The 57,671-nt window shown below is 71.5% G+C and carries 46 protein-coding genes and 2 pseudogenes; 17 read left to right on the top strand and 31 right to left on the bottom strand.

Features of this window, described 5'->3' with window-relative positions; all coding sequences use genetic code 11:
- The first annotated feature begins 36 nt into the window (after nt 1–36).
- The gene (locus ACWGIF_RS05910; protein ID WP_453491587.1) at nt 37–483 is read left to right on the top strand and encodes an Lrp/AsnC family transcriptional regulator; all 447 of its coding nucleotides are present in this window, start codon (nt 37–39) and stop codon (nt 481–483) included.
- Nucleotides 484–657: 174 nt separating this feature from the next.
- On the opposite strand, the gene ACWGIF_RS05905 is transcribed toward ACWGIF_RS05910, so the two are convergent.
- The 4 genes from ACWGIF_RS05905 to ACWGIF_RS05890 all read right to left on the bottom strand — a co-directional run bounded on the left by ACWGIF_RS05905 (nt 658) and on the right by ACWGIF_RS05890 (nt 6,412).
- On the bottom strand, nt 658–3,669 hold the full coding sequence (locus ACWGIF_RS05905) for an AAA family ATPase (protein ID WP_453491584.1): 3,012 nt from the start codon (nt 3,667–3,669) through the stop codon (nt 658–660).
- Complete coding sequence (locus ACWGIF_RS05900; protein WP_453491581.1) at nt 3,666–4,835, bottom strand: exonuclease SbcCD subunit D; 1,170 nt, start codon at nt 4,833–4,835, stop codon at nt 3,666–3,668. Before ACWGIF_RS05900 ends, ACWGIF_RS05905 begins: the two co-directional genes overlap by 4 nt.
- A 22-nt stretch (nt 4,836–4,857) precedes the next feature.
- On the bottom strand, nt 4,858–5,181 hold the full coding sequence (locus ACWGIF_RS05895; RefSeq protein WP_453491579.1) for a tyrosine-type recombinase/integrase: 324 nt from the start codon (nt 5,179–5,181) through the stop codon (nt 4,858–4,860).
- 322 nt (nt 5,182–5,503) lie between these two features.
- A complete protein-coding gene (locus ACWGIF_RS05890; protein WP_453491576.1) occupies nt 5,504–6,412 on the bottom strand; it encodes a hypothetical protein in 909 nt (302 codons plus the stop codon).
- 148 nt (nt 6,413–6,560) lie between these two features.
- On the opposite strand from ACWGIF_RS05890, the gene ACWGIF_RS05885 reads away from it, so the two are divergent.
- Nucleotides 6,561–6,719, top strand: coding sequence for a hypothetical protein (locus ACWGIF_RS05885; RefSeq protein WP_453491573.1), 159 nt, complete (start codon nt 6,561–6,563; stop codon nt 6,717–6,719).
- Nucleotides 6,720–6,888: 169 nt separating this feature from the next.
- Here ACWGIF_RS05885 and ACWGIF_RS05880 read toward each other — a convergent pair whose 3' ends face one another.
- From ACWGIF_RS05880 to ACWGIF_RS05830, 11 genes and pseudogenes are all read right to left on the bottom strand, one after another.
- Nucleotides 6,889–7,719 (bottom strand): SDR family oxidoreductase, encoded by an 831-nt coding sequence (locus ACWGIF_RS05880; RefSeq protein WP_453491570.1) that lies wholly within the window; start codon nt 7,717–7,719, stop codon nt 6,889–6,891.
- Complete coding sequence (locus tag ACWGIF_RS05875; RefSeq protein WP_453491567.1) at nt 7,716–8,435, bottom strand: thioesterase II family protein; 720 nt, start codon at nt 8,433–8,435, stop codon at nt 7,716–7,718. The genes ACWGIF_RS05880 and ACWGIF_RS05875 overlap by 4 nt, the downstream gene beginning before the upstream one ends.
- A 41-nt stretch (nt 8,436–8,476) precedes the next feature.
- Complete coding sequence (locus ACWGIF_RS05870) at nt 8,477–9,607, bottom strand: cytochrome P450 (protein ID WP_453491564.1); 1,131 nt, start codon at nt 9,605–9,607, stop codon at nt 8,477–8,479.
- Nucleotides 9,597–10,919, bottom strand: a complete 1,323-nt coding sequence (locus ACWGIF_RS05865; RefSeq protein ID WP_453491561.1) for an MFS transporter — start codon at nt 10,917–10,919, stop codon at nt 9,597–9,599. The genes ACWGIF_RS05870 and ACWGIF_RS05865 overlap by 11 nt, the downstream gene beginning before the upstream one ends.
- A gap of 18 nt (nt 10,920–10,937) precedes the next feature.
- Nucleotides 10,938–11,996, bottom strand: a complete 1,059-nt coding sequence (locus ACWGIF_RS05860) for an amino acid--tRNA ligase-related protein (RefSeq protein WP_453491558.1) — start codon at nt 11,994–11,996, stop codon at nt 10,938–10,940.
- 3 nt (nt 11,997–11,999) lie between these two features.
- Nucleotides 12,000–13,400 carry an FAD-binding oxidoreductase gene (locus ACWGIF_RS05855; RefSeq protein ID WP_453491555.1) on the bottom strand — a complete coding sequence of 467 codons (1,401 nt, stop codon included), beginning with the start codon at nt 13,398–13,400 and terminating at the stop codon, nt 12,000–12,002.
- Between the two features lie 5 nt (nt 13,401–13,405).
- Nucleotides 13,406–20,914: pseudogene (locus tag ACWGIF_RS05850) on the bottom strand (amino acid adenylation domain-containing protein); the annotation flags it as partial.
- A 209-nt stretch (nt 20,915–21,123) separates the two neighbouring features.
- The gene (locus ACWGIF_RS05845) at nt 21,124–22,386 is read right to left on the bottom strand and encodes a condensation domain-containing protein (RefSeq protein ID WP_453491553.1); all 1,263 of its coding nucleotides are present in this window, start codon (nt 22,384–22,386) and stop codon (nt 21,124–21,126) included.
- 1 nt (nt 22,387) lies between these two features.
- Entirely contained in the window at nt 22,388–25,027 is a 2,640-nt protein-coding gene (locus ACWGIF_RS05840) for an amino acid adenylation domain-containing protein (protein ID WP_453491550.1), read from the bottom strand.
- Between the two features lies 1 nt (nt 25,028).
- Entirely contained in the window at nt 25,029–26,042 is a 1,014-nt protein-coding gene (locus ACWGIF_RS05835) for a class I SAM-dependent methyltransferase (RefSeq protein WP_453491547.1), read from the bottom strand.
- A 72-nt stretch (nt 26,043–26,114) separates the two neighbouring features.
- On the bottom strand, nt 26,115–26,324 hold the full coding sequence (locus tag ACWGIF_RS05830) for an MbtH family protein (protein ID WP_453491544.1): 210 nt from the start codon (nt 26,322–26,324) through the stop codon (nt 26,115–26,117).
- 589 nt (nt 26,325–26,913) lie between these two features.
- On the opposite strand from ACWGIF_RS05830, the gene ACWGIF_RS05825 reads away from it, so the two are divergent.
- From ACWGIF_RS05825 to ACWGIF_RS05815, 3 genes are read left to right on the top strand one after another with little or no spacing between them, the layout of a single operon-like run.
- Complete coding sequence (locus ACWGIF_RS05825; RefSeq protein ID WP_453491542.1) at nt 26,914–29,679, top strand: non-ribosomal peptide synthetase; 2,766 nt, start codon at nt 26,914–26,916, stop codon at nt 29,677–29,679.
- Nucleotides 29,676–30,686, top strand: coding sequence for an aspartyl/asparaginyl beta-hydroxylase domain-containing protein (locus tag ACWGIF_RS05820; protein WP_453491539.1), 1,011 nt, complete (start codon nt 29,676–29,678; stop codon nt 30,684–30,686). The genes ACWGIF_RS05825 and ACWGIF_RS05820 overlap by 4 nt, the downstream gene beginning before the upstream one ends.
- Before the next feature lie 42 nt (nt 30,687–30,728).
- Nucleotides 30,729–32,072, top strand: coding sequence for an ATP-grasp domain-containing protein (locus tag ACWGIF_RS05815; RefSeq protein ID WP_453491536.1), 1,344 nt, complete (start codon nt 30,729–30,731; stop codon nt 32,070–32,072).
- A 295-nt stretch (nt 32,073–32,367) separates the two neighbouring features.
- On the opposite strand, the gene ACWGIF_RS05810 is transcribed toward ACWGIF_RS05815, so the two are convergent.
- Nucleotides 32,368–32,994: a YigZ family protein gene (locus ACWGIF_RS05810; RefSeq protein WP_453491533.1), complete on the bottom strand. Its 627-nt coding sequence runs from the start codon at nt 32,992–32,994 to the stop codon at nt 32,368–32,370.
- Nucleotides 32,995–33,103: 109 nt separating this feature from the next.
- On the opposite strand from ACWGIF_RS05810, the gene ACWGIF_RS05805 reads away from it, so the two are divergent.
- The gene (locus tag ACWGIF_RS05805) at nt 33,104–33,508 is read left to right on the top strand and encodes a CoA-binding protein (protein ID WP_453491530.1); all 405 of its coding nucleotides are present in this window, start codon (nt 33,104–33,106) and stop codon (nt 33,506–33,508) included.
- Between the two features lie 70 nt (nt 33,509–33,578).
- Here ACWGIF_RS05805 and ACWGIF_RS05800 read toward each other — a convergent pair.
- Nucleotides 33,579–34,145 (bottom strand): annotated as a pseudogene (locus ACWGIF_RS05800) (helix-turn-helix domain-containing protein); the annotation flags it as partial.
- Nucleotides 34,146–34,252: 107 nt separating this feature from the next.
- On the opposite strand from ACWGIF_RS05800, the gene ACWGIF_RS05795 reads away from it, so the two are divergent.
- Complete coding sequence (locus ACWGIF_RS05795) at nt 34,253–35,119, top strand: EamA family transporter (RefSeq protein ID WP_453491527.1); 867 nt, start codon at nt 34,253–34,255, stop codon at nt 35,117–35,119.
- Nucleotides 35,120–35,125: 6 nt separating this feature from the next.
- On the opposite strand, the gene ACWGIF_RS05790 is transcribed toward ACWGIF_RS05795, so the two are convergent.
- Nucleotides 35,126–36,052: a DapH/DapD/GlmU-related protein gene (locus tag ACWGIF_RS05790; RefSeq protein ID WP_453491524.1), complete on the bottom strand. Its 927-nt coding sequence runs from the start codon at nt 36,050–36,052 to the stop codon at nt 35,126–35,128.
- Between the two features lie 197 nt (nt 36,053–36,249).
- Here ACWGIF_RS05790 and ACWGIF_RS05785 point away from each other — a divergent pair, with 197 nt between their 5' ends.
- Complete coding sequence (locus ACWGIF_RS05785) at nt 36,250–36,795, top strand: gamma carbonic anhydrase family protein (protein ID WP_453491521.1); 546 nt, start codon at nt 36,250–36,252, stop codon at nt 36,793–36,795.
- A gap of 160 nt (nt 36,796–36,955) precedes the next feature.
- Here the strand turns inward: ACWGIF_RS05785 and ACWGIF_RS05780 are convergent, their stop codons facing one another.
- From ACWGIF_RS05780 to ACWGIF_RS05760, 5 genes are all read right to left on the bottom strand, one after another.
- Nucleotides 36,956–37,621 (bottom strand): ankyrin repeat domain-containing protein, encoded by a 666-nt coding sequence (locus ACWGIF_RS05780; protein ID WP_453491518.1) that lies wholly within the window; start codon nt 37,619–37,621, stop codon nt 36,956–36,958.
- Nucleotides 37,622–37,638: 17 nt separating this feature from the next.
- Nucleotides 37,639–38,316: a DedA family protein gene (locus ACWGIF_RS05775; protein ID WP_453491767.1), complete on the bottom strand. Its 678-nt coding sequence runs from the start codon at nt 38,314–38,316 to the stop codon at nt 37,639–37,641.
- Between the two features lie 58 nt (nt 38,317–38,374).
- Nucleotides 38,375–40,900 carry a beta-glucosidase gene (locus tag ACWGIF_RS05770; RefSeq protein WP_453491516.1) on the bottom strand — a complete coding sequence of 842 codons (2,526 nt, stop codon included), beginning with the start codon at nt 40,898–40,900 and terminating at the stop codon, nt 38,375–38,377.
- 117 nt (nt 40,901–41,017) lie between these two features.
- The gene (locus tag ACWGIF_RS05765) at nt 41,018–41,218 is read right to left on the bottom strand and encodes a type II toxin-antitoxin system VapB family antitoxin (RefSeq protein WP_453491764.1); all 201 of its coding nucleotides are present in this window, start codon (nt 41,216–41,218) and stop codon (nt 41,018–41,020) included.
- 65 nt (nt 41,219–41,283) lie between these two features.
- Nucleotides 41,284–41,742 carry a DUF4442 domain-containing protein gene (locus tag ACWGIF_RS05760; protein WP_453491513.1) on the bottom strand — a complete coding sequence of 153 codons (459 nt, stop codon included), beginning with the start codon at nt 41,740–41,742 and terminating at the stop codon, nt 41,284–41,286.
- A 96-nt stretch (nt 41,743–41,838) separates the two neighbouring features.
- Between ACWGIF_RS05760 and ACWGIF_RS05755 the strand changes: the two genes are divergently transcribed.
- Nucleotides 41,839–42,879, top strand: a complete 1,041-nt coding sequence (locus ACWGIF_RS05755) for a hypothetical protein (protein WP_453491510.1) — start codon at nt 41,839–41,841, stop codon at nt 42,877–42,879.
- 69 nt (nt 42,880–42,948) lie between these two features.
- Nucleotides 42,949–44,307, top strand: a complete 1,359-nt coding sequence (locus ACWGIF_RS05750; RefSeq protein WP_453491507.1) for an MFS transporter — start codon at nt 42,949–42,951, stop codon at nt 44,305–44,307.
- Nucleotides 44,308–44,383: 76 nt separating this feature from the next.
- Here the strand turns inward: ACWGIF_RS05750 and ACWGIF_RS05745 are convergent, their stop codons facing one another.
- The 5 genes from ACWGIF_RS05745 to ACWGIF_RS05725 form a co-directional block, all read right to left on the bottom strand.
- Nucleotides 44,384–45,175 carry a spermidine synthase gene (locus ACWGIF_RS05745; RefSeq protein ID WP_453491761.1) on the bottom strand — a complete coding sequence of 264 codons (792 nt, stop codon included), beginning with the start codon at nt 45,173–45,175 and terminating at the stop codon, nt 44,384–44,386.
- Between the two features lie 77 nt (nt 45,176–45,252).
- Nucleotides 45,253–46,152 (bottom strand): patatin-like phospholipase family protein, encoded by a 900-nt coding sequence (locus ACWGIF_RS05740; protein ID WP_453491504.1) that lies wholly within the window; start codon nt 46,150–46,152, stop codon nt 45,253–45,255.
- 86 nt (nt 46,153–46,238) lie between these two features.
- Nucleotides 46,239–47,420 (bottom strand): elongation factor Tu, encoded by a 1,182-nt coding sequence (gene tuf / locus ACWGIF_RS05735; RefSeq protein WP_453491501.1) that lies wholly within the window; start codon nt 47,418–47,420, stop codon nt 46,239–46,241.
- 304 nt (nt 47,421–47,724) lie between these two features.
- A complete protein-coding gene (locus tag ACWGIF_RS05730; RefSeq protein WP_453491498.1) occupies nt 47,725–48,840 on the bottom strand; it encodes an endonuclease/exonuclease/phosphatase family protein in 1,116 nt (371 codons plus the stop codon).
- Between the two features lie 199 nt (nt 48,841–49,039).
- The gene (locus ACWGIF_RS05725) at nt 49,040–49,777 is read right to left on the bottom strand and encodes a DNA alkylation repair protein (RefSeq protein WP_453491495.1); all 738 of its coding nucleotides are present in this window, start codon (nt 49,775–49,777) and stop codon (nt 49,040–49,042) included.
- Nucleotides 49,778–49,826: 49 nt separating this feature from the next.
- Here ACWGIF_RS05725 and ACWGIF_RS05720 point away from each other — a divergent pair, with 49 nt between their 5' ends.
- From ACWGIF_RS05720 to lnt, 5 genes are all read left to right on the top strand, one after another.
- Nucleotides 49,827–50,555, top strand: a complete 729-nt coding sequence (locus tag ACWGIF_RS05720) for a TVP38/TMEM64 family protein (RefSeq protein WP_453491493.1) — start codon at nt 49,827–49,829, stop codon at nt 50,553–50,555.
- Between the two features lie 48 nt (nt 50,556–50,603).
- The gene (locus ACWGIF_RS05715; RefSeq protein ID WP_453491490.1) at nt 50,604–51,482 is read left to right on the top strand and encodes an undecaprenyl-diphosphate phosphatase; all 879 of its coding nucleotides are present in this window, start codon (nt 50,604–50,606) and stop codon (nt 51,480–51,482) included.
- Between the two features lie 123 nt (nt 51,483–51,605).
- Entirely contained in the window at nt 51,606–51,782 is a 177-nt protein-coding gene (locus ACWGIF_RS05710; protein WP_453491487.1) for a hypothetical protein, read from the top strand.
- Nucleotides 51,783–51,851: 69 nt separating this feature from the next.
- Nucleotides 51,852–52,319: a nuclear transport factor 2 family protein gene (locus ACWGIF_RS05705; protein ID WP_453491485.1), complete on the top strand. Its 468-nt coding sequence runs from the start codon at nt 51,852–51,854 to the stop codon at nt 52,317–52,319.
- A gap of 226 nt (nt 52,320–52,545) precedes the next feature.
- Nucleotides 52,546–54,111: an apolipoprotein N-acyltransferase gene (gene lnt / locus ACWGIF_RS05700; protein ID WP_453491482.1), complete on the top strand. Its 1,566-nt coding sequence runs from the start codon at nt 52,546–52,548 to the stop codon at nt 54,109–54,111.
- Here the strand turns inward: lnt and ACWGIF_RS05695 are convergent.
- On the bottom strand, nt 54,056–54,961 hold the full coding sequence (locus ACWGIF_RS05695; RefSeq protein WP_453491758.1) for a Gfo/Idh/MocA family protein: 906 nt from the start codon (nt 54,959–54,961) through the stop codon (nt 54,056–54,058). The two genes, lnt and ACWGIF_RS05695, sit on opposite strands and share 56 nt — an antisense overlap.
- Before the next feature lie 82 nt (nt 54,962–55,043).
- Between ACWGIF_RS05695 and ACWGIF_RS05690 the strand changes: the two genes are divergently transcribed.
- Both ACWGIF_RS05690 and ACWGIF_RS05685 read left to right on the top strand, forming a co-directional pair.
- The gene (locus ACWGIF_RS05690; protein ID WP_453491479.1) at nt 55,044–55,568 is read left to right on the top strand and encodes a DinB family protein; all 525 of its coding nucleotides are present in this window, start codon (nt 55,044–55,046) and stop codon (nt 55,566–55,568) included.
- Between the two features lie 81 nt (nt 55,569–55,649).
- Nucleotides 55,650–56,192, top strand: coding sequence for a hypothetical protein (locus ACWGIF_RS05685; protein ID WP_453491476.1), 543 nt, complete (start codon nt 55,650–55,652; stop codon nt 56,190–56,192).
- 47 nt (nt 56,193–56,239) lie between these two features.
- On the opposite strand, the gene ACWGIF_RS05680 is transcribed toward ACWGIF_RS05685, so the two are convergent.
- The gene (locus tag ACWGIF_RS05680; protein ID WP_453491755.1) at nt 56,240–56,806 is read right to left on the bottom strand and encodes a hypothetical protein; all 567 of its coding nucleotides are present in this window, start codon (nt 56,804–56,806) and stop codon (nt 56,240–56,242) included.
- A gap of 95 nt (nt 56,807–56,901) precedes the next feature.
- Nucleotides 56,902–57,570 (bottom strand): uracil-DNA glycosylase, encoded by a 669-nt coding sequence (locus ACWGIF_RS05675; RefSeq protein ID WP_453491752.1) that lies wholly within the window; start codon nt 57,568–57,570, stop codon nt 56,902–56,904.
- Between the last annotated feature and the right edge of the window lie 101 nt (nt 57,571–57,671).

Genomic DNA, 57,671 nt, shown 5'->3' with positions numbered 1-57,671 from the left:
TGTTCGGCCGGGGATTTCCCTGCTAGATGTGGATACATGACCGACTATTCTCCCGACGCTACCGACTGGCGGATCCTTGAAGTCCTCCAGCGGGACGGGCGCGCCAGCTTCACCGAGCTCGCCCGCTCCGTGTCCATGTCCGCGAGCGCCGTCACCGAGCGGGTCCGCCGGCTGGAGGAGGTCGGCATCATCACCGGCTACACGGCGGTGGTGGACCCGGAGAAACTCGGCAAGTCGATCCTCGCGCTGGTGCGGCTGCGCTATCCGCACGGCAACTACAAGCCGTTCCACGATTTCCTGGACACCGCCACCGAGATTCTCGAGGCCCATCACGTCACCGGCGACGACTGTTTCGTGCTCAAGGTGGCGGCCCGCTCGATGGCGCACCTGGAGGAGGTCACGGGCCGGATCGCAGGCCTCGGCCCGGTGACGACGAGCATCGTCTACTCGTCCCCACTGCCCCCCAGGCCGCTCAGCCCCTGAGCTCAACCGGCGCGGGTCGACGTCGGGGCCCAGCCCTTGAGCGTCACCCCTGAGCCGGCCCTGGCGCGCACCCCTGAGCCGGCCCGTGGGCGTCAGCCCTTGAGCCTCACCCCGTGCACGTCAGCCCCTGCACGTCAGCCCCTGCGCTTCAGCCCTTCACGGTCGCCCTGGACCTCAGTCGGTGCGCGCGGCCGTCCGGTGGCGCACCACGGAGCCGCCCCGCTGTTTGACGATCTCCAGTTGGGCCTGGACCCGGGTCCGCAGGTCGGCGACGTGGCTGACGATGCCGACGCTGCGGTCCCGCTCGCGCAGCGAGTCCAGGACGTCGAGCACCTCGTCCAGCGCCTGGTCGTCGAGGCTGCCGAAGCCCTCGTCGATGAAGAGGCTGTCCAGGCGCATGCCGCCCGCCTCGTCGGTGACCACGTCGGCGAGGCCCAGGGCGAGGGCGAGCGAGGCGAAGAAGGTCTCGCCTCCCGACAGGGTGGCGGTGTCGCGCTCGCTCCCGGTCCAGGCGTCGACCACATGCAGTCCGAGCCCGGAGCGCCCGCGTCCGCCCGCGCGCGCATCGGAGTGGACCAAGGTGTAGCGGCCGCCCGACATGCGCAGCAGCCGTACCGTCGCGGCGGCGGCCACCTGTTCGAGGCGGGCGGCCAGGACGTAGGCCTCCAGGCGCATCTTGCGCTCGTTGTCGGCCGAGGTGCCCGCGGTGAGTCCCGCAAGCCGGGCGACCCGGTCGTAGTCCTCCCGCAGCGGGCCGAGCGCGCGCAGTTCCTGCTCCGCCTGCCGGGAGAGCCGGTCCAGCTCCGCGCAGCGCACCCGGGCCGCGTCGGCCGCCGACCCCGCCGTACGAAGCTTCGCCGCGGCGCAGGCCGCGTACGCCTCGGCCGCATCCGGTGCGGCCGGGGGCAGGGCTGCCGCTTCGGCGGTGCCGGTTTCGCGGCGGCGGTCCGCCAGCAGGGTCTCCTCCGTCTGCCAGGCGTCCAACCGGTGTTGGAGGGCGGTGCGTTCGTACTCGGGGAGCACCGCGTCGGCGGCGGCCTCGATGGTGTCGAAGCCGGCTTTGAAGGCGGCGTCGGCGAGCTGGTCGTCGGCCTCCTTCAGCCGGGCGGCGGTGTTCTCGGCCCGGCGCAGGCAGACGGCGGCGGCCGCGACCATCCGGACCCGGTCCTCCAGGGTCCGGGCGCGGGCCGCGACGGTGGGCGCGCCGTCCCGCACCAGGGCGAGCTCGGCCTCCAGCGCGGCCTGTTCCCGGTCCAGGGCCTCGCGGCGGGAGGCGCGCGCGGCGGCGCGGGTCTCGGCTCCCTGCCGGTCGGCGCTGCGCGCGGCGTGCTCGCGCTCGGCCCGGGCGAGTTGCTCCCGGGCGGCGTGCAGTCCGGCGGCCGCGGCGTGGGCGGCGGCGTGCCGGGCACTCAGGTCCGAGGTCAGGGCGAGGAGTTCGCCGGTGGTGGCGTCCCCGGCGGCCGCCGCGGCCTCGGCGCGGGCCTCCCGGGCGGCGGCGAGCCGGCGCTCGACCGCGGCCCTGGCCCGCTCCGCCTGTTCGAAGAGGGCGTGGGCGGCGTCCTCGGCCGCGCGGTCCACGTGGCCGGGGGCCGGGCGGGCCGGATCCGGGTGCTGCGCGGACCCGCACACGGTGCAGGCCTCCCCCGCCACCAGTGCCTCGGCGAGCTCGGCGGCGATGCCGCGCAGCCGGGCCTCCTTGAGCTCCAGCCAGCGCTCCCGGGCGGCCGTCGACTCCTCGCGCAGGGTGAGCAGTTCGGCTGCGGCACGCTCCGCCTCGGCGGCGAGTTCGTCCCGCCGGCGGGCGGCCTTCAGGTGCATCCGGGCGGGTTCCAGCCGGCCCGCGAGCTGCTCGGCCAGGGTCGCGGCCTGCTGGGCGGCGTCCACGCGGTCCTGCAGTGCGGTCCGGGTGGCCTCCCACCGTTCCAGCCACTCGGCGGACTCCTGGTGCTGCTCCTCGGCGGCCCGGGACTCCCTTTCCAGGTCGGCCCGTTCTCGGCCGATCTCGGCGCTGCGCTGCTCGGCCCGGTGGGCGGCGCCCAGCGCGCCAAGGTCCTCGCGCAGCCGCTGCTCGACGGCGGCCAGCTGTTCCGCGCCCGCGTCCTGGAGCGGGGGCGGCAGTTCCGCCCGTGCGGCCGTCTCGGCGTGCGCGGCGGCGAGGTGCGCGGCGGAGGCCGCTCCGCGCAGTTCCAGGGCGGGGGCCACCAGGGCGCCCCGCCGGGCCCGGTCCAGCAGGCCGCGTACCCGCTCGCGCTCGGGCTCCGCCTCGGCGTGCAGGGCGGCCCGGCGAGTGGTCTCCGCGTGCCGGCGCTGCAGCCGGTCCAGCTCCCGCGCGTCCTCGGCGGCCCGGCGGGCGGCGGCGTGTCGGCTCTCGACGGCGGCCAGCGCGTACTCGGCGACGTCCAGCCGCTCACGGGCCGAGCACCGGGCCACGGCCGCCCAGGCCCGGACGGCCTCGGCGAGCCCGGGGTCTCCGGGCTGGTGCGGGGGCAGCGGCCAGGACCGCAGGTCCGCGCTGTCACCGGCGGCCTGGGCGAGCCGCTGCGCGGTGTGGAGCACCTTCTCGTCGCCGGCCCGGACCCTGGCCTCGGCGGCCCGGCGGCGTTCTCCGAGCAGGGCCTCGACGGCGGCGAAGCGGCGGGTGTCGAAGAGCCGGCCGAGCAGTCGGCCGCGGGCGGCCTCGTCGGCCCGCAGGAATTTCGCGAATTCCCCTTGCGGCAGGAGCACGACCTGGCAGAACTGCTCGCGGCTCATGCCGAGCAGCTGCTCGATCTCCTCACCGATCTCCTGGTGGGAGCGGCTGAGCGCCCCCCAGCCCTCGCCGGTGTGCTCGCGCAGCCGGCTCTGCGCCTTGTCCTTGGTCGTCCCGGTACCGCGCTTCTTCGGGCGTTCCTGTTCGGGGCGCCGCGTGATCTCCAGGCGGCGGCCGCCGGCGGTGAGTTCGAGGGTGACCTCGGTCGGGGTGCCGGTGGAGGCGTGGTCGCTGCGCAGGCTGGTGCCGGGGGCCTGGCGGGGGCCGGGGACGGACCCGTAGAGGGCGTAGCAGACGGCGTCGAGTACGGAGGTCTTCCCCGCGCCGGTGGGGCCGTGCAGCAGGAAGATCCCGGCGCCGGACAGCGCGTCGAAGTCGATCTCCTGGGGCTCGGCGAACGGCCCGAAGGCGGTGACCTTGAGCCGGTGCAGCCTCATCGATGGGTCTCCTGACGGCTGTCGTCGGCCCGTACGTCGTCGAAGGCGCCCTGGAGCACAGCCCGTTCGGCCTCGTCCGCCTGGCCGCCGCCGCGCACGTGGGCGACGAAGTCCTCGGCGATCTGCTGGTCGCTGCGGCCTCGCAGGCGCTGGGCGTAGGAGGCGCCCGCCTCCTCCTCGCGGCCCTCCGGATCGAACGCGAGGCTGAGGGTGTGCGGGAAGCGGGCGGCGAGCCGGGCCATGGGGTCGTCGGGGCGGACAGGGTCGGTGAGGGTGGCCTCCACCCAGGCGTCCTGGTGCATGGCGTACGCCGGATCGGCCAGCAGCTCGTCGAGGCGTCCGCGCAGCCGCGCGAGGGCCCTGGGCACAGGAGTGTCGATCCGTTCGGCGCCGGCGATCTCCCCCTCCGCCCCCAGCTCGATCAGCCACATGGTCTTGCGGTGGTCGACCTCGGAGAAGGAGTAGGCGAGCGGGGAACCGGAGTAGCGAACCCGCTCGTTGATGGTCTGGCAGCCGTGGAGGTGGCCGAGCGCGGCGTAGTCCACCCCGTCGAAGACGGAGGCGGGCACGGCCTCGACCCCGCCGACGGTGATGTCGCGCTCGCTGTCGCTGGCCTGCCCGCCGGTGACGAAGGCGTGCGCCAGGACGATGGAGCGGGTGCCGGGCGCGCGGGCGGCCAGGTCAGCCCGGATCCGGTCCATGGCCGCACCGAGGACCGCCTCGTGGCTGACCTTCTCCGTGCGGAACTCGTCCTTGACCAGGGCCGGTTCCAGGTACGGCAGCCCGTAGAGAGCAACCTCGCCGTGTGCGTCGGCCAGCACGACAGGGTCGGCGCAGCCGGCCGGGTCGGTCCGCAGGTGGATCCCGGCCCGGTCGATCAGCCCGGCGCCGACTCCGAGCCGGCGCGCGGAATCGTGGTTGCCGGAGATCATGACGGTGGGCACGCCGAGATCGGCGAGCCGGTGCAGGGCCCTGTCGTACAGGTCGACGGCGGGCAGCGGGGGCACGGCCCGGTCGTAGATGTCACCCGCCACCAGGACGGCGTCGACCTCGCGCTCGCGGACGGTCTCGACGAGGTGGTCGACGAAGGCGGCCTGGGCGCCGAGCAGGTTCACGCGGTGGAAGGCGCGACCGAGGTGCCAGTCGGAGGTGTGCAGAATTCTCAAGATATTGCTCCGACCTGCACTTTTACCGCTCCTCTACCTCCGAACCCAGCACGGAACCAGCACGGGCGCCGCGGTCGGCACCCACCACGCTAGCGCCGGCCAGGACCTGATCCATCACGGACCTCAGTCTGCCACCGGCGTCCGGAGTCAGGTGACCATAGCTGTCAGCGGTGATCTGGATCGTGGCGTGACCCGACCATCGGGAAACCTCCAGCAGCGAAACACCGCCGGCGATGGCGCTGCCGGCAAAAAGGTGGCGCAGTGCGTGAGCCGGGCAGGATTCATCGCCGAAGCCTGTCTTCTTGACCACCTTCCGGAAGTCGATCCGGTGGTTCGAATCCAGCACATCACCACCGTGATGAGCGTGCATGAGACAGCCGTCACGACCGAGTCCGTGCTCATCTCCCATGCCGCCTCACAGCACCCAAGACAGAGGGAGCCACAGGCACGTCACGCCACTCGCCTTTTTCACAAGCCTTCAGCGGCGAAAGCTCGGCCTTGTATACATATATCGCAGTCCCGAAAGGGGATAAGGCGCCCGGCTTCCTCCGCCTTGATTCCCCAGATTCGATATTTGTTCTTCACTGTCACCTGGATCACTTTGAGCCATCCGGCAACCTCTGCAGGCGTGAGGAGTGTGTCGCCCCCTTGGGCAGCCCACTGGGCAATCAGAAAGGGAGCCGACCGACGCGGGCCTTGGCAGCCACTTCCGATGTGACGCCCAGCACCCCTGCGAGGGTGCCCGTGTACGCGTGCACCTGCTCCCGGGCTTGCGCCTCCATCCCCTCGGGGGCCGCGAAGAACCCGGGGGTCGTGCCCTCGGGCTGTTTCTGCGCCCGGACCGTCTCGTACCGCGCCCAGTTGATCCTGTGGACCGTTCGCGCTTCCAGAAGTTCTTCTTCCCGGACCTGCTCGGCACGGAGCCGGGCGGTGAGCTGCTGAGCGGCCACCATCATCACGATCGAGTCGGTCACCGTCAGCGGCATGTCCGGACGGCCGATGCCTCGCTCCAGCAAGGGCACGCCGGCGGTCGGCCACGGCGAGCACACGGCGGTAAGCGCAGCGTGCAGCCTCTCCCAGTCGGGCTTGCGGGTCTTCTCGCCCTCCTCGACCAACAGTCGGGCGGTGCGGCGCTGGTGGTACGTGGCAGACGGATGGGCGAACTGCGCAACGATCCGACGGGCGTTGTCTTGCCGACGGGCCCTGTTCGTCCTGCCGGTGGTCTGCGCGTACGTGCGCAAAGCCCTGCGCGCCTGTGATGCCGGCACGACGGTGTCGTTGGTCAGCCACACGAACAACACCACCGGGATCATGGTGTGGTGAGGGACCCGCTTGAGCGGAGACCTCTTTCGGGCGTCGAGCAGTTCCGAGAACAGGCGGCGCTGGACGGCGGAGAACAGGCTGCTGTCTCTGCCGTGCCGGGTGGACTTCTGAAACTCCGGGGCGGCCAGGAGCCCGACCTCCACCCAGTCCGTGATCATCCGCGCAGAGGCCTGCTCGACTCCGAGGGCTTCCGCGTCGCGCACAAGATCTTCAGCCGTGCCCGGTTCCCACACGCTGACCTGGGTTTCTTCCACGCTGTGGAAGTTACACCGAGATCGGGCTGCTTTCCGAGGCCCTCTAATTCCTCCCCCGGCAGGGTGATCCACGTGATATCGGAAGCCCTTCGCGCAGCGGTCCAGACCGACCTGACGAGCCGCGAGGGCACGTACGTTGGAGGAATCCGTGAGCCGTCGTAAGCAGCATCAATCACGCCCCCGCCCGATCCGCCGCAGTCGACGAACCGGGTCCCCCAGCATGTTCGACAGGGTGCTCGGCGCGTTCGCGACCGGCCTCGTGGCGGTGCTCGTCAAGGAAGTCGCGAACCTTCTTCACCGCAGCTGAGCCGAACTCCCCGGGCCGGCATCCGCCCTCGGCACCGATCTCATCGCAGATCCTGGGAGGGCCGGCCCGCTGGCACCCCGTTCAGGATGGAGACAGGGAACACGGAGAGGGTGCGCTCGCCCGGCTCCTTTCAGAAGAGGCCTGGAAGGAGCCCGGCTCCGCCGTCGGCTCAGTACGCCGTGAAGCCCCCGTCGACCGCCACCACGCTGCCCGTAACTTGGCGGGACTCGTCGGAGGCCAGCCAGAGAGCCGCTGCGGCCACGTCCTCAGGTTCCATCAGGGCGTTCATCGGCTGAGCCCCGACGAAGATCTCCTCGTGCTCGGCGACCGGCACGTGCAGGGAGCGTGCGATCTCCGCCAGCATCCGGCCCTCGACCTGCGTGTCGTCTCGTACCGAGCCGGGGCAGAGGGCATTGACTCGGACCTTGTGGGGGGCGTAGTCGAGCGCCACTGCCTTGGTCAGGCCCACCAGGCCGTGCTTAGCCGCCACGTATCCGGCGAAATGGCGGTAGCCCACCAGTCCCGCCGTCGACGCGATGTTGATGATGCTGCCGGCCTTGCGGTCGACCATGTGGCCACCAACGGCGTGGATCAGCCGCCAAGCGCCGGTGAGGTCCACGTCGAGCATCAACTGCCATTCCTGCTCGGTGATTTCATGGGCAGCCTTGCCGGACGGCGCAGCGATGCCGGCGTTGTTCACGAGGACGTCCAGGCTTCCGAACCTGTGCATCGCCCTTTCCACCGCGCCGTCGACCTCGGCCATGTGCCGCACGTCGGCCTCGGTCACCAGCACCGCCACTCCGAGCTCGCGGCAGAGGTGTGCGGTGTGCTCCAGTTGACTGGCAGACCCGAGCGGGTAAGGGACACCGGGCAGGTCACGGGCCACGTCGAGCAGTACGAGGTCCGCACCTTCACGGGCGAAGGACCGGGCCGTGGCCCGGCCGAGCCCGCGGGCGGCTCCCGTGATCAAGGCGGTCTTGCCGTAGAGCCGACCGGTCATCGCACCGTCACCGAACTGTGCCCCACCGCATCGGCGACGACCTGGAGCACCTGTTCGGCAGCGGCGGTGAGGTACATATGGCCGCCGGCCAGCTCCACCTGGCTGAAGCCTGCGCTGGTCGCCTCTGCCCACTGGGCGCACTCGGCCCCGTCGACCAGCTCGTCCTCGGTGCCGCGCAGCGCCGTGATCGGTGCGCTCAGGGGCGCCTCGTAGGAGGGGCGGTAGTTCTCGTGCATTTCGACGTCGGCGCGCAGTAGTGGGATCAGCAGTTCCAGCATCTCCGGATCCTGCATGGCGAGGTGTTCATAGTTGGCGAATCCCCTTACCCGGGTGAGGAATTCCTCGTCCGTCAGGCCTGTGGCGCGCTTGGCCCGGGGCTTCCACGGTCCTGCCGAGCCGCTGACGAAGAGATGTTCGACGGGCAGGCCGCCGCGGTCACTTATCCGATGGGCCAACTCGTACGCGAGTACTGCGCCCATGCTGTGTCCGAAAACCGCGATCCGTTCCCCGTCGTCCAGCTGCGGCTCAAGCCAGTGCCACGCTTCGTCCATGGCCGCCGCGGCGTCGGTGTGCGTGGGGTCGAGAAAGCGCTCCTCACGGCCGGGCAGCTGCACGGCGACGATCCGCAGGCCGTCAGCGGCCAGGGGCTGCCACTTCCTGAAGAAGGTAGCGCCTGCCCCGGCAAAGGGCAGACAGATCAGTGCGGTCGGTTGCATGGGGTTACCTCTTCGCGTCGTTCAATGGGGAGAGCGCGTGGTCAGGGCTGTTGTTCGCCCATGTCGAGAATCAAGTGGTCGAAGCCGCGGAAGGTGCGGTTCTTGCGCCAGCTGACCTCCTTGACCGAGGCGGTGGGGAAGCGCCGGGCGAACTGGGTGAGCAGGTCGGCAACGGTGGCCCGGGCCAGCGGGGCGCCGACGCAGTAATGCATGCCGAAGCCGAAGGCGACATGGTCGAACCGGTCTGCGGCCGAGTGCTGCGACGGGGCCTTCGGCAGCTGAGGCTCATCGAAGAGGTCCCGACCGGTGAGCGAGATCAGTACGAGGTCGCCTTGGGGGATGGTCTGGCCGCCGAGCTCTGTGTCTTCGGAAGCCAGGCGGGCGACATGCCCGAGCGGCGCGTACGTCTCCAGCGCCTGCTCGACCACCGCCCTCGCCTCATCACCGGTCTGCGATGCGGCGATCTCGGCGGTCAGGCCGTTGCCGAGCATGTGCCAGAGGGCGAAGCCGATCAGCCCCACCGTGGTTTCCAGACCGCCGAACATCACCATCGAGGAGGTGGCCAGCCGGTCCCACTCGCCGCCGCTTGCCAGGCTCCAGATGCTTTCCCCGTCCTCGTCCGGGGCGCTCTTGATGTAGTCGCCCATCTCCCTGAGCGCCGCCTGGGCATTGACCGCGCAGTCACGCCGGTAGGAGGTGCCGAGGAAGTCCGTGAGGTCTTTGGCCCAGCGGTGCAGCGTCAGGTGGTCGCCGCCCGGCAGACCGAGCAGCAGAGCGATGGTCCGGGCGGAGATCGTGTCGGCCAGGTGGGGGACGACGTCGAACTCGTCGGCGTTGGCGAAGGCGTCCAGCTCCTCCGCGACGATGACCTCGATGGTCTCTTCCAGCCGGCGTATCCGGCGGGGGGAGAACATCGGCTGGATGGCCCGGCGCGCGGTGGTGTGATCGTTGCCGTCGAGGAGTACGAACCACCGCCGCATCGTCTCAATGAGGTGGGAGCACTCCTCGTGCATGTCCGCCGGCAGGTAACTGAGGTTGGCCGCCTCCAGGGTCTCGGAGGAGAGCCGTGGGTCCTGCAGGGCCAACTGCGTGGCTTCTCGGCCCCACACCACCCAGCAGCCGAGGTCCTCGTAGTAGCGGACCCGAGCATCGGAGATCTCGTCAGCCGTCACGTTCTGTCCTTGTCTCAGTGGTCAACAATGCCGTCCGTGGCGTGTCGGCGGGATCGTCCGGATCGCGGCCGGCCGGGAGGTCGCGCCGGCCCCGCATGGGTCCGGCGGCGAGGATCAGCCAGCAGGGGGCGAGCAGCCCCGCCATGATCCACATGGCGGCGCGGGGGCTCAGAGCGTCGGCGAGGAAGCCGCCGAGCAGAGAACCGACCGGAATCGTGCTGTGGTTGAGGACCATGGTGGTCGCCACCACACGGCCGAGGAGCCGGGGCGGGCAGTACGTCTGCCGGAAGCTGCCGAGGATGACGTTGCACGAGACGATCCCGACGCCGACCACGAAGGCTCCGGCTGCGAAGAAGAAGAGGCCCGCTCCCTTGGAGGCCAGCGGCATCAACAGCGCCCACGGGCCGGTGAGCAGTTGCAATATCAGCATTCCGCGGGCGGTGCCGAACCGCCGTCCCACCGACTCGGCGAGCATTGCGCCAAGTACCCCGCCGAGGCTGCCCCCGGTCAGCACCAGGCCGACGGTCCCGGAGGTGGCCCCGACGGTGCGGATCAGGAAGACGACCTGGACCGCCTGGTACCCCATCAGGGCCAGGTTGACGACCGCCCCGTAGATCACGATCGGACGCAGGTAGCGGTCCTGGAGCACAAAACGCAGCCCCTCGCCCACCTGGGTACGCAAGCTCTCTCCACCGCCGTCACGCACCGGCGGGGCCTCCTTCGCCCGGATCGAGGTGAGACATACCGTCGAGACCAGGAAGGTGAGCGCGTCGACGAGCAGCCCGGCGACCGCGCCGAAGGCGTGTGTGACCAGACCCGCGACTCCGGGGCCGGCCACGTTGGCCCCCGCCTCGCTCGCCTGGAGTTTGGAGTTGCCCTCCAGCAAGTCCTTCTCGGCCAGGACCGTCGGCAGATAGACGTGATTGGCGGTGTTGAAGAACACTGCGGTCGTGCCCCCGGCCAGCGCGACGACCAGCAGGTGGACGAAGGTCAGGGCGTCGAGCCAGGCCAGGACCGGGACACTCGCGTACATGACCGCCGACACCAGATTGCAGACGATCATCACGGGGCGTCTGCGCATCCGGTCGACCCAGGCGCCCGCCGGCAGGCCGACGATCAGCCAGGGCAGCCATACCGCCGCCGTCAGCACCCCCACGGCCGATGCGCCCGTGTCCAGCACCACCACCGCGATCAGCGGCAGTGCCACGGCCGACACGCCGTTGCCGAGGGTGCGAGCCGTCTCACCGAACCACAGGAGCCGGAAGTCGCGCTGCCGCAAGACCCCGCCTCGGTGGCGTTTTTTCGTATCCATAGCAGGAATCTTGGCTGACTACGGCCGGATCACAGCGGCCGGGAATTTCGGAGTCTCGTTGATGCGGGAAATCAGTGGAATGTCCCGGATGTCGTTGTGTCCGAGCACCCACATCAGGAAGCGCTCGACCCCCATGCCAAAGCCGGCGGTACGCATCGGGAACTCCTCCCGCATTCGCACATACCAGGCGTATTCCTGCTCGTTGACGTCGTGCATCGCGATCGACTTCCGCAAGATCTCCGCATCGGCATGGCGCTCACCACCGCCGACTATCTCACCGAGCCCGAAGTACAGGTCAGCGTTGCGCGCGGTGACGCCGTTCTCGTCTCCGAAGGCCTGGTAAAAGGGCACGGCCAGCGAGTCGAAGTGATGTACCCACACGAACTCGCTCACACGCTCCATCAGCAGCCGCTCACCCTTGCGGGTGAGGGTGCGCCATGAACCCTCGTCACGGACACAGCCGTCCGTGTCCCCCACGATGCGCACCGCTTCCGCGAAGCTCACCTGCTCGAACGGGGAGGTGTGGCCCGCCATCCGCTCCAGATGGGAAATGTCCCCGCGGGCTTTGGCGAGCCGGTCTCCGTGCTGGTCCAGCACCGCGGTCGCCAGGGCCCGGACATAGCCGTCGACGTACGTGAACAGCTCGTCCAGGCCGCCAGGGATCTCGGCCTCACTGTGCGTGTACTGGTTCAGGTGGGTCTCATCGGGGACTTCGCCGCGGTACGAGGGCTGGATGTCGTAGCAACCGCCCGGGGCCAGCCGGATGCCGTACTCCAGCGCGAACTGCATCGAATCGGGCAGGTACGTGTCGACGCCGAGCACCGACACCGGGACCGGCTCGGAGTCGCTGCCGAGCGCGGTCGGACAGGTGACGGTGCGCGTAGTCAGCGGGAACGGCAGGTTGCGCAGGCCCTGGCCATGCGCGTACTCCGCCGTGGCGGCCCGCACCACGTGGAACAGGTCGGCGACCAGCGGGTACCACGGGGACCGGAGCGCCGTGAGGAAGGCGTCCGGGTCGTTGCTGTCATAGACGGACGGGGGGCGGATGATCGACGAGGACGGGACGGTCTGCGTCATGTTTCAGGACTCCTTGGTGCGGGTCTGCTGGTCTTCCGCCAGCGGCGGGATGTTCTGATTGCGGCGCAGGACGTTGCCGGGGTCGTAGATCTTCTTCACCGCGGCGAGCCGCTCGTGACGCTCCGCCCCGTACACCTCGCGCACGCGCCCCTCCTTCTCGTCCTGGAGGTAGTTGACATACGCCCCGCCCGTGCTGAAGGGGAGCAGACGCTCGATGCTGCGGCGAGGCCATGCGGTGTTCTCGGCATCCCGTCCCGGATCGGTCCACTGCGAGGAGACCGTGCAGATGTACGCGGCCTCACGGCTGGGGAACGCCGATTCGGCTTCGGACCCGTCGGAGATCGCGCCGCGCAGGTACTCGAAGTCGACGGAGGACAGCCGCGAAGGCATGTCCCCGGCGATCGCCACGAACTCCGCGGTCTCCGCCGGCGAGAGGGCGTCGAGGTAAGAAGACTTGGTGAAGTACCGGTTCCCGTGCGGTTCGCCGTGGTCGCCGAGCGCCTGCAGCTCGGCGTACGAGAGCACCCTCGCGAGGGAACCGGCCGGCGGGGCCGCGTCGAACAGTGCTGCGCTCCGGGCAGGCCCCTCGGCGGGGTCGCCGAACCAGGCCACGGTCAGAAACAGCGCCCGCTCGCCCCGCAACCCGGCCGGAATCCACTCCTGCTCGCCGGCGAACTTCAGACAGCCGACGGCATGCAGGTCGCGCCCCTGCCGCTCGGCGAATTCCCCGTACGCGGCCAGGGCTGCCGGGGCCTGCTCCAGTGGGTACACGCCGACGTGCTGGTAGACCGGCCCCACGGGTCGCAGCCTGAGGGTGAAACGGGTGACGACACCGAAGTTGCCACCGCCCCCGCGCAGCGCCCACATGAGCTCGGGGTGACTCTCGTCGGAGGCCTCGATCACCGAGCCGTCGGCCAGCACCACCTCGGCGGCGAGGATGTGGTCACAGGTCAGCCCCCACTTGCGCGCCAGCCATCCATAGCCGCCACCCAGCGCGAGGCCGCCGAGACCGGTGTGCGAGACCACGCCCGCCGGGCAGGCGAGCCCGTGCGCGGTGGTGGCCGCGTCCACGTCGCGCAGCAGCGCGCCGCCGCCGGCGTGCGCCACCTGAGCCTCGGGGTCGACGGTCACCTCGGACATCGGCGAGAGGTCGATCAGCAGGGCGCCGTCCGCTACCGCGGTCCCGGCCACGTTGTGACCGCCGCCGCGCACCGTCACGTCCAGGCCCTCGGCCGCCGCGTACTTCAGCGCGAGGCCGACCTCGGCCGCGTCGCGGCACCGCGCGATCAGCGCCGGGCGGCGGTCGTGCATGGCGTTCCAGATACTGCGGGCCTGGTCATAGCCGGGGTCCCCGGGGTTCAGCCAATGCCCGGGCAGGGCAGTGGGGAAACGGTCCGTGTCCATGGGTGTCACTTGGCTCCTTGCGTGTCCTGCCAGGTGCCCGGGGTGTCGGGAGCGCCGGGCGTGAGCATTGCGGTCAGGGTCTGGGCGATGAGGGCGCGCGGGTGCTCTGCCATGGCCTCTTCGTGGGTGCAGGCGAGCGGGTGCTCCGTGAGCGAGCCGACATACGGCAGCCAAGCAGCGGGTACCGGTCCGTCGGCGTCACGGCCCTGGGTGGCGGTGAAGAACACCGCTCGGCCGTCGAACCGCTCCGGACGCCACGCCGCTGCCAGCCGACTGCTGTTGACCCCGACATCGACCATCCTGTCGAACTCGGCGGGATCCAAAGGCAGCCGACGCGCGGCGTCGGCGCGCAGGCTGGTCAGCCAGGCCGGGAAGTCGTCGGCGTGCGCGGCTCCGTCCAGCGGTTCGGCGGCCAGCGTGGCCAGCAGGGCAAACTCGTCCCACTGGGCCTCGCTCGCGAAGTCCGGATACGGCCAGGTCTCACCCGGGTACGAGTCGACCAGCGCGAGGAGTTCGACCTCCTCACCAGCCGACTGGAAGCGGGCCGCCAGGGCCTGGGCGATATTGCCGCCCAGCGACCAGCCGAGTAGGCGGTAGGGCCCCTCGGCCTGCACCGACCGGATCTCCTGAGCGATCCGGTCGCACATGGCGTCGAAGTCGGCCGGGACTGCCGAACCCGCGACCAACCCGGGGGCCTGGATGCCATACACCGGCAGCGACTCGGGCATGAGTCTGGCCAGTCCCAGGTAGCTCCAGGCCAGGCCGGTGGCTGGGTGCACGCAGAACAGCGGCTGTGCGTCGGTGCCCGTTTTCAGCGGCAGCAGCACGTCGAAGTCCGAGACTCCTGTGGCGCCGCCGGCATCCAAAATCCGGGCTGGGGTCGGATTCCGGAACAGGTCGCTCACGGCGAAGTGCAGGCCGAGCTCCGCGCGGACCCGGGCGACCAACCGCATGGCGAGCATGGAGTGCCCCCCGAGGGTGAAGAAGTCGTCGTCCACGCCGACTTCAGGCTGCCCCAGTACCTCTGCGAACAGGGTGCACAACTGGCTTTCGCGCGGTGTGCGCGGCGCCCCGTCCACCGGACCCACCGGCGCCGCGGGAGCAGGCAGGGCCTTGCGGTCCAGCTTGCCGTTGACGGTCAGCGGCAGCTCGTCCAGCACGACGAAGAAGGACGGAATCATATACTCCGGCAGCGCCGCCGCCACCCATCGGCGCAGTGCGTCGACCTCGACGGCCACCGAGGTGTCGGCGGGCACCACGTACGCGACCAGCCGCTTGTCCCCGGGCCGGTCCTCCCGTACGAGCACGGCGGCCTGAGCCACCGACTCGTTCGCCTCCACCCTCGACTGCACCTCACCCGGTTCCACACGGAAACCGCGGATCTTGGTCTGGTGGTCGGCCCGGCCGATGAACTCCAGCTCGCCCGAGGCGTTCCAACGGGCCAGGTCACCGGTTCGGTACATGCGCTTGCCCGGTGCCCCGTACGGATCGGCCACGAATCGTTCCGCCGTGAGTGCGGGCCGCTGCGCGTAGCCGCGGGCCAAGCCCGCGCCAGCGACGTACAACTCGCCCGTGACGCCGACCGGCACCAGCCGGAGCCGGGCGTCCAGGACGTATGCCTGTGTGTTGTGCAGCAGCTTGCCGATGGGGGCCCGGCTGCCGTGCGGCAGGGCCTCCTGGCCGATCACCGAGATGGAGACATCGTCGGAACACTCGGCGGGCCCGTACACATTGGCCAGCGGAATATCGGGGAACCGCTTGTACCAACGGGTGACCAGGTCCGGCGGCAGCTCCTCGCCGTGCACCAGCATCCAGCGCAGTCCGGCGCACAGCTCTGCAGTCCGGTCGTCGCCGTCCCACAGGTCCAGGACGGCCCGCAGCACGGCCGGCACGATCTGGATCACGGTCACGCCGTGTGCCGCGATCGATTCCAGCATGGCGTCCGGGTCGCGCGTGGTGTCGTCGTCCATGACGTGCACCCGGCCGCCGGCGAGGAACAGGGTCAGCGTCTGCCAGATCGAGACGTCGAAGGTCAGCGGTGCGTTGAAGGCGATCGTGTCGTTCTCGTCCAGCCCGTAGAGGTCGATGACCGCGCGCAGGTGGTTGGACAGGCCCCGATGCGGGACCAGCACGCCCTTGGGGCGCCCGGTAGACCCCGAGGTGAAGACGGAGTACGCGATGGCCTCGGGCGACACCGCCGCCGTCGCCTGTACCTTCACCGGGTCCACGGCCACCGCCGGCGACACCAGGGTCACGGGATGTCCGGCGCAGGCCGCCGCGATGTCCTCCGCCCGCCCGCGCAGTTCGGGCGCTGCGAGAAGGAAGCGCACATCGGCGTCCCGCAGCATCTGTGCGGCCCGGTCGACCGGGGTTCCCGGATCCAGCGGCATGTAGCCGCTGCCGGTTCCCAGCGTCCCGATCACCGAGGTCACGAACCACAGGCTTCGCTCCGACAGCACCGCGGTGAGCATGTCCGCTCCCGCACCGGCGGCCGACAGGGCCGCCGTCACGGCATCGGCGGCATGGGCCAGCTCGGCGTAGCCGAGCTGGCCATGCGCGTCGGATACTGCGGGCGCGTCGGGCCTCTCAACGGCCAACCGGCGGATGTGGCCGACCAGGTCGACCGGAATCTCCGCGAGCGACGGCCCGTTCCAGTCCACCAGCAGCCGGTGCCGCTCGTCCTGCGACAACAGGTCCAGCTCGCCGATCGGGCGGTCCGGGTCGACTACGACGGTCTCCAGCAGGCGCACCAGTCGCTCGCCCAGGGCCTCCACCGTGCCCCGGTCGAACAGGTCCGTCGCGTACTCCAGAGCCGCTCGCAGCCCGGCCGGGGCCCCAGCCGCGTCACGCCGGTCCTCGAAGTCCACCGACAGGTCGAACTTCGCGGTATCGGTGCCCAACGGCCGCATCCGCACCTCAACGCCCGGCAGCCGCAGCTCCTCCTCGAGGAAGCCGTCATCCAGCGCCACCAGCACCTGGAACAGGGGGTGCCTGGCTAGCGAGCGCTCCGGGTTGAGCTCCTCGACCAGCCGGTCGAAGGGCACGTCCTGGTGGGAGTAGGCGGCAAGGTCAGCCGTCCTGACGCGGCGCAGCAACTCCGCAAAGCCAGGGTTGCCCGAGGTGTCGGTGCGCAGTACCAGGGTGTTGACGAAGAAGCCCACGACATCGTCCAGGCTCTCCTCGGCGCGCCCCGCCACGACCGTGCCGAGCGGGATGTCCTCACCCGCACCCGACCGGGTCAAGACCGTCGCCACCGCTGCCTGGAGCACCATGAACAGCGTCGACCCGGTGTTCCGCGCCAGCTCGAGCACCCTCTGGTGCAGATCGATGCCGAGGGTGAACTCGACGGTCGCGCCGGCGTGCCCGGCCACGGCCGGACGGGGGCGGTCGACGGGCAGCTCGATCTGCTGCGGGATCCCGTCGAGTGCCGCACGCCAGTGTGCGAGCTGATCGTTCAAGGCCTCGGTTCCGGGCTCCTCCTGAGCCCGGCGCTGCCACAGTGCGTAGTCGGCGTACTGGACCGGCAGCGGCGTGAACCCGGGTGCGGCGCCAGCGAGCCGGGCCTCGTAAGCCTGCGCCAGATCGCGCAGCAGTGGACGCATGGACAGGCCGTCACCCGCGATGTGGTGCAACAGGACCAGCAGCACGTACTCGCCGTCGGCCGTCTCCGGGGCTTCAGCGGCCCCGGCGTCCGTGACCTCGAACAGCCAGCTCCGCAGCGGAATCTCGGCCGTGACGTCGAAGCTGTACTGGGCGGCCCGGGCGATCTCCTCGTTCAGCGTCGCGGCCGTGACCGGCAGCACCGTCAGCGAGGCCGCGGCCTCATCGGCGGGCAGGATCAGCTGGAACGGCTCTCCCGCGGGCGCGGGGAACATCGTGCGCAGCGCCTCGTGCCGGGCGAGTACGTCGTCCATCGCGGCCCGCAGCGCCCCTGTGTCCAGCCGCCCGCGCAGGGACAGCGCCAGCGGGATGTTGTACGTCGGGCTCGGGCCGTCGACCTGGCCGAGGAACCAGAGACGCTGCTGCGCGAACGACAGCGGGATCCGCTCCGGCCGGGTCACGGCCGCCAGCGGTGCTGCCGCCGGAAGGACGTCACCACCCTCCCCGAGCGCGACGGCCAGTGCCGAGACGTTCGGGGCGTGGAACAGGGCGCCGATGCCGACGTTCACGCCAAGCGCCGCCCGGATCCGGGCCACCAGCCGCATGGCGAGCATGGAGTGGCCGCCGAGGGCGAAGAAGTCGTCGTCGACACCGACCCGGGGCAGCCCCAGCACTTCGGCGAACAGCGTGCAGAGAATCTCCTCACGCGCGGTGCGCGGGCTGCCGGAAGAGGCGGCGGCCGCTTGGGGGGCGGGAAGGGCCTTGTGGTCCAGCTTCCCGTTGACCGTGAGCGGCAGGCCGTCCACCGGGATCAGGAAGGACGGAACCATGTAGTCCGGCAGGCTCCGCCTGGCCAGCTCCGTCAGTGCCTCCGTATCCACTCCCCGCGCGGGGTCGGCGGGCACCACGTAAGCGACAAGCCGCTTGTCCCCGGGCCGGTCCTCCCGCACGAGCACGGCGGCCTGAGCCACCGACTCGTCCGCGGCCAGCACGGCCCGGGTCTCGCCGGGCTCGATGCGGAAGCCGCGGATCTTGACCTGCTCATCGGCACGGCCGAGGAACTCGAGCTCGCCCGCGGTGTTCCAGCGGGCCAGGTCACCTGTGCGGTACATGCGCTCGCCGGGTGCCCCGTAGGGATCGGCGACGAACCGCTCCGCAGTCGCCACGGGCCGGCCCAGATAGCCACGGGCCAGTCCGTCGCCCGCCACGTACAGTTCCCCGGTGACGCCTCGCGGCACCATCCGCAATCTGGAATCGAGCACGAGAGCGCGCATTCCGTCCAGTGCCCCGCCGATGGGCAGCGGATCAGGAACGGGGGCGTCGCCGCGCACGCTGAACCGGGTGGCGAACGTCGTGATCTCGGTCGGCCCGTAGCCGTTGACCACCTGGACATGGGGGAAGGCCTCTTGCAGGCGGCGAACCGCGGCAGCCGACACGGTTTCACCGCCCGCCCACACTTCGCGCATCGAGCCGAGCGCGGCCGGCGCTTCCCCCACCATGAGGTGGAACAGCGAAGAGGTCAGCCAGGCCGCTTCCACCCGGTGGTCGACGATCGTCTCGGCGAGCGCCGCGACGTCGAGGTCCCCGGCCGGGGCGAGAACACAGCAGCCTCCGTTGAGCAGGGGCACCCACAGCTCGTAGGTCGAGGCGTCGAAGGCGTGGGAGGAGTGCACCAGCACGCGCCGATGCGCCTCCGATGCGAACCCGCTGTCCTGCACCAGGGCGGCGATCCCGGCGTGCGTGGCTCCTACCCCCTTGGGAGTGCCGGAGGAACCCGAGGTGAACATGACGTAGGCGAGCTGGTCGGGCAGCGAGGGCACGACAGGCGCGTCGGCCGCGGGGACCGGCCCGGTGGCTGCTTGGAACAGGACCGTACGCGCCGTGTGCGGGAAGCCCACCGACCCGCCGTCCCGGTCGGTCAGGAGAATGCCCGCCCCGGTGGTGGCGATGATGGTGGCGAGCCGGGACTGCGGATGCCGCTGGTCGAGCGGTACGTAGAAGCCGCCGGCCTTGAGCACCGCGAGCAGGGCCACGACGAGTTCGACAGAGCGGTCCATCAGGACGGCGACCGGGGTCTCCGCCACCACACCCAGGTCGACCAGACGGGTGGCCAGCGCGTTCGCACGCGCGTCGAGTTCCCTGTACGAGACTTCGCGGTCCCCGGTGATCAGGGCCGGTGCATCGGGTGTCGCCGCGGCCGCGCGGGCGAACAGTTCCGGCACGGTCAGGCCGGCCCTCTTGGTCGGAGCGCCGAACGCCTTCGCCGGCGGCTCGGCGGCCGGTAGCTGCAGCTCGGACACCCGGAGCCCGGGACCGTCCGCTGCCTGCTCCAGCACGCGAAGCAGGGCGTCGACCAGCCGCTGGACGGTGTCCCGGTCGAACAGGTCGGTGGCGTACTCCGCGAACCCGACGAGCCCCTGGGTCTCGCCGTCCGGCGCCTCCAGCTCGCGAATGTTGAGTCCGAGCTCGAACTTGGCCACGGACGTGGGGACTTCACGGATGCGGGCGCCTTGCAGGGCCGGCAGGTCTCCGGTCCCGACGGCGCTGCCGTTGAAGGCGAAGGACACCTGGAACAGAGGGCTCCACGCAAGCGAGCGCTCGGGGTTGAGCTCCTCCACCAGCCGGTCGAACAGCACGTCCTGGTGCGCGTAAGCGGCCAGGTCGGTGGCCCGGACCCGTTCCAGCAGCTCGCCGAAGGTGGGGTCGTCGGAGGTGTCCGTGCGCAGTACCAGGGTGTTCACGAAGAACCCCACCGTGTCATCGAGGCTCTCCTCGGCACGGCCCGCCACCGGCGTACCGATCGGGATGTCCTCGCCCGCTCCGTACCGGGTCAGAACGATAGCCAGGGCGGCTTGCAGCACCATGAAGAGGGTGGTCCCGGTGGCCCGGGCGAGCGCGACCAGCTGGGCGTGCAGCCCAGCGTCGATGGTGAAGTCGACGCCCGCGCCGCGGAAGGAGCGAGGGGCGGAGCTCGGCCGGTCGAATGGAAGCGGCAGCTGCTCGGGCACCCCGGCCAGGGCCTCGCGCCAGAAGTCCAGCTGGGCGCTCAGCGCGCCGTCCTCGCCGGCATCGGCTTCGGCCGTCTCACGCTGCCACACGCTGTACTGCGCGTAGCGGACGGGCAGCGGCGTGAACTCCGGGGCGGCTCCGCCCAGCCGGGCCTCGTAGGCCTGGGCCAGGTCGCGCAGCAGCGGGCGTACCGACCAGCCGTCGGCGGCGATGTGGTGGATCAAGAGCAGCAGCACATGTTCCGGCGTCGCCTCTTCACCCTCGTCCTCGATGGTGAACAGCCAGGTTCGCAGCGGCACGTCGGCGGCGATGTCGAAGAAGACCGACCCGGCTGCCCCGGACAGGGCCTCGTCCATCCCCTCGCTTCCTACCGTTGCCGCGGTGAGCGTGGGCCGGGCCTTGTCCGCTTCCAGCACCTGCTGGTACGGCAGGCCGTCGACCTCCGGATACAGCGTGCGCAGTGGCTCGTGCCTCTCGACCACGTCGGCCAGCGCCGCCTCCAGCGCAACCGGGTCCACGGCGCCGCGCAGGGTGATACCGAGCGGCATGTTGTAGCGCGGGTTGGGCCCTTCGAGCTGTGCGAGGAACCACAGGCGTTGCTGGGTCAGGGAGAGCGGGATCCGATCAGGAACCACCACGTCCGCGATGGCGGTGCGGGCCGGGCCGGCGGCCGGGGCACCGGCCTGAGCCAGTATCTGCGCCAGACCGGCGACGGTGGGAGCCTCGAACAGTTTGCGGATGTGGATGCGGGAGCCGAGGACCGCCCGGATGCGGCTGATCAGCCGCATCGCCATCAGAGAATCGCCGTCCAGCTCGAAGAAGTTGTCGTCGACTGCGACCCTCGGGACGCCCAGGACCTCGGCGAACAGGCCGCACAGGATCTCTTCGTGAGGTGTGCGCGGCGCAGCACCCGTGGAGGGTGAGGAAGACACTGGAATCCCCTTCGTAGCGGATGGAGCGAATGGGTTGAGTGGGTCTGGTGGAGCGGGAGCATCGGTCGTCCGGGACGACACGGCCGTGCCGCCTTGCCTGGCCGCGTCCGGGCGCGAACGCGGTCCGTCCGGGACGACACGGCCGTGCCGCCTTGCCTGGCCGCGTCCGGGCGCGAACGCGGTCAGCCGGCGTCGGTTCCCAGGAGATGCCGCAGCGTCCGGTGGAAGCCCTCGCGCAGCTGCTCCGCGTCCGCTTCCGTGAAGGCGTCGGCCGAGACCCGCAAGGTGGCATGGATATTGCCGACGGCTCCCCAGCCGAACTCCCACAACGCCGGGAAGTTCGCCCAGCGCGGCGGGACGGGCAGCGTTGACGTACGCAGGGCCGGCAGCCGCAGCCGGGGCACCTCCGTGTCGATGTTGACCAAGTGGACGAAGAGCGGAGCCCCGCCCGTGAGGCGTTGGCTGCCGACGGAACGCAGGATCCGCGAGTACGGCAGGTCCTTGTGCGTGAGGGTCTCCTCGATCGCGTCGGCGTGCCGGACGATGAGTTGCCGGGGGGACGGCTCGCCGGACCACACCGTGCGCACCGGCAGGGTGTTGATCAGGGGGCCCATCATGGCCTGGAGTTCCTCGGTGTCGCGCAAGGCCGCGGGGAGTCCCACGATCGACTCGTGTGCGCGGTCCGCGCCGGCCACCGTGCAGCTGACCGCGGTGAACAGCACCACGGCGGGAGAGACTCGGGCCGCCCGGGCGAGTTCTCGCACCTTCTGGGTGTCGGCCGCGCCCAGACCGAGCGGCAGCGGAAGGAAGGCTCCCCGCTCCGCTTCCCCGGGTGGCGAGGTGCGAGGGAAGATCGTGGGCCGTACACCGCTCAGCCGTTCCCGCCACCAGGAGTCGTCCACCTCCCGTTCCAGCTCACCTGCGGCGTAGGCGAAGTAGTCGGACGCCGGGCCGGTCGGCTCCGGTTCACGTCCGGCGGCGAGTGCCACGTAGGCGAGGCCCATCTCGCGCACCATCAGCGCGAGCGACCAGCTGTCGCCCGCCACATGGTGCACGGCCATCCCGAACCAGTGGTCGTCAGCGGAGGACGAGACGACCCCGGCCCGCACCGGGGGCTCGATGTCCAGCTCGAATGGGATCTCCCAGAGTTCGGCCAGAGCCGCCAGGGCGTCCGGCTCGCCTTGGCGGCCGGGGGGCGGCGTCAGCACGCGCAGCGGTGGCAGGGGCGCCGTCGCCGCGAGCGGTACGGCCATGCCGTCCTCGTACGTCGCACACAGCACGGGATGCCTGCGCACGACGTGGTGCAGAGCACCCTCCAGCCGCCCGGCGTCGAGCGCGCCGCGGATACGGAAACACAGAGGCATGGCGTACATGGGCCGGTCGCCGAGCGCCTCGTGGACCAGCATGGACTGCTGCATGTCGGAGAGGGGGACGAAACTCTCCACGTCAGGCCGCCTGTGGAACAGCGGCGAGCCACGCGGCGAAGCTCGGCGCGCGCAGGCACCAGCTGGGGGAGATTTCCACGCCGGTGAGCCGGCGAACCCGGGCGCTGACACGCAGCGCCAGAAGGGAGTGGCCGCCCAGCATCACGAAGTCGTCGTCGTCCATGACCTCGTCCACCGAGAGCACCTCGCGCCAGATCTCCCGCAGCCGCTCCGCCCAGACGTCTGCTTCGCCGGTGCGGCTGCCATCCGCCGGCCCCGCGAGGGAGGGTGGCGGCGGTAGTTCGCGGCGGGCCACCTTGCCATTGGGCAGCCGGGGCAGCTCCTCCACGAAGATGAACTGGCTCGGCCGCATCGCCGGGGGCAGCAGGTCGCCCGCGTACCGGCGCAACTCGCGCGCGGTGAGGAGGACCTCGGAGGGCCGCACCTCGGACAGCGCCACCGCCGGCCCGGCCGACCCGGAGTCCCGGGTGGCGTAGACGTAGGTGACATCGGCATCCGTGCCGACACTCCAGTCGTCCACGGTGTGGACGGTGAAGCCGGCGTCGGTCAGAATCTCCTTGATCTCCACGCCGACCGTGCTGCTGCGCTCGACCTCCAGGCACACCTGCCCGATGAGCTTCCAGTGTTCGGGGCGGATGCCGCGCAGCACGCTCAGCTCGGCGCCCTCGGTGTTGACCTTCAGGAGATCGATCCGGTCCATGGACATCCGGTCGATCAGGCTCGACAGGTCCGTCGTCTCCACCTCGTGCAGTGTGGCGCTCAACCGCTCTTCGGCGTCCCGCAGGAGCCCCGCGATTTCCTCTTCGGTGCCGGTGCCGGTGCCGGTGCCAGTGCCGGACTGACGGTAGTGCGACTGCACCAGCTCCACGGCCTCGTCCTGACGGCCGGCGCCCAGCCCGGACAGGTAGCTCAGCTGGGGGAAGGAGGTCAGCGTCTCGGAACCGATCCGGTCCGTGACGGCCATCGGCACGATCTCGGCATCCACACCGCCCAGTTCGAGATTGACGCGCAGGTACGGGAGCGTGTCGGGGTTGGGCTCCACCGCCACCAGCCGGATCCCGGGTGCCTGTTCATGGGCCCAGAGCCCGAACAGACCGATGTTTGCGCCCACGTCAAGGACCACGTCGTTCTCGGCGAGCCGGACCCCGAAGCGGGAGTATTCATCCTGCTCGAAGATCTGCCGGTACAAGAACAGCGCCTCGTCCGGCGAAGGAGTTGCAACGGCGGTCCCGCCGGGAAGCTGTACCCGCTGAAGGCCGTCCACGATGGCCGAGTGGGAGCGTGTGGCGGCTACGTAGGCGACCAGCCGTACGCCGGCGGCCTGGTCGGGGACACCGATCACAGTGGCGTCCCGCACCATCGGGTGGCCGCGTAGTACGCTGCCGACCTCCTCCGGCTCCACCCGGACGCCGCGTACCTTGACCTGGTCGTCGATCCGGCCTCGGAACTCAAGGTATCCGGGCTCGGTGATCCGTACGAGGTCGCCCGTGCGGTACATACGGCCGCCGGTGAACGGGTCCGGCCTGAAGCGCTCGGCGGTCTGCGGCTCGTCGTCCAGGTAGCCACCGCCGACGGCGATGCCCCCGATCCACAGCTCGCCGGTCATCCCGGCGGTCACCGGAAGCAACTGCTCGTCCAGCACGTGGCAGTCAACGCCGTCGATCGGTCGGCCGATCGGCGCGATGTCGCCATCGAACGGCTCATCACAGTCCCAGTAAGTGGCGTTGACCGAGGTCTCGGTGGGCCCGTACTGGTTGTACAGGGAGGTGGGCAGCAGCGATCGGAATCGCTTGACCGTGGTCATGTCCAAGGCCTCGCCGCCGCAGAACACCCGCCGCAGCGAGGTGCAGTACGTCAGCTCCTCCTCTTCGACGACGTGGCGGAGCACGGACGGAACGAAGTGGGCGGTGGTGACCTCCGCCTCCTGGATCAGCCGGACCAGTCCCAGGCTGTCGAACTGCAGGCCCGGTGGCGCGATCACGAGGGTGCCGCCCGAGATGAGCGGGGAAAAGATCTCGTGGATAGCGGCGTCGAAGGCCGACGAGGCCTTGTGCAGGACGCGGTCGGTGGATTCGAAGGCGTACGTGCGGTGGCCCCATTCCAGCCGGTTGACCAGGCCCGCGTGGTGCAGACGCACGCCCTTGGGCCGGCCGGTCGAGCCGGAGGTGAAGAGGATCATGGCCGTCTGTTCGGCGGGGCTCGTCTCGCGCCGGCTCAGCCGGCCCAGCTCGGAGAGCGGCGCCGACGCCGTGGCCGGGACCAGCCAGAGCGCCGTGTCACCGCCGTCGGAACCGTGGAGTTCGGGCGTGTCGGTGCCGTCGTACAGGATCACTCGGGGGCGGGCAGAGGCGCAGACCTGTGCCCGGCGCTCGGCCGGGAATTCCGGATCCATGGGGACGGCGACCGCGCCCAGCGTCATCGTCGCAATCAGCGAGCACACGTAGGCGGCGGACCGGGGGAGATGCAGGCCGACGTGGTCACCGGGGCCGACACCGGCGTCGTCAAGCTGTGTGGCAACGGCGGCGACCCGTTCCCACAGCTCCCGGTAGGAGAGCTCGCCGTCGGGTCCGAGCACGGCCGGGCTGTCGGCGTACGGGCCGTCGGCTGTCTGGAGCAGGTCGGGTACGTAGACATGGCTCATGTCAGACCGCCTTCTCGGCCACGGCCGCGATCGCGAGCCGCGGCACTTCTGCGGCGAAACCGCCTTCGACTTCCCGGATGACGGGGCGGGTCGGGCACTCGGGCGCGTCGGCCAGCCCCTCGAGATAGGCAGAGTGGTCGAAGAACTCGGTGAGGAGATCCCACACGACGGCGTTGTTCCGCTGAGCGGAGAAGTAACTCCGGATTCCGTACATGTCTGCGACGTAGTCGCACATGCGGTCGCGCGCTTCTTCGGCCGTCGTCCCGCAGACGATCAGCGGGTCGTATATATCCAACACTTCGAGAGATACGGGAAGTCCACTGAAGTGGTCCTCGAACTCCGAGCGGGTGAAGTGCGCATAGGCATGCCCGGTCGCCGAATATTCGTGCACGGCATCGGTGAAGAACCGCGCCATCGGGCTGGATTCGTCGAAGTCGTGCACGACTACCCGACCACCCGGGCGCACCACACGGACGGCCTCCGCGGCGGCGCGAGGCCGGTCCGCGGGCGCGATGTGGTGGGTCCCGTACGCGAGGAGCGCGGCATCAACAGAGTTGTCGCGCAGCAGGAGCGCCTCGGCGGCCTGGCGCACGGCGGGCAGGCCCTGTGCCAGTGCGCGGGCGACCATCTGAGCGGAGACGTCCCCGGTGACGATGGCCAGCTTGGCGGTGCTGCTGTCGGACCGGCCTGCGACGGCCCGCGCGATGGTGCCGTCCCCGCCGAGCACGTCGAGCACGACGACGTCGCCCAGCGTGTCGGCCGGGGTCGCCAAGGTCAGCAGCCGGTGCGCACCGGTCCATCGCACGAACGAGTCCTGCTGTGCCCGCCGGTACGAGTCACCGCGACCGGTGTCGTCGGAGTCGAACTCGTTTGTCAGGGACAGCAGAGAGGAAAGGGTGTCCGGGTCGTGGGCGCGCGCGAGATCGAGCAGCCCGTAGAGCCGCGGATACTCCGCCGCCACGTTGCGTAGGTACCCGTCGAGTGAGACAGAAGGCAGGTATGAGCCTTCGGACACGGTGAACCGACCCCCTGCAGTGCTTTGCACTGAAAAATAGACGATGAAAAAGACTGCCGTAAGTGGCCGACGTTAGCCGTGAGAACGGAGGAGACTGGTCGGTCTCATGTCAGTCCAGTGGGATTCAATGTACTCTGTGCAGTTTTCCCGGGTCCCTTCTGATACGGAATTCCATCCGGCTGGGACGGGTATCCATGAGGGCCACAGAGAATGTTGGTTTTCGTCATTTACCAGCACCATGAATGTCCCCGACGCATCGGCTTCAAAGGGGTTCAGGGTCACGAGTCTTCCTCCTGGCTCACGGCCTCAACGGAGGTGCCGGAGTGGCGGAGCGCTGACGGCGATCCGCCGTCGATAGGCCGCTGAGGTGCAGATTCATCCTGCGCATAGGCTTCTTCAAAGATCAATGTGCCCTAGGTCACGCCACCAACCGACCGCTAGGAATGTACGGCATCCGGCCCGTATGTCCGTTCTGAAGCTTCCGCCCCATAACCCCAAAGTAGGCCTAGGTCGGGACCAGGGTCCTGCATTCCGGTATCGCTGGATGACCGACACCAGGGCCCTTGACACCGTGCGCTTCACAGGTTGATGATCAACCGAAACTGATCTTGATTATCCCTCTGGAGTTTCGGTCGTGACTGCTCAGCGGAGTTCCCGACTGGTCTTGGATGGCAGTCGATTTTCAGCCTTCAGTCACGCATTGCATGCGCCAATCCCTGGTGGCGTTGATGCGACTGCTTTCGGCCACTCACTGCCGGTCGTACTGTGGCGTGAAGAGGTGCCCCACCCCGCGGACGCCCCCGCCGCGCGACATCGGCTCCGCGCCGAGCTGGCTCGGCCTGTCGACGCTGCGGCCCCGCAGCCGCGCGCCGTGCTCCTGTGTCACAGCGACGGCACCGCCGACCTGGTGTTGTCCGCGCACCGCTCGGTCCTTGACCCCCGCTCACTGCGCGTCCTGGCCGACAGGCTGATGGCGGAACTGGATGCGAACGGCGAGAAGGTCCGCGCGGGAGCTGGAAGGCCTTCCAGCCGAGGGTCGCATTCCGGCCAACTCTCCTCCGGCGAGCCGACTCTGCCCCCATCCGTGGCCCCCGGCTCTGAACTCTGGGAAAACTGGGCCGGTGCCGACTACGTCCAGCGTCCTGGCTGGGCTACCCCGGAGCCCGGTGCGGACGACCGGACCGCCGTCCTGCGAATCGCCCTCACCGCCGGTCCCGCCCTCGGCCCCACCGACGTGTGCGCCACCCTGGCCGTGGCTGCCGCTCTGGTGCTCGGACGGTACGAAGGGCAGGAAAGGCCCATCCTCGCCGCCATCGCGCCCGATCCGGGCCGACCGCCCCGCGCCCTCGGCGCCCACGACTTCGCCACGCTGCTCACTCCCGATCTCTCGGGCGCGCACGACCTGCCCACCCTCGTCACCTCCACACGGCGGCAGCTACGCGACACTTCGCAGCGGTGCGACGCCTCCGAATACCAGGCCCTCACCGAACGCGCCGAGGGGCGCGTCTTCGTTGGTCTCCTCCCCGAGGCGGCCGAGGGGCAGGTTCCCTGCCACAGCGCCCCGTTTCCGCTCACCCTCGTCCCGCGCCGCGACCCCAACGGTGACCTGAGCCTGGAGGCCCACTACCGCCTCCTCGACGTCGACCCGGATTCCGCCACGCGCTTCACCCGCCACGTGACACAGGCGTACGAGGCGATCACCGCCGCCGCTCCCGGTACTCAGCCGTTGGACATCGACCCGCTGGACCAGGAAGAACGGGAGCGGCTGACCGCGATGGGTGCAGGCGGAACCCTGCCGCCTCACCCGCCCGTCCGCGTCGAAGAGCTGTTCACGGCCCGCGCCACAGATTGCCCTGACGACATCGCCCTGGTGTACGAAAACGAACAGACCACCTACGGCCGGCTGCTGCATCGGGCCCGGCAGCTGGCGGCAGGCCTGCTCGCACAGGGGGCGCGCCCGGGCGACCACATCGGGGTCTGCCTGGAGCGCTCCACCGACCTGGTCGTAACCCTGCTGGCCGTGCTGCTGGCCGACGGCGTCTACGTACCCATGGACCCTGCCTATCCCACCGCCCGCCTGGCGGACACCGCGCGCGACGCCGGCCTGCGCCTCCTCGTCACCGAGCTGACCGAAATCCCCGGCGCCGACGGCATCCGACTGCTGCCACCCGCCGCGCTCACCGAGGCCGGTGCGAGCGCACCCGCGCCCCCGGCCCCCGGCCGGGGCCCGGACGAGGCGGCGTACATCATCTACACCTCGGGCTCCACCGGCCGTCCGAAAGGCGTGGTCGTCCCGCACCGCAACGTGATCGCTTTGCTGGAGGCCACCCGTACGGACTTCGCACTCGGGCCGCACGACGTGTGGTCGCTCTTCCACTCCAGCGCATTCGACTTCTCGGTCTGGGAAATATGGGGTGCCCTGCTCACCGGTGCACGTCTGGTCGTCGTCCCGTACTGGGTCTCCCGCTCACCGGACGAGTTCCATGCCCTCCTCGTGAAGGAGGGGATCACGGTACTGAGCCAGACCCCCTCCGCCTTCGGTCAGCTCGTCGAGGCGGACCTGCGACAGGACGACCAGCTGCCGGTACGCCTTATGGTTTTCGGCGGCGAACCGCTGGACACCGCCCCCCTCAGCGGTTGGTTCGACCGCTACCCGGAGTCCCGCTGCCGGCTGGTCAACATGTTCGGCATCACGGAGACCACCGTCCATGTCACGGCCGAGACCATACGGCGCCGCCACGCGCTCGCCGGCTCCCGGTCCGTCGGCCGCGCCCTGCCCGGCTGGCAGGTATACGTACTGGATCCGCGCGGCCGCCCGCTGCCCTACGGAGCCCCGGGCGAGATTCATGTCGCCGGGGCCGGAGTGGCCACCGCCTACTGGAACCGACCCGAACTGACCGAACAGCGCTTCGTGACCGACCCGTTCCGCGGCGGTCGCATGTACCGCAGCGGGGACCTCGGCCGACTGCGCCCCGACGGCAGCCTCGAACACCTTGGTCGGCTGGACAGCCAGGTGAAGGTCAGGGGCTTCCGCATCGAACTGGACGAGATCCGGGCCGTGCTGCTGGACGACCCCTCCGTCAGGTTCGCCGCCGTCGTTCTCGGAGGCGGCGGACCGGGTGGCGACGCCGCCGAGGTGCGCATAGACGCCTATGTGGTGCCGGTGGAAGGCGCCGAAGCCGATCCGCTCGACATACGGCGCCGCGCGGCACGCATCCTGCCGGAGTTCATGGTGCCGGCCGGAGTCACGGTACTGGCATCGCTTCCGCTGACGGTCAACGGGAAGGTCGACGTGGCCAGTCTCCCCGCACCCGAAGCCGCCCGCCTGCGGAACGTACCCACACCGTCTCCAGGCACGGACCCGGGCCCTGCGCCCGGAAACCCCGGGCACGGTTCCGACCTGGTCGGCGCGCTGACCGGGATCTGGCAGGCGGTTCTCGGCGTCTCCGTCGGACCGCAGGACAACTTCTTCGAGCTGGGCGGCAACTCGCTCTACGCAGTACGCATAGCGGCGGCCGTCCGCAACCGAGGCCTGCCGCCGATCCCGCTGCGCGCGTTCTATCGCACCCCGACCGTGAGCGCCCTCGCCAAGGCGCTCGCCTCCGATCCTGACAGTAGGGACGCTCACCGCACATGACAGACAGCACTGGTTCGAATGCCTCGACCGGCGCGGCACGGCTGCCCGACGTGGTCAGATTGCTGCCCAAGCCCGACCCCGAGCAGCTGCAGCGGGAACTCTTCTCTCTCGGCGAGCGCTTCAGCCCGCAGGCGACCTTCGACGCGGGCACGATCATCGAGAACGAGTACGAGGGCTGGCGCGTGCTGTCACTGCGCGGCCCGGACGGCGACCCCGGCCGTACGGACGCCGGCGGCCCCGGCCTCGCCGACTACGCGGACACTCCGTTCATGGCCAAGGTGCCGTACACCGCATCCGTGCTGGCCGGTCTCGGTCCCGCACTGCGCTCGGTCCGGTACATGTCCATGGAGCCGGGCGCCGCGGTGGGTGTGCACACCGACTACCCGTACGGCCTGCCGGTCGGCTGGGCACGGCTGCACATGCCGATCACCACGAACGACCAGGCCGTGATCGTGATCGACGGAGCTGAGCAGCGCTGGCAGCCGGGTGAGCTGTGGTACGCCAACTTCGGCCTTCCGCACCACCTCTACAACCGCGGTGACCAGCCGCGCGTACACCTGGTCATCGACTGTTTCTGTGACCCCGGACTGCTGAACCTCTTCCCCGACGAGTACCGCGCGATCCTGGACCCCGCCGATGTGATGCTGAGGGCGGAGCGGAAGCCGACCGTCCCAGACGAGCTGACGAGCCTCGTGGGTCCGCTGCCGGTGCCCGCGGCGTTCCTGCTCCCGTACGCCGACCCGCCGAGCGCCGCCGAATGGTCCGACCCGGCGCGCCCGGACGCGGCCGGTGAGCTTGTCGTCCGTGACGGGCGGCTGATCCTCGTCGCCGAGGACGAGCCGGACGCCGTGCTGGAGCACATAGGGGACAACGAGTTCCGCTACCAGTGCTGGAGCGAGGAGCGCACCGTGCGGTTCGAGGTCCGCGACGGGGTCCGCAATGCCGTGTTCCGCTACCGCCATGGCAGTTACCGCACGGAGGTCGCTCGTCCGGGCGTCCCCTCGTAAACCCGAAAGCCCCGTACGAACGTAGTCAGGAGAGCCTCACCGATGCCCGACCGTCAGGAAACCTCGATACTCAACATCGGCGTCGATCGGTACGTATTGCGTGCCTGCCAACGCCACGCTGCCGAGACAGTGGCTCTCTGCGCACCTGAGCCCTGGGACTTCGGCCCGACCGTCCCCGCCGAAGGCGTCCGCATTCTGCGCGCCGACGACGTGGGCAACGCCGAGTCGGTGCTGGGGGCCCTGCACCGTGCGGGGCTGGGCGACTACCGTTTCAGCGCCGTCCACTCGGGTGACGAGTTCGCCCTGGTCACCTCGGGCCTGCTGGCCCAGCACCTCGGATGCGCCGGCATGGACCCGCTGGTCGCGTTGAACTTCCGGGACAAGGCCCTGCAGAAGCAGCGGGTGCGGGAAGCCGGCATCTCCACCGCGGCCTCATTGGTGATCGAGGACATCCACGATGTGCGCCACCTTGCTGACACCCCGTTCGCCCGCTCGGTGCTCAAGCCCCTGTCGTACGGCGGCACAGGCTTCACCGCCACCGTCTCCGACTACCCCGGGCTCGCAGCGCTCAGCCGGGACTACCGGGCCCGCCAGCTGGACCGCCGCACTTTTGTGCTGGAGGAGTTCATGGAGGGAGAGGAATGGATTGCCGACGGCGTGGTCTTCGAGGGCGAAGTCCTGTTCTTCGCCCTGGGGAAGTACGGCGAGCCCTGCCTCGATGCGCTGAAGGAGCAGCGGCCGCTGTGGGCGCGGGCCATGGACCCGGATACCGAATCATGGGCCTACGATCTGGCCGCCCCGGTGGTGCGCGGGTCGCTGGAGGCAATGGGGATGTCGACCGGCGTATTCCATATGGAGCTGTTCCACAACCCGGCTACAGGCCAGGTCAGCTTCGGTGAGTGTGCCGCCCGGCGCGGAGGCGGCCTCACCGAAGAGCAGGTGCTGCACAAGTTCAACGTCGACCTGTCCGAGTGCGGCGTACTGTGCGCTCTTGGCAAGCGGCCCGAGCTGGACGTGAAGATCCGCCCGGGCGCAGTAGGCCACACTCATCTGCTGGGCCGCCCCGGCACGATCATCAGCTACCCGTCGGTTGGCGAGCTCCAGGAACTCCCCGGTGTGGCGTACGCACGCTACGAGCATCCCTTCGGCAGTTCGCTGCCGGACTCCATCCAGTTCATCGGCCAAAGCCTCGGTCTGATGCTGATCACCGGGGACACGAACGAGGAACTCACCTCGCGGGTGACGGAACTGCGCAACTACGTGGACGAGCGCCTTGTCGTGGCATCGCCCCGCATGACCTTCCGGGAGCACCGGGAGTGGCACCAGTCCCACTGGCCGGACCACGCCGGCCTCGGTGGCGGAGTGTACGAGCCGCCGACCGCGTGAGCCGCCCGGCCTCACGCGGGGGCTGGACTTCGCCGGCCAGAGTCACAAGGACCGCGCCGGCGTGATCGCCGGGCACGGCAGGGAGTTGCGCCGACGCTCGGCCGGCGAAAGATGTGGGCCGGCCGGCCACCACGTGTGAGCACAACCGCCAGCCCACCCGGGACCAGGCCGGCGCCACTCTGGCAGCGACAGCCCGATCCAACCGGACGCGAACGCCGGGCGGATCGGGCTGTGAATGGGTGGGGTGGTGGCAGGTCGGCACCGAACCGGCACCGCCAACCCGTCCCCGGGGCCCTCAGGGCGCGTACGTCTCTCCGCCGAGGGTGAGACCGGCACTGCCCGCCGTGCTGTCGGCCAGCCAGGCCTCGAAGGCGGGCAGGTCCGCCTCCGGGAGGGCGACCTCGATCTCCACCGCGGAGCCGTAGCGCAGGTCCACCACGGTCCGGCCCGTGGCGCGCAGGTCGTTCTGGACCTTGCCCGCCCGCTGGTGGTCGACGGTGACGGTGGCCAGCCGGTAGCGGCGCCGGGTGACGGTGCCGAGCTCGTCGAGGGCTTCCCCGACGACCCCGCCGTAGGCCCTGATCAGCCCGCCGGCGCCGAGCTTCACACCGCCGTAGTAGCGGGTGACCACGGCGACCGCGTAGCGGACGTCGCGGCGCATGAGCATCTGCAGCATGGGGACCCCGGCGGTGCCGCCGGGCTCGCCGTCGTCGCTGGCCTTCTGCGCGGAGGCGTCGGCACCGATGACGTAGGCGAAGCAGTTGTGCGTGGCGGTGGAGTGCTCCTTGCGGATGCGCGCCACGAACTCCTGCGCCTCCTGCTCGGTGGCGGCGGGCGCGAGCGAGCACAGGAAGCGCGAGCGGTTGATCTCGGACTCGTGCACGCCCTCGCGGGCCACCGTCACGTACTGGTCTGCCTTCACCGCTCCACCCTACGGGGAATCGGACATGTGTCTTTTCGGTTGATGCGGCAGAGCAGCGGACGCGGCAGCGGACGACGACGGCAGACGAGAACACCAGGAGGCGGCGCGCGTGTACGGCGATCCGGCAACCATCCGAAAGATCCTCACCGAGCTCGGTGACACCTGGGCCGTGGTGGGCCTCTCGAACAACGAGGACCGGGCGGCCTACGGAGTCGCCCGCGTGCTGCAGCAGTTCGGCAAGCGGGTGATCCCCGTGCACCCCAAGGCCGAGACCGTGCACGGCGAGCCCGGCTACGCCTCGCTGGCGGAGATTCCGTTCAAGGTGGACGTGGTGGACGTCTTCGTGAACAGCGAACTGGCCGGACCGGTGGCCGACCAGGCTGCCGCCGTCGGCGCCGACGCCGTCTGGTTCCAGCTCGGCGTGATCGACGAGGCCGCCTTCGAGCGGACCCGCGAGGCGGGGCTGGCGATGGTCATGGACCGCTGCCCGGCGATCGAGATCCCCGCGCTCTAGGGTCCGACCCCGCGACCGTGCCGCCGTGCGCATGCGCGGTCGCGGCGGCCGGCGCGGGTACCGGCGGCGACACCGGCGGGACCGACACCGCGAGGGTCATCTCCATCGGCACCGGGCCGTCGTTGCGGTAGGAGTGCGCGACGTTGGCCTCGAAGGCGGCCGCTGCCCCGGCCGGTACGCGGAACTCCTCCTCGCCGACCACCAGGGTCAGCTCCCCCGCCGTGACGTGGAGCATCTCGATGGTGCCGGAGGGGTGCGGGACGGAGTCCGTCCCCTCGCCCGGCACCAGGTGCCAGGTCCACAGCTCCATCGGCCCGCGCTGGTCGGTACCGATCAGCATGGTCGTCGAGCTGCCCGCCTCGCTCGCCCAGATCCGGACGACCTGTTCCGGCGGGACGATGCGGACCTGTGGTCCCCGGTCGTGGTCGAGGAGCGTGGAGATGCTGACGCCGAGCGCGTCGGCCAGCCTGACCGTGGTGCCCACGCTGGGGTTCGTACGGGCCTGCTCGATCTGGATGATCATCCCGCGGCTCACTCCCGAGCGGGCGGCCAGGGAGTCCAGGGTGAAGCCGCGCTCGGCACGCCACCTCTTGAGGTTCCCGGCGAGCGCCTGGGTGAGCTGTTCGAGATCCGACACCATTCCGTCCAATATTTTGGATGACATAGTTCAATGGACTGCACTAACCTGCCGGGTATTCGATGCTGCACCCCAGCGTTCATTGCACTGTACTGCGAGGCCCTCCCATGACCGCCCTCTTCGCCCTGGCCACAGCCGTGCTGTGGGGCCTCGCCGACTTCGGCGGCGGGCTGCTCACCCGCCGGATCCCGGCGCTCACGGTGGTCGTCGTCTCGCAGGTGGTCGCCGTCGTCGTGCTGGGCGCGGTGGTCCTCGGCACCGGCGCCTGGCGGGAGGCCGGGCCGCAGCTGTGGTTCGCCGTCGGCGCGGGCCTGGTCGGACCGGTCGCCATGCTCAGCTTCTACAAGGCGCTGGCCCTCGGCCCGATGGGCGTGGTCTCGCCCCTGGGCTCCCTCGGGGTGGTCGTGCCCGTGACCGCGGGACTGATGCTGGGCGAGCGGCCCGGTCCCGGCCAGTTCGCGGGCATCGTCGTGGCCGTCGCCGGCATCGTCCTCGCGGGCGGGCCGGAGCTGCGCGGTGCGCCCGTCCAGCGGCAGGCCGTCGTCCTCACTCTGGTCGCGGCCTTCGGCTTCGGCGCGGTGATGGCGCTGATCGCGCAGGCGTCCACCACCCTCACCGGGCTGTTCCTCGCCCTGTTCGTCCAGCGGGTCACCAACGTCGCCGTCGGCGGCGCCGCGCTGTGGGCCCAGGCCGGGCGCGGCGTCCCGGCCCTCCCGGCGGGCACCGGGCCGGGAGTCCTGTGGGGGATGCTGCCCGCCCTGGCCTTCGTCGGCCTCGCGGACGTCGCGGCGAACGGCACGTACTCCATCGCCGCCCAGAACGGCCCGGTCACGATGGCCGCCGTACTGTCCTCGCTCTACCCGGTGGTCACCGCGCTCGCCGCTTTCGCGGTCCTCAAGGAGCGCCTGCGCACGATCCAGGCGGCGGGCGCCGGCCTGGCCCTGGCGGGAACGGTTCTCCTGGCGGCCGGCTGACCGGCCCTACGCCTGCTCCGCCTCCGCCAGTTCGCCCTGCGCGACTGCGGTCTGCACCGGCCCGGTCTGCACGAGCCCGGCCGCCGCCGGCTCGGCCTGCGCGACCCTGGTCTGCACGACCCCGGCCTCCGCCGGCCCCGCCTCGGCCGGCTCGGCCCCCGCCGGCTCGGCCCCCGCCGGCTCGGCCTCAGTCAGCTCGGCCTCAGTCAGCTCGGCCAGCCCGCGCAGCTGCTCCGGGGTCATCCCGTCGGGGATCGGCACCGGCGCCGGCGTGCGCAGCGGCGGCTGCCAGCCCGTCTCCGGCTGCCAGCGCCGTACGATGCGCGCCGGCGCCCCCGCCACCACGGCGTGGTCCGGCACCTCACCCCGCACGACGGCCCCCGCGGCCACCACGACGTTGCGGCCGAGCCGCGCCCCCGGCAGGATCACCGCGCCGGTGCCGAGCCAGCACCCCGGGCCGATCTCCACCGGCGCGTTGCGCGGCCACTGCCGTCCGACGGGCTCGTGCGGGTCGTCGTAGCTGTGGTTCGTGGACGTGATGTAGACCCCGGGACCGCAGAACGTGTTCGCCCCGATGGTGATCCGGGCGTCGGCGATGACATGGCTGCCGCGTCCGATGACCACCCCGTCGCCGAGCACCAGCATGGGCTCCGCGCCCAGGTCGAGGTCCGGCATCATCCCGGCGGTGAGGGTCACCTGCTCGCCGATGATGCAGTGCCCACCCAGCCGGATCCACGGCTCGCCGAAGATCGTGCCCTGCGGGAAGGCGAGCCGGGTGCCGTGCCCGATCGCGCCGAACCGCAGCCGCCCCGGGGTCTGCGCGGTGACCGCACCGGCCTGCTGCATCCAGCGCCAGCCGGTGTGGACCACGCGGCTCGCCAGCCGGCGGCGCAGGGCCGTCAGAGATGAGAACGTGTTCTGTTTCTTCGGCACCCGGCCACGGTAGTGCGCCGGACCCCCGTCGTCCGGACCACGATCCTGTGATCTTCACCCCATCGCGGGCACGGCGGGCCGCGTGCCCTACGGTGCCGTTAGCGCGGCACCCGGACGACGGACGGCGGACGACACGTACGACGGACGACAGATGGCAGACGACGGACGACGGACGACGGACGACAGAGGAAGAGAACATGACGCACCAGGCGGCCCAGGCACTCGTGGCGGGTGTCGGCGGCAAGCACCCGGACATCGACCCGACGGCCTTCACCGCTCCCACCTCGGTCGTGGTCGGCGATGTCACCCTCGCCGCCGGCGCGAGCGTCTGGTACTCGGCGGTGCTGCGCGCCGACTGCGGCCCGGTCACGCTCGGCGCCGACAGCAACGTGCAGGACAACTGCACCGTCCATGTGGACCCGGGCTTTCCGGTCTCGATCGGCGAGCGCGTCTCCATCGGCCACAACGCCGTCGTGCACGGCTGCACGGTCGAGGACGACTGCCTGATCGGCATGGGCGCGACCGTGCTGAACGGCGCCGTGATCGGCGCCGGTTCCCTGGTGGCCGCGCAGGCGCTGGTCCCCCAGGGCATGGTGGTCCCGCCCGGCTCGCTGGTGGCGGGCGTCCCCGCCAAGGTGCGGCGCGAGCTGACAGAGGAGGAACGCGAGCACATCCGGATCAACGCCGCGATGTATGTGGAGCTCTCCCGGCAGCACCGCGCCTCGGTCACCCCGGACGCTTAAGCCGTCTCTTCCGGATCCTGCCTGACCCGGGACGCCTGGCACGGCACCTCACCGCGTTGTCGCGTCGCGCGAGTACGACACGTACGAGCTGCGACGCTCCGCCTTGCGATGCACCGCACAGACGCCGCGGGCTCAAGCGGCAAGATCCGAAAGAGACGGCCTAGCCTCGGGCCTCCCACGCGGCCACGAGCAGGGCCCTGACGGCCCTGTGATCCGGGTCGTGCGAGAAGGGTCCGCGGCGGGCGGTGAGCAACTGCCCCGCCCTCCCCTCCCGAAAGGTCCGCTCGGTGGGGGCGGCGCCCCGCGTGAGCAGCCGCTCCACCAACGCGGGGTAGCCGAAGCGGGCGGCCCAGTCGAGCGCGGTGCAGTCCCTCATCTCCTCGTCGATGCCGGCGCCCCGGTCCAGCAGCAGGTCCACGAGTTCCGTGTGCTCGCGCTCCCTGAACGAGGCCGCCAGGACCAGCGGCACATAGCGCAACCTTCCGGCGGGACCCCCGGGCGGGGCGCCCGCATCGAGCAGTGCCCGGGCGACGTCCGTGTACCCGTTCATCGCCGCCAGTGCCATCGGCGTCGCCTCGCTGTACGGTCCTGCGTCGAGCCGGGGGTCGGCGCCCGCCGCGAGAAGCAGCCGGACGATCTCCGCGTGCCCGGCGCACACGGCCAGATCCAGCGCCCTCCGGCCGCCGGGGACCCAGGCGTCGACCTCGGCTCCCCCGGTCAGCAGGCGCTGCACCAGGACCGTGTCGCCGTTCTCCGCCGCCCGTCCCAGCCCGTTCGCCAGCGGGTGGTACTGGTCCGACCGGCCCTCCTCGGACCAGTCCCCCACCGGTCGCCGCACCGCCGTCAGTCCCCGACCGCGGCCCGGACCGCCGGCTGCGCGGGGATCTCCGCGGCGGCTGACTCGGCGGCCACCGCAGCGGCCGCCTTCTTCATGCGGCTGCGCACCACCAGCGTCACCGCGAGCCCGCACACCACGGCCAGCCCCAGCGCCAGCCAGGAGAACCGCTTCAGCCACGGCTCCGCGACGATCCCGACCGAGTAGACGACGGCGGTGGTGCCGCCCGCCCAGAGGATCCCACCGAGGATGTTGGCGATCAGGAACCGCCAGTACGGCATGTGCAGCACGCCCGCCAGCGGCCCGGCGAAGATCCGCAGGAGCGCCACGAACCGCCCGAAGAAGACGGCCCACATGCCCCACTTCTCGAAGGAGCGTTCCGCCAGCGCCACCTGCTCGGGCCCGAAGTGCTTCGGGAAGCGCCGGCCCAGCCGCTCCAGCAGGGGCTTGCCGCCCCGGCGGCCGATCGCGTAGCCGATCGAGTCGCCCACGATCGCCCCGGTGATCGCGCAGATCCCCAGGACCACGGGGTCGATCTCCCCGTGCTGCGAGGCCAGCAGCGCCGAGCTGACCAGGATGATCTCTCCCGGCAGCGGGATGCCGAGGCTCTCCAGCCCGATGACCAGTCCCACCAGGAGATAGATGCTGACCGCCGGAATCGTCTCCAGCCATTCCTGGATGTGCACCGGTACGTCCTCCCGAGTCGTCACCGGCGCGCCCCCTGTGACACGCCGAACGGGCAGCCTATCGGCTCCCCACCACGACCTTTGACTTCAGCGGCAGGTCACGCGACGACCGGCCCGCGAACACCGCCCGGCGGCCGGTGCCCAGCACCCAGGTCCGCTGCTCCGGATCCCAGGAAGACAGGGCCCGGGCGTCGATGTCGACGGTGACACACTGCGCCTGCCCCGGCGCCAGGGTGAGCCGCCGGTAGCCTGCCAGCGCGCGCACCGGCTGGTCGAGCTGCAGGTCCGGGGACGGGCCGACGTACACCTGGGCGACCTCGGTGCCCTTGCGGCGGCCGGTGTTGCGGACGGTGAACTCCACCCGCAGCCCGCCCCATTGCCCGTGTGCGCCGCCCGGCCGGACCGCGAGCCTCTCGTAGTGCCAGGTCGTGTACGAGAGCCCGTGCCCGAAGGGGAACAGCGGGGTGACCCGCTGGGCGTCGTACCAGCGGTGGCCGACGTGTACGCCCTCGGAGTGCTCCTGCCGGCCGCCCACCCCCGGGTAGCGCCGCGGGTCGCCGCCGACCGGGGTCGCCTGCTCGTCGGCCGGGAAGGTCTGGGTGAGCCGGCCGCCCGGGTCCACGTCCCCGAAGAGGAGGTCGGCGGTGGCTCCCGCGCCCTCCTGGCCCGAGTAGTACATCTGGAGGACCGCACCGGTACGGGGGAGCCACGGCATGGTCGTACTGGAGGAGGTGTTGAGCACGACCGTCGTACGGGGGTTGGCGGCGGCCACCGCCTCGATCAGCCGCTCCTGCCCGCCCGGGAGGGCCAGCGAGGTCCGGTCCCGGCCCTCGGTGGCGTCCTCGTAGGCGAAGAGGACCACACTGCGGGCCGACTTCGCGGTCTTCACCGCCTCGGCGAGGTCCGCGGCCCGGAACGCGCCGGTGATGTGCCGCAGCCGGAAACGCTGGCCCTTCTCCCCGCCCGCGGCCGTCACGGCGAGCCGGTGGGTGCCCGCCTTGAGGGTGAGGGTGCGGCGGCGGACCGTCATCCCGTCGGGAGCCGAGCCGAGCAGTCCGCCCGCGAGGTGCTCGGCCGCGCCCTGCCGGACGGGGAACAGCTCCTCCCCGTCGAGGCGCACGCCGGGCCGCTTCCCGGTGTAGTGGACGAGCAGGGTCCACTCGTCGTCCGCCGTCAGGCGGAACTCGCCCTCGTGGCTCCAGCCGCGCCCCGGGGCCACGACGCGGTCGTCCAGGTCGGCGGCCGGGGTCAGCAGGCTCCCCGGGAGCGGCCGCCCGTACAGGTCCTCGCCGAGGGCGTAGCGCACGGTGGAGCCGTTCCCGGCCCGCTGCCGGATGGCGGTGAGCGGGGAGGGCGCCCCGTCGGGGACGACGTGCGCACTGCCCCCGCCACCGACGAAGGGGATCCGGCCGGTGGGCCCGATCACCGCGATCGAGCGGGCGGCGGCGCCGGTCAGGGGCAGGGTGCCGTGTTCGTTGCGCAGCAGCACGGCCCCGGCGGAGGCCACCTTGCGGGCGAACCGGGCCCCGGCGGCGGCATTGCGCGGGGGCCGGGCGGCGGGCCGGGCCGCGAGCAGCCCGAAGCGGTCCATGGTGGTCAGGATCCGGTGGACGGCGAGGTCGACGAAGGCCTCCGGTACGGTCCCGCCGCGCACCGCCTCTCGCAGCGGACGGCCGAAGTGGGTGCCGCCGGGCATCTCCATGTCGAGGCCGGCGCCGATGGCCGCGACGGTGCTGTGGGTGGCGTCCCAGTCGGACATCACCCAGCCGTCGAACCCCCAGCCGCCGCGCAACAGTTCGTCGAGCAGCGGCTTGCTCTCGCAGGCGTAGACGCCGTTGACCTTGTTGTACGCGCCCATCACGGCGCCCGCGCCGGCGGCCACGGCGGCCTCGAAACCCCGTAGCTCAGTCTCGTGCAGGGTCTGCTCGGCGGCGATCACGTCGACGGTGTCGCGGCCGTGTTCCTGGTTGTTGAGGGCGAAGTGCTTGACGGTGGCGATGACGCCCTCGTCCTGGATGCCGCGGACCATCTCGCCCACCAGGTCGGCGGTCAGGCGCGGGTCCTCGGCGAAGGTCTCGAAGTTCCGGCCGGCGTACGGGGTGCGGATGAGGTTGGCCATCGGCGACAGCAGGACGTCCTGGCCGAGCGCGCGGGCCTCGCGACCGACGACCCGCCCGTACTCGCGGGCCAGCGCCGGGTCGAAGGCCGAGGCGAGCAGGACGGGCGCGGGCAGCGCGGTGGCGGGTTCGGCGACGCGCACCCCGGCGGCTCCGTCGGCGATGCGCAGCGCCGGGATGCCGAGGCGCGGCACCCCGGGCACGTAGCCGGCCTGGCCGAGGGGGGCCGGGTCGCGGGCGCCGTGCAGCAGGGCGGTCTTCTCGTCGAGGGTGAGCCGCTCCAGGAGGGCGTCGATCCGGTGGGCGCCCCCGGGCTCGGCGTCGGCCGGCACGCCGGGGGCCGGCGTGCGGAGCGCCGCGTCCGGCGGCACGGTGGGGGCGCAGGCGCCTGCCCCCAGGACCCCGCCCACCACGCCCACCGCTCCGAGCAGCCGCATCGCGGAACGTCTGGACACGGCCTCGTTCATGGACGCTCCCTGCGGCGTGGGTCGGCGGGAGCGGCCCCGCGCCGGACCGCTCCCCCGCCCACTGTGGGCCGCGCACGCGCGGGTGCCCGCAGGGACGCGCCACCGGGGAGCCCAGGTTCAGCCCTCCGGCAGCGGGGGCACGCCGTCGGCGTTGCGCTGGGGCTCGTCCTGTCGCTGCACCCGCGCCTCGGTGCGGTGCCCGCGCGCGACGTAGTCCCGTACGACGGCCTCCACCGCGTCCTGCGGCGAGCCGACGCCGGCGAGCACCATCACCTCCACCACGAGCTCGGCATCGAGGCTGATGTTGACCTTGGCCACGGGCGCTCCCTCCATCGTCGTGCGACGGACTCTAGGGGGTACCGCCCGTGGCCGCAGCCCTTGGCTCAGGCCGTCTGGTTGGGGCGCAGCGTCCAGACGACGGTCATCTCGCCCGTGACGGCCTCGTCCTCGCGCTGGATGGCGACGGTCACCGGGAACTCGGGGCGGCCGCCGGCGTCGAGTTCGGCGACTACCTCCGCCGCGGGGCGGCCGAGGGTGGCGGTGGCGGTGACGACGCCCTTGGCGAGCTTCTTGTAGCCGATCTCGGCCTTCACGGCGAGGGGCACCGCGCGTGAGAGCTGGTCGCCGAAGGCGGCCAGGACGATCGCGCCGCTCGCGGACTCGGCGAGGGTGAACATGGCACCGGCGTGCGGGCCGCCGACGTGGTTGTGGAAGTCGGGCTGGTCCGGAAGCCGGACGACCGCGCGCTCGGGGGTGGTCTCCAGGAACTGGAGGTTCAGGGTCCGGGCCATCGGCACCGTCGCGGCGAGCAGTTCGCCCACGTTCATCTGGTCTGCGCTCATGGACCGCGATGTTACCCACGAGTAGACCTGCTTGGCCAGAGCTCCCACGGGGGCGGCCGTGGCTCCCGCAGGCCGCTCCCACTATCGTTACCGGCCATGTGGCCAGGACAGCAGCAGCCGCCCGGGGGCGAACAGAACCCTCAGGACGCGCATCAGAACCCGTACCAGCAGCCGGGGCAGCCGGGACAGCCAGGGCAGCCGAACCCGTACCAGCAGCAGCCCGGTTACGGATATCCGCAGCAGCCGGGGTACCAGCAGCCCCAGAGCATTCCCGGCCAGCAGTGGAGTCCGCCCCAGGCGCCCCAGGCGCTCCAGCAGCCCCAGGGAGGCGGCGGAAGCCCGTACTCCACCAAGACCGTGGCCATCGTCGCGGCAGCCGCGGTGGTCGTGGCGGCCGCCGGGACCGGCGCGTTCGTCCTGACCCGGGACGACAAGAACACGGGGGCGAACGACAAGCCGCCGGCCGCCTCCTCCTCGGCACCGGTCTCCAGCGAGCCCGCCCCGGCCGGCAGCAGCCCCAACCCGCGGGCCGGCGGCGAGGCGAAGCCCGTCATCCCCGGCTGGAAGGTCGTCGTCAACACGAAGTACGGCGTCGCCTACGACGTGCCGCCCGAGTGGAACGTCAACGAGTCCGGCGTGATCCTCTTCTACGAAGACGAGGTCAAGAAGGACGGCAAGCCGGTCATCACGATGTCCGGGACCGCCACCTTCAAGCAGGAGTGGTGCACGGTCGACAAGAACGCCGACGGCAGCCTCGAGAAGTTCTCCATCGCGGACGCCGGCGTCAAGGGTGCCCAGGGCGCCAAGGACACCGCCCAGGCGGCGACCGACAACACCGGCACGTGGGTCTGGGCGGGCTTCGCCCAGAAGGAGCCCAAGGGAACGGTCAAGGTGACCGATCCCAAGGAGTTCACGACCACGTCCGGCCTCAAGGGCCACATGGTGGTCGCCACCGCTCCGAACGTGAAGAAGGAGCACAAGTGCTCCACCGACGGCAAGGCCGTCGGCTTCGCCTTCAAGAACGCAGTCGGTGACTTCGCCAGCTTCGCGATGATCACTGCTGCGGGCGTGAAGGAAGAGGTTCCGGCCGACGTCTCCGACAAGATCCTCAGCTCCATCCGGCTCGCCACCAGCTGATCACCGCGTCCGATCGCCCGGGCCGGCAATCCGTTTGGATTCTCGGCCCGGGGCGGGGATAGTCCGGGGGTGAGTTCTCCCTTCGCCGCACCGCCCCGTACGCCGGCACGCCGTCGCCGCCCCTCCTGGGCCGGCCGCAACTACACCTTGCTGACGGGCGCGGCGGTGGTCACGAACCTCGGCAGCCACGGAGCGCTCATCGCGGCCGCCTTCGCGGTCCTGGAGGCCGGCGGATCCGGCGGCGACGTCGGGCTGGTCGCGGCCGCCCGCACCCTGCCGCTCGTCCTCTTCCTGCTCGTCGGCGGCGCCATAGCCGACCGGCTGCCGCGCCACCGCGTGATGGTCGCGGCCAATGCCCTGAACTGCCTCTCGCAGGCCGCCTTCGCCGTGCTCGTCCTCGCCGGCGACCCGCAGCTGTGGCAGATGATGCTGCTGACCGCCCTGTGCGGCACCGGAACGGCCTTCTTCAATCCCGCGGCCGAGGGCATGCTGCTGTCGACGGTCTCCGGAGAACACGCCAACCGTGCCTTCGCACTCTTCCGGATGGCGATGAACGGCGCCGGCATCGGCGGCGCGGCCCTCGGCGGCGCGATGATCGCCGCGATGGGCCCCGGCTGGGTCCTGGCCGTGGACGCGGCCGCCTTCGCGATCGCGGGTGCCCTGCGTGCCTTCCTCGACGTCAGCCACGTCACCGACCGGCTCCCCGGCGGTGGCCTGCTGGCCGATCTGCGCGAGGGCTGGGTGGAGGTCCGCACCCGCCCCTGGCTGTGGAGCATCGTGCTCCAGTTCTCCGTCGTCGTCGCGGTCGTCGGCGCCGCGGAGGCGGTCTACGGACCGCTGGTCGCCCGGGACCGGCTGGGCGGGCCTGCGCCCTGGGGGGTGGCCCTGGCCTTCTTCGGCGCCGGCACCATCGCCGGGGCCGTCCTGATGGTGGCGTGGAAGCCGCGCCGGCTGCTGCTGGTGGGCACCCTGTGCGTGTTCCCGCTGGCGCTGCCGTCGGCGGGACTGGCCGTGCCGCTGCCCGTGTGGGGGCTGTGCGTGGTGATGTTCGTCAGCGGAGCAGCGATCGAGGTCTTCGGCGTGAACTGGATGACCACGATGCACCAGGAGATCCCGGAGGAGAAGTTCTCCCGGGTCTCCGCCTACGACTGGTTCGGCTCGGTGTCGATGCTCCCGCTGGCCACCGCCCTGGCCGGCCCGGCCGAATCGGCCTTCGGCCGCACCACGGCCCTGTGGGGCTGCGCGACCCTGGTCGTCCTGGTCACCGGCCTGGTCCTGCTGGTCCCGGACGTCCGCCGTATGACGCGCACCCCCCACGGCAAAACCACCGCCCTCAACCTCCCCACCGCCGGCCTCGCCGACCCAAAGTCAGCCGACCCTAGGCCGGTCGACCCCAAGCCGGCCGACTCCAGCCCGGCCGGCGTGTGAGGCGCTCGTTCAGCCCCGGGCGGCGTGTGAGGCGCGAGGCCCGGGCGGCGCCCCGGCAGGCGGCCGGCGCGGCCGCTCACCCCACCCTGAACGCCCCCGTCGGCGGAGCCGGCGAAGCCACCGCGTCCGCGTCGCCCACCGGCACCGCCCCCTTCATGAACCGCACCACCCCGTCCCCGTACTCCACCCTGGCGGGAAACGCATCGCCCGCGCACCGCCGAGCCAGCGCAGCCACCGGAAGCCCGCCGTCGGAGGCCAGGAGCACCGCGTTCCCGAAGCGCCTGCCCCGCAGCACCGCCGGCTCCGCGATCAGCGCCAGCTCCCCGAAGACCTCCGCGTGGTTCGCCACCTGCGCCCGCAGGAAGTCGAACGGCGCCCCGTCGGCCAGATTCGCCGCGTACAGCCCGCCGGGACGCAGCACCCGCGCGGCCTCCCGCGCGTACTCCACCGACGTGAGCTGCGCCGGTACCCGAGAGCCGCCGAACACGTCGGCCACCACCACGTCCGCGCTCGCCGCGGGCGCCGCCTCCAGCCAGGCCCTGGCATCGGCGGTGTGCACCGTGATCCCGGACCCCTCCGGCAGCGGCAGGTGTTCGGCGACCAGCTCGACCAGGCCCGCGTCGAACTCGACGACGGTCTGCCGGGAGCCCGGCCGCGTCGCCGCGGCGTAGCGCGGCAGGGTGAGCGCACCGCCGCCCAGGTGCAGGAGGTCCAGCGCGAGCCCGGGCTCCGCCACGCAGTCCAGGACGTGCCCGAGGCGGCGTGCGTACTCGAATTCCAGATGCTGCGGATCGTCGAGGTCCACATACGACTGCGGGGCTCCGTCGACGGTCAGCAGCCAGGCCCGTTCCCCGTCCACGTCCGGCATCAGCTTGGCGGTGCCCTGCCCCACGTCCCGGATGACCGGGATCTGTTCGTCGCTCACCGCTCCATTGTCCGGCAGTGTCAGACGGCCCCGCCCTGCCGGGCCGCCCCGTCCGACCAGACCTTCGCGGCCTCGGCGACGTGCTCCGCGGCCTGCGCCAGCCCGGCCCGCGCCGCCGGGTCCCGCCGCGCGGGGTCCAATACGTTGCGCCCGAAGGCCTTGCGGGCGGCCGCCGACGGGGTGATGAGCAGGACGCGCGCGCCTGCCTCCCGCAGCCGCGCGGCCTGCGCGGCCGGCGAGGGGACGAGTCCGGATCCGAGCGAGATCGGCGCGATGATCACGACGCGCTCGTGGCCGGCGGCGAGGTCGGCGTTGGTGGCGGAGCGAACCCCGCCGTCGATGAACCGCCGCCCGGCGACCGTCGCCGGCGGCCAGACCCCCGGCACCGCGCAGCTCGCCGAGACCGCGTCGACGAGCCCGGCGCCGCTCTCCCTGTCGAAGTCGGCCGGCTCACCGGTGAGCGCGTCCACGGCGGTGACCACGAACCGCCGCTCGGGCCATTCGTGCGAGACCAGCCGGGCCGCCAGCACGTCGCGCCGCGCCGCCTCCGGCCCTGTGTCGGCGGCCAGGGCCATGGCGCCGATCCGCTGACGGTAGGCCGTGACGTCGCGCGAGCGTGCCATCGCGACGGCGTAGCGGGCGATGATGCCCGCCCCCAGTTTCGCGGCCTGCTCACCGGTGGCGTCGCCGAGCTGGCGTTCGTACAGCTCCTGGACGGTCAGCCGTCCGGAGGTGAGCTGAGCGCCGACCACCGAGCCGGCCGAGGTGCCGACGACGAGGTCGGCGGTGGTGAGGTCGACGCCCGCGCGGGCGAGCCCGTAGAGGATGCCGCACTCCCAGCCGACGCCGGTCAGTCCCCCGCCGCCCAGCACCAGTGCCGTGTCGCCGCCCATCGCCGCCCGCCCCTCTGTCCCGCGCATGCCTGTGGTGACGGCAGTCTGACGCAGCAGCGCCGCCGTCACCACAGAGGGGTCCGGATCAACCGGGGGTCACCCCGGTACGGCCGTCACCCCAGCACGGCCGTCACCGTCCCCGCTCCGACGGTCCGCCCGCCCTCGCGGATCGCGAAGCCGAGCCCCGACTCCAGCGGGACGTCCCGCCCGAGCTCGACGGTCATCGTGACCGTCTCCCCCGGCCGGGCCACGCCGGCCTCCCCGAGGTCCACGTCCCCGACGACGTCGGCGGTGCGGATGTAGAACTGCGGCCGGTAGCCGGTGGCGACCGGCGTCGTACGGCCGCCCTCGCGCCCGGAGAGCACGTACACCTGCGCCCGGAAGCGCCGCTTCGGCGTCACGCTGCCGGGGGCGGCCACCACGTGCCCGCGGCGCACGCCGTCGCGCGGCACCCCGCGCAGCAGCAGCGCGACGTTGTCCCCTGCCTCGGCGGACTCCATCGGCTTCCCGAAGGTCTCCAGGCCCGTGACGACCGTCTCGGCGGGTTCGCCGTCACCGCCCAGTATCGCGACGCGGTCGCCGAGGCGCACGCTGCCGCGCTCGACGGCGCCGGTCACGACGGTCCCGCGGCCGGTGATGGTCAGTACGTTCTCCACCGGCAGCAGGAACGGCGCGTCCGTGTACCGCACCGGCGTGGGCACGTACGTGTCGACCGCGTCCAGCAGCGCCTCGATCGCCCCGGTCCACCGCGGGTCGCCCTCCAGCGCCCCGAGCCCGGAGACCCGGACGACCGGCGCGCCGTCACCGCCGTAGCCGTGCGCGGTGAGCAGCTCGCGGACCTCCAGCTCGACCAGGTCGGTCAGCTCGGGGTCCCCGGCGTCGGCCTTGTTGAGCGCCACCACGATGTGGTCGACGCCGACCTGCCGGGCGAGGAGCACGTGCTCGGCGGTTTGTGGCATGACCCCGTCGAGCGCGGAGACGACGAGGATGGCCCCGTCGAGCTGCGCCGCCCCCGTGACCATGTTCTTGATGTAGTCCGCGTGACCGGGCATGTCCACGTGGGCGTAGTGCCGGGTGTCGGTCTCGTACTCGACGTGCGTGAGGTTGATGGTGATCCCGCGCCGGGCCTCCTCGGGCGCCCGGTCGATGCGGTCGAACGGCACGAAGGAGGCGCCGCCCCGCTCGGCCAGGACCTTGGTGATGGCGGCGGTGAGGGTGGTCTTGCCGTGGTCGACGTGACCCATGGTGCCGATGTTGAGGTGCGGCTTGGTCCGCACGAAGGCCGTCTTGGCCATGATTCATTTCCCGTGTCTGGAAGCCGGAACGGGACCCCTGAACCGAGCCGACCCTCCCCCTGCGGGGTCCGCCGGACGATCCGGGAAGGGTCAGCTTCGTGCGCCGTCGAATGCGGCGAAGACGGGTGCTTCTGCGAACGCGGCAGCCTTCGGCGCGTCCGCGACTGCGGACGGCGCTGCGGGGAAGGCGAACCGGGACATGCCCCTGATCCTGCCGGACCGCCCCCGCTGCGTCGAATGAATTTCCGCGCTGCGAAGGCGGTCCGGGCGCTCAACCGTCGTGCCACGGGCCTCGGTTCCCCGCTCAGCGCAGCCTGAGCACGCTCCTGACGCCCGCGTGGTCGGAGGGCCATAGGCCGGACGGGGTGCGGTCGGCCGGATCCTCGCCCACTCGGTCGGTCGTCCGGGCCGTGACCTTGCCGCGGAGGAGCACGTAGTCGATGCGCTGGGTGAGGCTGGAGGTGAGGTTGCGCAGATCGGGGGCCTGGCAGCAGGTGAAGCCGGGGGTTCGGGGGCGGGTGGCGGTCCAGGCGTCGGTGAAGCCGGCTGCGAGGAGCTTGTTGTAGCTCTGGGTGGCGGTCCCCGGTGTCGCGCCGACGCCGCCGGCTGCCGAGTTGAGGTCGCCGAGGAGCACGGTGGGGAGCTTGGTCCTCAGCGGGCCGGCGAGCAGTTCGTCGGCCTGTGCTTCCTGGACGGCGGGAGAGGCGGGCTCCAGATGGGTGGTGACCACCCTGGCGGTGCGGCCGCGCACGGTGGCGTCGGCGGCGACCCAGCCGCGCCGGACCTCGAGAGGGGGACCGGGCGGGCAGCCGAGTACCGGGCGGCAGATGGGCACGTGGTTGCGGAAGGTGGCCGCCTGCGCGTTGGCCACGGAGAAGACTCGCTTGGGCAGGTCGGTGCGGGCGAGGAGTACGTCGCGGTCGGTGAGCCGGATGTCCTGCAGGCCGCTCGGCGTGGAGCGCGGGGCCTCGAAGTCACTGCCGACGACGACACTGGCGACCGCCGCGTAGTGCTTGCCGCGGTCGGCGAGCTCGTCGAGCAGGATCTGCAGGAAGTCGTACTCGACGTGGGTGGCGCTGCCCGGTCCGGCGGGGGTCTGGCTGCGCCACAGCACGGCTTCCTGAAGGCCGACGAGGTGGGGGTTGCCCTCGGCGATCTCGTCGGCCAGCGCCTCGGCGCGCTCGGGGAAGTTCGTCGCCTGGACGTTCGCGTACACCGCGGTCACTGCGGCGACGAGCGCCTGGGGGCTGGTGGCGGCGAGGACGGGTGTGAGGTCGGCTCCCAGGTAGAGGTTGCGGGTCATGACCCGCAGAGGTGCCTGGCTGCCGCCGGGATGCTCGGCGGCCGAGGCAGGAGTGAGTGACCCGGGTGCGGACAGCGCGAGCGCGCACAGGGCTGCGGTGAACCAACGGCGAGGCATGCAGGCCGACCTTTCGGTGAAAAGCGGGTGGAACCCGCGTCTTTACCGAAAGCTAAGGCGGCCGACGGGGCCGGGCGATCCGGGTGTAGGCCGGGCGGCCGAAGTGCATCCCGAGAAGAACGCCGTCGTTCGACGCCTCCCCGCGGCCACGCAGCAGGCCGCCGCGCGCTCGTGTGTCCCTCCCCGGGCCGCCGCCCCGTCAGTCCCTCCCGGGCGAAGGGACGAGGTTCTTGAGGGCCTCGCGCACGGACAGCGGGGACAGGAAGCCGCGTTCGGCCTCGACGAAGGCGCGGACCGCGCCGGGGTCCGTCTTCGCGTACTCGCGCAGGGCCCAGCCGATGGCCTTGCGCAGGAAGAAGTCCGGGTGGCCTGCCTGTCGGCGGCAATAGGCGAAGAGGCGCCCGGTGTCGGTGGCGTCCTTGTAACGGAGCTGGTGGAGCAGGGCGGTGCGGGCGAGCCAGAGGTTCCCGTCCTCGATCCACTCGTCCATCACCTCCGCCAGCGGCGGGTCGGCGGCCACCAGCGGGCCGACCGTGTGCACGGCCAGCAGGTCGACGGTGTCCCACCAGGGGACGGTGACGATCAGGTGGCGGGCCACCGGGAGGAAGCCTGAGGAGCACCGGGAGACGTGGCGGCGCAGGTAGTCCACCGCGAAGTACTGGTACTCGCGTTCCGGGAGCCGCCAGCAGCGCAGCGCGAGCGCCTCGCAGTCCGCTTCCGACGGGGTCGGAGTGTCCTTGGTCACTTTTCCGGAGAGGTCCCGGCGCAGCGGGGTGGGGATGCCGAGGAAGGGCGCGACGTCCTTCATGTACGCGGCCATGGCCTCGGCCCGCACCGGATCGGCGGCCGCCGCGTACGTCCCGGTCAGCCGCTCCAGCAGCGTGTCCGCGAGGGCGCTGCCGGGAATCCTCGGGGGTGGCCGGTCGTTCGACAGCATGAGGCCCAGATTACGGCGCGACGCCGTATAGGTCGGCTAGTCTCCCGGGATGTCCCTCCTCCTCGCGCCGTGGACCCGGCTGTCGCTGCTCGTCGTGCTGCTCGCTGCGGCCGGCGTGTGCGTGCTGCTGTACGAACCCCAGCGCATCCTCGCGGAGGGCTGGCCCCCGGGGCTCCCGGTGGGCACGGCGGTCATGCTGTTCGCAGGCGCGTACGGGGTGTGCGCGGCGGCCTTCGTACCGCGCCCCCTGCTCAACCTGGCCGCGGGCGCCGTCTTCGGCACGCAGTTCGGCCTCGTCGCGGCGGTCGGCGGCACGGTCCTCGGCGCCGGGATCGCCTTCGGCCTCGGCCGGATCATGGGCCAGGAGGCTTTGCGTCCGTTCCTGCGCGGCCGCTGGCTCGAGGCGGCCGACGGCCAGCTCAGCCGGCACGGCTTCCGCTCAATGCTCGCCGTCCGGCTCTTCCCGGGCGTGCCCTTCGTGGTGGCCAACTACGGTGCGGCGGTGTCCCGCTGCGGCTGGGGCCCCTTCCTCCTCGCGACGGCGATCGGCGTCGTCCCGAACACGACGGCGTACGTGATCGCGGGGGCCAACGCCTCCTCCCCCGGGTCGCCCGCGTTCCTCGTCTCGTTCGGCTTCATCGTCGTCTCCCTGGTGGCCGCCGGAGCGGTCGCCTGGCGCAAGCGGCACCGTCTGGCACCCGCTCGAAACCGCGCATCGTCGTACGAACTGACGCCCCAGCACCCCCCTGTGGTCACTGGCGCTTCGCACGGGCCCTAGCATCGGACCCGAACTGCCCGACGATCACAAGGACGAGCGCACCCCGACATGAGCTGGTTCGAATCCCTAATCCTCGGTCTCGTCCAGGGGCTTACGGAGTTCCTCCCGATCTCCTCCAGCGCCCACCTGCGGCTGACCGCGGCGTTCGCCGGCTGGCACGACCCCGGAGCGGCCTTCACCGCCATCACCCAGATCGGCACCGAGGCCGCCGTGCTGATCTACTTCCGCAAGGACATCGCACGGATCGTCTCCACCTGGTTCCGGTCCCTGTACACGAAGGCCCTGCGCTCCGAGCAGGACGCGAAGATGGGCTGGCTGGTGATCGTCGGATCGATCCCGATCGGTGTCCTCGGCCTCGTCTTCAAGGACGCGATCGTGGGCCCGGCCCGCGACCTGCGCCTGACGGCCACCACCCTCATCGTGATGGGCATCGTGCTCGGCATCGCCGACCGGCTGGCCGCCCGCGACGAGGAGGGCGGCCGGCACCGGGCCATCCGCGAGCGCAAGACGCTCCAGCAGCTGGGCGTCAAGGACGGTCTGATCTTCGGTCTCTGCCAGGCGATGGCCCTGATCCCGGGCGTCTCCCGCTCCGGCGCGACGATCTCCGGCGGTCTGCTGCTGGGCTTCACCCGCGAGGCCGCGGCGCGCTACTCCTTCCTCCTCGCCATCCCGGCCGTGCTGGCCTCGGGCGCCTTCGAGATCAAGGACGTGGTCGAGAACCCGGGCCACATCTCCTGGGGTCCGACGGTCTTCGCGACGGTCATCGCCTTCTTCGTGGGCTACGCCGTGATCGCCTGGTTCATGAAGTTCATCTCGACGAAGAGCTTCATGCCCTTCGTGATCTACCGGATCCTGCTGGGCATCCTGCTGTTCGTGCTGATCGGCGCCGACGTGCTGAGCCCCCACGCGGGTGAGTCCGGCTCGTAGCGGGCCCTGATCCACCACTTCGCGTGAACCGGAAGCCGCTCGGGAACGTTCCCGGGCGGCTTCCGCGTCGTTGTGCCTGAAGAGACCTGAAGAGACCGGAAGGCAAGCAGCAGGGGGTGTCCCATGGGTCGAGTGGTGCTGGAGCGTTTTCCGGCCGGAAGTCCGAGGGGGAGCTGGCCCGCCGAGGAGTACGCGGCGCAGCGGATGCGCGAGGGCGTGCCGGCCGAGGTGGTCATGGACTTGGACAGCGACGCGTTCCTCGTCGTGGTCCGCCAGCGGGAGGGCCGTTCCGGTCACTGACCGCCCTCGAGAAGATCCGGTGGGCGCACGCCCCTTGGCGTCGCGCCCCCACAGCCCCAGACTGTCCCGATGACTCAGCGTGTGGATCTCGCGACGGTAATGGACCGGCTGGCCATCGACGAAGTCGTCACGGGCTACGCGGTGGCCGTCGACGACGGCGACTGGGCCGCCTACCGCGCCCTGTTCACCCCCGGAGGGCGGGCCGACTACAGCTCGGCGGGCGGGATCGAGGGGCCGGTGGGGCAGGTGGCGGACTGGCTCGCGGAGACCATGAAGCTCTTCCCCGTACGCCAGCACCTGATCGTGAACCGGCTGATCCGGGTCGAGGACCTGGGCGGTTCGCCCGGCGACAGCGCCGAGGTGCGGGCGGACTTCCTCAATCCGATGCGGCTGGAGGGGCCGGAGGCCGACGGTACGGTCACCTCGCCCAACTTCGTCGCCGCCGGGCGGTACGCCTTCGCGCTGGCCCGCACCCACGACGGCTGGCGGCTCACGCGCGTCACCGTGCACGAGAAGTGGCGGCACATGACCGCGTGAGCCTGCCCGGGCGGCACGTGGCGCCTGAGCCCGCCTCAGCCTGTCCTGCGTGCCCTGCCCGTCCAGCCCTGCCGGTCCTGTTTGCCCTTCCCGTCCTGCCTGCCTGCCGGCTCTGCCCATCTTGCCCGTCCTGCCGTCCTGCCTGCCCTGCTTGGCCGCGATCCGCCGGATGCCCGCCGGCCCGGCCCGGCCGGCCCGTCACTGCCACACTGGAAGCGGAGGCGCCATGGTCCCGATGCGCAATGGGTGGAAGCGGCGCCGGCGTGCGCCCGCTGCGGTCGCCGCCGGCGCGCTTCCCGCCCTCGCCTTCCCCGCCCCCGCGCTCTGGTGGTTCGCCTACGCCGCCCTCGTGCCCTGGATGCTGCTCCTGCGGTCGGCCCCCACCGGGCGGCGGGCCGCCCTGGAGGGCTGGCTCGGCGGCGCCGGTTTCATCCTGGCCGTCCACCACTGGCTGCTGCCCAGCCTGCACGTGTTCCTGATACCGGTGGCCGCGCTGGTGGGGCTGCTGTGGATCCCCTGGGCCCTGCTGGTGCGCGAACTGCTCGGCGGACGCCCCTCGGCGCGCCGGGCGGCCTGCGCACTGGTCCTCGTACCGGCGGGGTGGCTGCTGTCGGAGGTGGTCCGGTCCTGGCAGGGGCTGGGCGGTCCGTGGGGGCTGCTGGGGGCGAGCCAGTGGCAGGTGCCGCCCGCGCTGCGGCTCGCCTCGGTGGGCGGAGTGTGGCTGGTCAGCCTGCTGGTGGCGGCGGTGAACTGCGCCCTGGTGCTGCTGATCGCGGTGCCGCGGGCCCGGTTCCCTGCGGTGGCGGGACTCACGGGGTGTGCGGTGCTGACCGGGGCGGTGTGGGTGTGGGCGGCGCGCCCCGAGGCGTCCGGCGGGCTGCGCGTCGCCGTCGTACAGCCGGGCCCGGTGGCGGACGGCCCGGACAGTGCGGAGCGGAGGTTCGCCGCCGGTGAGCGGCTCACCCGGCCGCTGGCCGGCCAGCCGGTCGACCTGGTGGTGTGGGGCGAGAGCAGTGTCGGCGCGGACCTTACGGCCCGCCCGGACCTGGCCCTGCGTCTCGCTTCGCTGTCGGCGGAGGTGGGGGCTCCACTGCTGGTGAACGTGGACGCGCGGCGGGCGGACCACCCCGGGATCTACAAGAGCGCGGTGCTCGTCGGCCCCGGGGGCCTGACCGGCGACCGGTACGACAAGATGCGGCTCGTCCCCTTCGGCGAGTACGTCCCGGCCCGGACGCTGCTGGGCTGGGCGACCTCGGTCGGCAGGGCGGCCGGCGAGGACCGCATGCGCGGCGCTGCTCCGGTGGTCATGGACCTGCCCGGGCGGCCGGACGGGCGCACCGGCGTCCGCCTCGGCCCCCTGGTCTGCTTCGAGTCGGCCTTCCCCGACATGAGCCGGCGCCTGACCCTCGACGGGGCCTCCCTGCTCGTCGCGCAGTCGGCGACCTCGACCTTCCAGGAGAGCTGGGCCCCGGCCCAGCACGCCTCGCTGGCCGCCCTGCGTGCCGCCGAGAACGGCCGCCCGATGGTGCACGCCACCCTCACCGGCGTCAGCGTCGTGCACGGCCCGTCCGGCGAGCGGATCGGCGCCTCCCTGCCCACCTCGGCGAGCACGGCGGCGGTGTACGAGGTCCCGCTCGCCCGGGGCTCGACCCTCTACGTCCGCTTCGGGGACTGGCCCGTGGCCGCCGCCCTCGCCGCCCTGGCCGCGTACTGCGCGGTGGCGGGCGTCCGTTCGCTCAGGAGGCCTGCTCCAGAGCCGAGTTCACCACCCGCTCGCACAGCTCGTGGGTGAGCAGCGCGTCCCGGGCGCTGAGCGTCCTGCCCGCCGCGACGGCCTCCAGGAAGTGGTCCACGATCTGTTCGATGCCGCGCTGGCGGGCGACCGGTACCCAGTCCCCGCGGCGCCGCACGGTCGGCTGGCCCTTGTGGTCGATGACCTCGGCGAGGTTGACGACCTGCCGCTTGGTGTCGCGGCCGGACACCTCCAGGATCTCCTCGCCTGAGCCGGACAGCCGGTTCATGATGCCCAGCGCGGAGAAACCGGCGCCGGACAGCTGGAGCACGACCTGGTGCATGAGTCCGTCGCGCACCACGGCCCGGACGTCCACGTGGTCGGCCTCGCCGGGCAGCAGGAAGCGCAGGGTGTCGACGACGTGGATGAAGTCGTCCAGCACCAGGGTCCGCGGGTCCTCGGGGAGCCCGATCCGGTTCTTCTGCATGATGATCAGGTCGCGCGCGTGGTCGGCGCACTGGGCGTAGCCGGGCGCGTGGCGGCGGTTGAAGCCGACGGCGAGCGAGACCCCGCGCTCCTCGGCCAGTTCCACCAGCCGCAGCGAGTCCGAGAACGCGTAGGCGAGCGGCTTGTCCACGTACGTCGGCACGCCGGCCTCCAGCAGCCGCGTGACGATCTCGGGGTGGGCGGCGGTCGCGGCGTGCACGAAGGCCGCGTCGATCCCCTCGGCGAGCAGGGCGTCGAGATCGGCGTGCCGGCGCGCGGCCGGGATGTGGTGGATCTCGCCGACCCGCTCCCGCGTGGCGGGGTTCCGGGTCTGCAGGTGCAGCTCGATGCCCGGGCGGGTGGTGAGGACGGGCAGGTACGCCTTCTGCGCGATGTCGCCGAGTCCGATGCAGCCGACCTTCACCGGGACCTCCAGGTTCGTTCCTTGTGGGATTCCGCAGCTTAATCCCTGGTGGTGGGGGCCCCGTTCGCCGAGGATGATCCTTATGACCACCATTTCCGGATCACATCGCAGTGAGCCCGCCACCACCGCCGACGAGCGGGACATGCTGGACGGCTGGCTCGACTACCACCGCGCCACCCTCGCCTGGAAGTGCGAGGGCCTCCAGGACGAGCAGCTGCGCCGCGCCCCGCTGGCGCCCTCCGAGCTGAGCCTCCTGGGTCTCGTGCGGCACATGGCGGAGGTGGAGCGGTACTGGTTCCGGGAGATCATGCTGGGCGAGGACCTTCCCGAGTTGTACTGCACGAGTGAAGATCCGGACGGCGACTTCCACTTCGACGAGAAGTCCACCTGGGCCGCGACCGAGCAGGTGTGGCAGACCGAGGTCGAACTGGCGCGCCAGGCCGCCGCGGGCCGCTCGCTGGACCTGCTGTCGCAGGCCGAGAGCCACCACCGCGGCGAGGTGTTCAGTCTGCGCTGGGTCTACACCCACATGATCGAGGAGTACGCGCGCCACAACGGCCACGCGGACCTGCTGCGCGAGCAGATAGACGGCGTCACCGGCGATTAGCGGGTGTCCCCGTCACCCGTGCGGGGTGAATTTCGGCTCCGGGTTTTCGCAACGCGGTCCGCGCACAGCAGAGTTGCGCGAGTGCATCGAACCCGAACCACGACAACGCTGCTGCTCGGAGTCGCCTGTGCCGTCTCGGCTGTCTCCGGCTGTGTGAATGTGAGCCCCGGACCCGTGCAGCCGGCGGCGGCCCCCGTCACCGGTGTGCCGCCCCGCCAAGACCTGCGCGGCGGGCCCGGGGCCACCGCCCCCGTGGCCGTGCGGGCCCCCGCCCTGGAGGCGCTGGACGCGGTGGAGGCGGCCCCGGAGCGGCCCGCCCAGGAGGCGGCGCCCGCCCCCGCCCCGCGGTCCGGCCAGCGCCCCGCTCAGGGCGGCTCCGGCGGGCCCGCACGGGACGCGCCGCCGGTCCCGGACATCCCGGAGCCCCGCCGGTCCGCGGAGCCCGGCTCCGGCCGTCCGGGGGGCCGCCCGGAGCGTCCTCGGCCCGACACCCGGGCGGAACGCGAGCTGCTGCGGAAACTGCCGGTGCGGCCTGCCGACGTGTGCGCGCTGGGCCGCCGCCACGGCCGCTGGCACCCCGACAGCCCGGAGGCCAGGATCTGCGCGGGCGCGCACGGCGGCTGACCACGGGCCGCGCGGAAACCCGCGCGGCCTACGACGGCCCCCGACGTTTACGGGGACTGCTCGGGGAACGGCCGGGGCCCGGGGCCCGGTTCCGCGGCCAGGCGCCGTTCGAGCCGTGCGATGGCCGCCCGTACGCCGTTGCCGTACCCGTCGTCGGGCAGCGCCCCGGTGGCCGCGCGGGCCCGCGCCAGGTGGACCCGGGCCGCATCGGGCCGATGCAGCTTCACGTAGTCGGCAGCGAGGCTCAGGTGCAGGGACGGGTAGAACACGCGCACCGCCAGATACGGCTCCTGCTGCGCGGGCCGCCCGTCCCCCGGCCCGGACTCCGGCCGGTCCCCCTGGCCGGGCGCCGGTCCGTGCCCGTCGCGCAGCGCCTCGGCGGCGCTCAGGGCCCTCAGGTCCCAGGCCAGTTCGTCGCCAGGATCGTCCTGGGCGTCGGCCATGTAGTGGGCGAGGGTGCACCGGTGGAGGAAGTCCCCCTGCTCGCCGATCTCCGACCAGATCTCGCCCAGCCGGTTGCGGGCCTCCTCCCGGTCCCCGGCGTGCAGCAGGATGACCGCCTGGCCGATCCTGGTCATGACCGCGTCCTCCGACGCCTCCTGCTGCTCCGTCACGGCGGCCTCCGGCTTGCTCTGCCAGACCTGCTCCGGTCTGATCCTCAAGAAGCTAGCCGGAGGTACCGGCAATGGCGTCGAGGCGCGGTGGGCGGTCAGCCGAGGTCCGGGATCCGCCAGTCGATCGGCTCATGGCCCTGGGCCGCGATGGCCTCGTTGATCTGGGTGAAGGGGCGGGAGCCGAAGAACTTCTTGGCCGACAGCGGGGACGGATGGGCGCCCTTGACGATCACGTGCCGCTCCTCGTCGATCAGCGGGATCTTCTTCTGGGCGTAGGCGCCCCAGAGGACGAAGACGGCCGGGTCGGGGCGCTCGGACACCGCGCGGATCACGGCGTCGGTGAACTTCTCCCAGCCCTTGCCCTTGTGCGAATTGGGCTCGGCCTCGCGGACGGTGAGCACCGCGTTGAGCAGCAGGACGCCCTGCTGCGCCCACGGCATCAGATACCCGTTGTCCGGGACCGGCAGGCCGAGCTCCTCCTTCATCTCCTTGTAGATGTTGCGCAGGGAGGGCGGGGTCTTGACCCCGGGCTGCACGGAGAAGCACAGGCCGTGGCCCTGGCCGGCGCCGTGGTAGGGGTCCTGGCCGAGGACGAGCACCTTCACCCGGTCGAAGGGCGTGGCCTCCAGGGCGGCGAACACCTGCTCGTGGGGCGGGTAGACCGGCCCGTTCGCCCGCTCCTTCTCGACGAACTCGGCGAGTTCCTGGAAGTAGGGCTGGTCCAGCTCTCCGCCGAGGACGGGGAGCCAGGACTCGGGCAGCATCTGGGTCACGGTGAAAACCTCCGGTACAAGTTCGTGCAACTGATCTGAACCTACCGGGGCCCTCTGACAATGCGTCGGCCGCCCGGTGCGGCCGCCCGCAC

This window comes from Streptomyces sp. NPDC054849 (assembly GCF_053610945.1).
This window is presented reverse-complemented; position numbering and strand designations above follow the sequence as displayed.

Bases quoted from the DNA above. Each gene is read 5' to 3' on its own strand.
- ACWGIF_RS05815 (WP_453491536.1), top strand. From the start codon at position 30,729: ATGCCCGACCGTCAGGAAACCTCGATACTCAACATCGGCGTCGATCGG.
- ACWGIF_RS05730 (WP_453491498.1), bottom strand. From the start codon at position 48,840: ATGCCTCGCCGTTGGTTCACCGCAGCCCTGTGCGCGCTCGCGCTGTCC.
- ACWGIF_RS05855 (WP_453491555.1), bottom strand. From the start codon at position 13,400: ATGGACACGGACCGTTTCCCCACTGCCCTGCCCGGGCATTGGCTGAAC.
- lnt (WP_453491482.1), top strand. From the start codon at position 52,546: ATGGTCCCGATGCGCAATGGGTGGAAGCGGCGCCGGCGTGCGCCCGCT.
- ACWGIF_RS05910 (WP_453491587.1), top strand. From the start codon at position 37: ATGACCGACTATTCTCCCGACGCTACCGACTGGCGGATCCTTGAAGTC.
- ACWGIF_RS05905 (WP_453491584.1), bottom strand. From the start codon at position 3,669: ATGAGGCTGCACCGGCTCAAGGTCACCGCCTTCGGGCCGTTCGCCGAG.
- ACWGIF_RS05865 (WP_453491561.1), bottom strand. From the start codon at position 10,919: ATGGATACGAAAAAACGCCACCGAGGCGGGGTCTTGCGGCAGCGCGAC.
- ACWGIF_RS05690 (WP_453491479.1), top strand. From the start codon at position 55,044: ATGACCACCATTTCCGGATCACATCGCAGTGAGCCCGCCACCACCGCC.
- ACWGIF_RS05710 (WP_453491487.1), top strand. From the start codon at position 51,606: ATGGGTCGAGTGGTGCTGGAGCGTTTTCCGGCCGGAAGTCCGAGGGGG.
- ACWGIF_RS05745 (WP_453491761.1), bottom strand. From the start codon at position 45,175: ATGCCGGACGTGGACGGGGAACGGGCCTGGCTGCTGACCGTCGACGGA.
- ACWGIF_RS05715 (WP_453491490.1), top strand. From the start codon at position 50,604: ATGAGCTGGTTCGAATCCCTAATCCTCGGTCTCGTCCAGGGGCTTACG.
- tuf (WP_453491501.1), bottom strand. From the start codon at position 47,420: ATGGCCAAGACGGCCTTCGTGCGGACCAAGCCGCACCTCAACATCGGC.
- ACWGIF_RS05880 (WP_453491570.1), bottom strand. From the start codon at position 7,719: ATGACCGGTCGGCTCTACGGCAAGACCGCCTTGATCACGGGAGCCGCC.
- ACWGIF_RS05875 (WP_453491567.1), bottom strand. From the start codon at position 8,435: ATGCAACCGACCGCACTGATCTGTCTGCCCTTTGCCGGGGCAGGCGCT.
- ACWGIF_RS05740 (WP_453491504.1), bottom strand. From the start codon at position 46,152: ATGCGCGGGACAGAGGGGCGGGCGGCGATGGGCGGCGACACGGCACTG.
- ACWGIF_RS05725 (WP_453491495.1), bottom strand. From the start codon at position 49,777: ATGCTGTCGAACGACCGGCCACCCCCGAGGATTCCCGGCAGCGCCCTC.
- ACWGIF_RS05675 (WP_453491752.1), bottom strand. From the start codon at position 57,570: ATGCTGCCCGAGTCCTGGCTCCCCGTCCTCGGCGGAGAGCTGGACCAG.
- ACWGIF_RS05840 (WP_453491550.1), bottom strand. From the start codon at position 25,027: ATGAGCCATGTCTACGTACCCGACCTGCTCCAGACAGCCGACGGCCCG.
- ACWGIF_RS05770 (WP_453491516.1), bottom strand. From the start codon at position 40,900: ATGAACGAGGCCGTGTCCAGACGTTCCGCGATGCGGCTGCTCGGAGCG.
- ACWGIF_RS05720 (WP_453491493.1), top strand. From the start codon at position 49,827: ATGTCCCTCCTCCTCGCGCCGTGGACCCGGCTGTCGCTGCTCGTCGTG.
- ACWGIF_RS05760 (WP_453491513.1), bottom strand. From the start codon at position 41,742: ATGAGCGCAGACCAGATGAACGTGGGCGAACTGCTCGCCGCGACGGTG.
- ACWGIF_RS05860 (WP_453491558.1), bottom strand. From the start codon at position 11,996: ATGACGCAGACCGTCCCGTCCTCGTCGATCATCCGCCCCCCGTCCGTC.
- ACWGIF_RS05705 (WP_453491485.1), top strand. From the start codon at position 51,852: ATGACTCAGCGTGTGGATCTCGCGACGGTAATGGACCGGCTGGCCATC.
- ACWGIF_RS05820 (WP_453491539.1), top strand. From the start codon at position 29,676: ATGACAGACAGCACTGGTTCGAATGCCTCGACCGGCGCGGCACGGCTG.
- ACWGIF_RS05785 (WP_453491521.1), top strand. From the start codon at position 36,250: ATGACGCACCAGGCGGCCCAGGCACTCGTGGCGGGTGTCGGCGGCAAG.
- ACWGIF_RS05795 (WP_453491527.1), top strand. From the start codon at position 34,253: ATGACCGCCCTCTTCGCCCTGGCCACAGCCGTGCTGTGGGGCCTCGCC.
- ACWGIF_RS05755 (WP_453491510.1), top strand. From the start codon at position 41,839: ATGTGGCCAGGACAGCAGCAGCCGCCCGGGGGCGAACAGAACCCTCAG.